The 53,038-nt window shown below is 62.3% G+C and carries 62 protein-coding genes, 3 tRNA genes and 1 riboswitch (1 of these 66 cut by a window edge); of the genes, 23 read left to right on the top strand and 42 right to left on the bottom strand.

Annotated features, from left to right (window positions below):
- A protein-coding gene (gene proC / locus OSJ75_RS12595; protein ID WP_267228319.1) for a pyrroline-5-carboxylate reductase crosses the window boundary here: on the top strand, positions 1 to 210 show its final stretch. The gene continues 612 nt to the left of window position 1, outside the view; 210 of the gene's 822 nt are visible here — the last part of the coding sequence; the start codon falls outside the window, past its left edge; it ends in the stop codon at positions 208 to 210.
- Between the two features lie 36 nt (positions 211 to 246).
- On the opposite strand, the gene OSJ75_RS12590 is transcribed toward proC, so the two are convergent.
- From OSJ75_RS12590 to OSJ75_RS12560, 7 genes are all read right to left on the bottom strand, one after another.
- On the bottom strand, positions 247 to 630 hold the full coding sequence (locus tag OSJ75_RS12590) for a hypothetical protein (protein WP_267228318.1): 384 nt from the start codon (positions 628 to 630) through the stop codon (positions 247 to 249).
- A gap of 164 nt (positions 631 to 794) precedes the next feature.
- Positions 795 to 1,820, bottom strand: a complete 1,026-nt coding sequence (locus OSJ75_RS12585) for an LLM class flavin-dependent oxidoreductase (RefSeq protein WP_267228317.1) — start codon at positions 1,818 to 1,820, stop codon at positions 795 to 797.
- Positions 1,821 to 1,971: 151 nt separating this feature from the next.
- Positions 1,972 to 2,175: a hypothetical protein gene (locus tag OSJ75_RS12580; protein ID WP_250015301.1), complete on the bottom strand. Its 204-nt coding sequence runs from the start codon at positions 2,173 to 2,175 to the stop codon at positions 1,972 to 1,974.
- Between the two features lie 285 nt (positions 2,176 to 2,460).
- Positions 2,461 to 2,811 (bottom strand): hypothetical protein, encoded by a 351-nt coding sequence (locus OSJ75_RS12575; protein ID WP_267228316.1) that lies wholly within the window; start codon positions 2,809 to 2,811, stop codon positions 2,461 to 2,463.
- Between the two features lie 463 nt (positions 2,812 to 3,274).
- Positions 3,275 to 3,493, bottom strand: a complete 219-nt coding sequence (locus OSJ75_RS12570; protein ID WP_267228315.1) for a hypothetical protein — start codon at positions 3,491 to 3,493, stop codon at positions 3,275 to 3,277.
- Positions 3,494 to 3,629: 136 nt separating this feature from the next.
- Positions 3,630 to 4,901, bottom strand: a complete 1,272-nt coding sequence (locus OSJ75_RS12565; RefSeq protein WP_267228314.1) for a glycerate kinase type-2 family protein — start codon at positions 4,899 to 4,901, stop codon at positions 3,630 to 3,632.
- Between the two features lie 106 nt (positions 4,902 to 5,007).
- Positions 5,008 to 6,384, bottom strand: coding sequence for an amidase (locus OSJ75_RS12560; protein WP_267228313.1), 1,377 nt, complete (start codon positions 6,382 to 6,384; stop codon positions 5,008 to 5,010).
- 140 nt (positions 6,385 to 6,524) lie between these two features.
- Here OSJ75_RS12560 and OSJ75_RS12555 point away from each other — a divergent pair, with 140 nt between their 5' ends.
- Complete coding sequence (locus OSJ75_RS12555; protein WP_250015308.1) at positions 6,525 to 6,668, top strand: DUF1127 domain-containing protein; 144 nt, start codon at positions 6,525 to 6,527, stop codon at positions 6,666 to 6,668.
- 162 nt (positions 6,669 to 6,830) lie between these two features.
- Here OSJ75_RS12555 and OSJ75_RS12550 read toward each other — a convergent pair whose 3' ends face one another.
- Positions 6,831 to 7,055, bottom strand: a complete 225-nt coding sequence (locus OSJ75_RS12550; protein WP_250015309.1) for a hypothetical protein — start codon at positions 7,053 to 7,055, stop codon at positions 6,831 to 6,833.
- Between the two features lie 133 nt (positions 7,056 to 7,188).
- Between OSJ75_RS12550 and OSJ75_RS12545 the strand changes: the two genes are divergently transcribed.
- Positions 7,189 to 7,617, top strand: a complete 429-nt coding sequence (locus OSJ75_RS12545) for an META domain-containing protein (protein ID WP_267228312.1) — start codon at positions 7,189 to 7,191, stop codon at positions 7,615 to 7,617.
- On the opposite strand, the gene OSJ75_RS12540 is transcribed toward OSJ75_RS12545, so the two are convergent.
- Positions 7,614 to 8,510 (bottom strand): LysR family transcriptional regulator, encoded by an 897-nt coding sequence (locus OSJ75_RS12540; RefSeq protein WP_267228311.1) that lies wholly within the window; start codon positions 8,508 to 8,510, stop codon positions 7,614 to 7,616. The two genes, OSJ75_RS12545 and OSJ75_RS12540, sit on opposite strands and share 4 nt — an antisense overlap.
- Positions 8,511 to 8,629: 119 nt before the next feature.
- On the opposite strand from OSJ75_RS12540, the gene OSJ75_RS12535 reads away from it, so the two are divergent.
- On the top strand, positions 8,630 to 9,364 hold the full coding sequence (locus tag OSJ75_RS12535) for an SDR family oxidoreductase (RefSeq protein ID WP_267228310.1): 735 nt from the start codon (positions 8,630 to 8,632) through the stop codon (positions 9,362 to 9,364).
- A gap of 81 nt (positions 9,365 to 9,445) precedes the next feature.
- On the opposite strand, the gene OSJ75_RS12530 is transcribed toward OSJ75_RS12535, so the two are convergent.
- The 3 genes from OSJ75_RS12530 to OSJ75_RS12520 form a co-directional block, all read right to left on the bottom strand.
- Complete coding sequence (locus OSJ75_RS12530; RefSeq protein WP_267228309.1) at positions 9,446 to 9,763, bottom strand: addiction module antidote protein; 318 nt, start codon at positions 9,761 to 9,763, stop codon at positions 9,446 to 9,448.
- An 11-nt stretch (positions 9,764 to 9,774) separates the two neighbouring features.
- Positions 9,775 to 10,065 (bottom strand): type II toxin-antitoxin system RelE/ParE family toxin, encoded by a 291-nt coding sequence (locus OSJ75_RS12525; RefSeq protein WP_267228308.1) that lies wholly within the window; start codon positions 10,063 to 10,065, stop codon positions 9,775 to 9,777.
- 197 nt (positions 10,066 to 10,262) lie between these two features.
- Positions 10,263 to 10,338 (bottom strand) — tRNA-Phe (locus tag OSJ75_RS12520).
- Between the two features lie 185 nt (positions 10,339 to 10,523).
- Here OSJ75_RS12520 and OSJ75_RS12515 point away from each other — a divergent pair.
- Positions 10,524 to 11,609, top strand: coding sequence for a Gfo/Idh/MocA family protein (locus OSJ75_RS12515; RefSeq protein ID WP_267228307.1), 1,086 nt, complete (start codon positions 10,524 to 10,526; stop codon positions 11,607 to 11,609).
- Here OSJ75_RS12515 and OSJ75_RS12510 read toward each other — a convergent pair.
- The 10 genes from OSJ75_RS12510 to OSJ75_RS12465 form a co-directional block, all read right to left on the bottom strand.
- Positions 11,596 to 12,759, bottom strand: a complete 1,164-nt coding sequence (locus OSJ75_RS12510; protein ID WP_267228306.1) for a Gfo/Idh/MocA family protein — start codon at positions 12,757 to 12,759, stop codon at positions 11,596 to 11,598. The two genes, OSJ75_RS12515 and OSJ75_RS12510, sit on opposite strands and share 14 nt — an antisense overlap.
- Positions 12,760 to 12,824: 65 nt before the next feature.
- Positions 12,825 to 13,034, bottom strand: coding sequence for a DNA gyrase inhibitor YacG (gene yacG, locus OSJ75_RS12505; protein WP_250015324.1), 210 nt, complete (start codon positions 13,032 to 13,034; stop codon positions 12,825 to 12,827).
- 10 nt (positions 13,035 to 13,044) lie between these two features.
- The gene (locus OSJ75_RS12500; protein WP_250015326.1) at positions 13,045 to 13,662 is read right to left on the bottom strand and encodes a Maf-like protein; all 618 of its coding nucleotides are present in this window, start codon (positions 13,660 to 13,662) and stop codon (positions 13,045 to 13,047) included.
- A gap of 30 nt (positions 13,663 to 13,692) precedes the next feature.
- The gene (gene infA / locus OSJ75_RS12495) at positions 13,693 to 13,911 is read right to left on the bottom strand and encodes a translation initiation factor IF-1 (RefSeq protein ID WP_008122731.1); all 219 of its coding nucleotides are present in this window, start codon (positions 13,909 to 13,911) and stop codon (positions 13,693 to 13,695) included.
- Between the two features lie 147 nt (positions 13,912 to 14,058).
- Entirely contained in the window at positions 14,059 to 14,565 is a 507-nt protein-coding gene (locus OSJ75_RS12490; protein WP_267228305.1) for a low molecular weight phosphatase family protein, read from the bottom strand.
- On the bottom strand, positions 14,541 to 15,017 hold the full coding sequence (locus OSJ75_RS12485) for a UPF0262 family protein (protein ID WP_267228304.1): 477 nt from the start codon (positions 15,015 to 15,017) through the stop codon (positions 14,541 to 14,543). Before OSJ75_RS12485 ends, OSJ75_RS12490 begins: the two co-directional genes overlap by 25 nt.
- Positions 15,014 to 16,318: a histidinol dehydrogenase gene (gene hisD / locus OSJ75_RS12480; protein WP_267228303.1), complete on the bottom strand. Its 1,305-nt coding sequence runs from the start codon at positions 16,316 to 16,318 to the stop codon at positions 15,014 to 15,016. Before hisD ends, OSJ75_RS12485 begins: the two co-directional genes overlap by 4 nt.
- A 65-nt stretch (positions 16,319 to 16,383) precedes the next feature.
- A complete protein-coding gene (locus tag OSJ75_RS12475; protein ID WP_267228302.1) occupies positions 16,384 to 16,821 on the bottom strand; it encodes a DUF2948 family protein in 438 nt (145 codons plus the stop codon).
- A gap of 157 nt (positions 16,822 to 16,978) precedes the next feature.
- Positions 16,979 to 18,268, bottom strand: a complete 1,290-nt coding sequence (murA, locus tag OSJ75_RS12470; RefSeq protein ID WP_250015336.1) for a UDP-N-acetylglucosamine 1-carboxyvinyltransferase — start codon at positions 18,266 to 18,268, stop codon at positions 16,979 to 16,981.
- Positions 18,269 to 18,384: 116 nt separating this feature from the next.
- Positions 18,385 to 18,576 carry a hypothetical protein gene (locus tag OSJ75_RS12465; RefSeq protein WP_267228301.1) on the bottom strand — a complete coding sequence of 64 codons (192 nt, stop codon included), beginning with the start codon at positions 18,574 to 18,576 and terminating at the stop codon, positions 18,385 to 18,387.
- Positions 18,577 to 18,714: 138 nt separating this feature from the next.
- Between OSJ75_RS12465 and OSJ75_RS12460 the strand changes: the two genes are divergently transcribed.
- Positions 18,715 to 18,789: transfer RNA gene (locus OSJ75_RS12460), tRNA-Thr, on the top strand.
- Positions 18,790 to 18,819: 30 nt separating this feature from the next.
- Here OSJ75_RS12460 and OSJ75_RS12455 read toward each other — a convergent pair.
- On the bottom strand, positions 18,820 to 19,821 hold the full coding sequence (locus tag OSJ75_RS12455) for an NADP-dependent oxidoreductase (protein WP_267228300.1): 1,002 nt from the start codon (positions 19,819 to 19,821) through the stop codon (positions 18,820 to 18,822).
- 37 nt (positions 19,822 to 19,858) lie between these two features.
- A complete protein-coding gene (locus tag OSJ75_RS12450) occupies positions 19,859 to 20,674 on the bottom strand; it encodes an oxidoreductase (RefSeq protein ID WP_267228299.1) in 816 nt (271 codons plus the stop codon).
- 89 nt (positions 20,675 to 20,763) lie between these two features.
- Here OSJ75_RS12450 and OSJ75_RS12445 point away from each other — a divergent pair, with 89 nt between their 5' ends.
- Genes OSJ75_RS12445 through OSJ75_RS12435 form a run of 3 tightly spaced genes read left to right on the top strand, consistent with a single transcriptional unit; the run spans position 20,764 to position 21,692 of the window.
- Entirely contained in the window at positions 20,764 to 21,195 is a 432-nt protein-coding gene (locus OSJ75_RS12445) for a winged helix-turn-helix transcriptional regulator (RefSeq protein WP_267228298.1), read from the top strand.
- Entirely contained in the window at positions 21,192 to 21,494 is a 303-nt protein-coding gene (locus OSJ75_RS12440) for a DUF1902 domain-containing protein (RefSeq protein ID WP_267228297.1), read from the top strand. Before OSJ75_RS12445 ends, OSJ75_RS12440 begins: the two co-directional genes overlap by 4 nt.
- Positions 21,495 to 21,692 carry a type II toxin-antitoxin system HicA family toxin gene (locus tag OSJ75_RS12435; protein ID WP_267228296.1) on the top strand — a complete coding sequence of 66 codons (198 nt, stop codon included), beginning with the start codon at positions 21,495 to 21,497 and terminating at the stop codon, positions 21,690 to 21,692.
- A gap of 32 nt (positions 21,693 to 21,724) precedes the next feature.
- On the opposite strand, the gene OSJ75_RS12430 is transcribed toward OSJ75_RS12435, so the two are convergent.
- Complete coding sequence (locus OSJ75_RS12430; RefSeq protein WP_267228294.1) at positions 21,725 to 22,627, bottom strand: LysR family transcriptional regulator; 903 nt, start codon at positions 22,625 to 22,627, stop codon at positions 21,725 to 21,727.
- A gap of 111 nt (positions 22,628 to 22,738) precedes the next feature.
- Here OSJ75_RS12430 and OSJ75_RS12425 point away from each other — a divergent pair, with 111 nt between their 5' ends.
- Positions 22,739 to 23,356, top strand: coding sequence for an FMN-dependent NADH-azoreductase (locus tag OSJ75_RS12425; RefSeq protein WP_267228293.1), 618 nt, complete (start codon positions 22,739 to 22,741; stop codon positions 23,354 to 23,356).
- A gap of 67 nt (positions 23,357 to 23,423) precedes the next feature.
- Here the strand turns inward: OSJ75_RS12425 and OSJ75_RS12420 are convergent, their stop codons facing one another.
- Positions 23,424 to 23,612 (bottom strand): hypothetical protein, encoded by a 189-nt coding sequence (locus tag OSJ75_RS12420; RefSeq protein WP_250015347.1) that lies wholly within the window; start codon positions 23,610 to 23,612, stop codon positions 23,424 to 23,426.
- A gap of 213 nt (positions 23,613 to 23,825) precedes the next feature.
- On the opposite strand from OSJ75_RS12420, the gene OSJ75_RS12415 reads away from it, so the two are divergent.
- Positions 23,826 to 24,269, top strand: a complete 444-nt coding sequence (locus OSJ75_RS12415) for an MgtC/SapB family protein (protein WP_250015348.1) — start codon at positions 23,826 to 23,828, stop codon at positions 24,267 to 24,269.
- A gap of 10 nt (positions 24,270 to 24,279) precedes the next feature.
- On the opposite strand, the gene galE is transcribed toward OSJ75_RS12415, so the two are convergent.
- A complete protein-coding gene (gene galE / locus OSJ75_RS12410) occupies positions 24,280 to 25,269 on the bottom strand; it encodes a UDP-glucose 4-epimerase GalE (protein ID WP_250015349.1) in 990 nt (329 codons plus the stop codon).
- A gap of 254 nt (positions 25,270 to 25,523) precedes the next feature.
- On the opposite strand from galE, the gene hemA reads away from it, so the two are divergent.
- Entirely contained in the window at positions 25,524 to 26,801 is a 1,278-nt protein-coding gene (gene hemA, locus OSJ75_RS12405; RefSeq protein WP_250015350.1) for a 5-aminolevulinate synthase, read from the top strand.
- A gap of 39 nt (positions 26,802 to 26,840) precedes the next feature.
- Here the strand turns inward: hemA and OSJ75_RS12400 are convergent, their stop codons facing one another.
- Positions 26,841 to 28,007 carry a pyridoxal phosphate-dependent aminotransferase gene (locus OSJ75_RS12400; protein WP_267228292.1) on the bottom strand — a complete coding sequence of 389 codons (1,167 nt, stop codon included), beginning with the start codon at positions 28,005 to 28,007 and terminating at the stop codon, positions 26,841 to 26,843.
- Positions 28,008 to 28,147: 140 nt separating this feature from the next.
- Positions 28,148 to 28,573 (bottom strand): large conductance mechanosensitive channel protein MscL, encoded by a 426-nt coding sequence (gene mscL, locus OSJ75_RS12395; protein WP_250015355.1) that lies wholly within the window; start codon positions 28,571 to 28,573, stop codon positions 28,148 to 28,150.
- A gap of 196 nt (positions 28,574 to 28,769) precedes the next feature.
- Between mscL and OSJ75_RS12390 the strand changes: the two genes are divergently transcribed.
- Positions 28,770 to 32,234: a sodium:solute symporter family transporter gene (locus OSJ75_RS12390; protein WP_267228290.1), complete on the top strand. Its 3,465-nt coding sequence runs from the start codon at positions 28,770 to 28,772 to the stop codon at positions 32,232 to 32,234.
- 2 nt (positions 32,235 to 32,236) lie between these two features.
- Here the strand turns inward: OSJ75_RS12390 and OSJ75_RS12385 are convergent, their stop codons facing one another.
- Positions 32,237 to 32,899: a response regulator transcription factor gene (locus tag OSJ75_RS12385; RefSeq protein WP_250015360.1), complete on the bottom strand. Its 663-nt coding sequence runs from the start codon at positions 32,897 to 32,899 to the stop codon at positions 32,237 to 32,239.
- A 223-nt stretch (positions 32,900 to 33,122) separates the two neighbouring features.
- Between OSJ75_RS12385 and pip the strand changes: the two genes are divergently transcribed.
- The gene (pip, locus tag OSJ75_RS12380) at positions 33,123 to 34,073 is read left to right on the top strand and encodes a prolyl aminopeptidase (RefSeq protein WP_267228289.1); all 951 of its coding nucleotides are present in this window, start codon (positions 33,123 to 33,125) and stop codon (positions 34,071 to 34,073) included.
- Positions 34,074 to 34,091: 18 nt separating this feature from the next.
- Here pip and OSJ75_RS12375 read toward each other — a convergent pair whose 3' ends face one another.
- Positions 34,092 to 34,535, bottom strand: coding sequence for a VOC family protein (locus OSJ75_RS12375; protein WP_250015364.1), 444 nt, complete (start codon positions 34,533 to 34,535; stop codon positions 34,092 to 34,094).
- Between the two features lie 90 nt (positions 34,536 to 34,625).
- Positions 34,626 to 35,060 carry a hypothetical protein gene (locus OSJ75_RS12370; protein WP_250015366.1) on the bottom strand — a complete coding sequence of 145 codons (435 nt, stop codon included), beginning with the start codon at positions 35,058 to 35,060 and terminating at the stop codon, positions 34,626 to 34,628.
- Between the two features lie 131 nt (positions 35,061 to 35,191).
- Here OSJ75_RS12370 and OSJ75_RS12365 point away from each other — a divergent pair, with 131 nt between their 5' ends.
- Together OSJ75_RS12365 and OSJ75_RS12360 are read left to right on the top strand one after the other, a co-directional pair.
- On the top strand, positions 35,192 to 35,536 hold the full coding sequence (locus OSJ75_RS12365) for a DUF952 domain-containing protein (RefSeq protein ID WP_267228287.1): 345 nt from the start codon (positions 35,192 to 35,194) through the stop codon (positions 35,534 to 35,536).
- Positions 35,536 to 36,624, top strand: a complete 1,089-nt coding sequence (locus tag OSJ75_RS12360; protein WP_267228286.1) for a quinone-dependent dihydroorotate dehydrogenase — start codon at positions 35,536 to 35,538, stop codon at positions 36,622 to 36,624. Before OSJ75_RS12365 ends, OSJ75_RS12360 begins: the two co-directional genes overlap by 1 nt.
- Here the strand turns inward: OSJ75_RS12360 and OSJ75_RS12355 are convergent.
- From OSJ75_RS12355 to OSJ75_RS12345, 3 genes are all read right to left on the bottom strand, one after another.
- A complete protein-coding gene (locus OSJ75_RS12355) occupies positions 36,621 to 37,973 on the bottom strand; it encodes an MATE family efflux transporter (RefSeq protein ID WP_250015373.1) in 1,353 nt (450 codons plus the stop codon). The two genes, OSJ75_RS12360 and OSJ75_RS12355, sit on opposite strands and share 4 nt — an antisense overlap.
- Before the next feature lie 79 nt (positions 37,974 to 38,052).
- The gene (locus OSJ75_RS12350; protein WP_250015375.1) at positions 38,053 to 38,550 is read right to left on the bottom strand and encodes a CAP domain-containing protein; all 498 of its coding nucleotides are present in this window, start codon (positions 38,548 to 38,550) and stop codon (positions 38,053 to 38,055) included.
- A 53-nt stretch (positions 38,551 to 38,603) separates the two neighbouring features.
- Positions 38,604 to 38,870, bottom strand: coding sequence for a DUF6460 domain-containing protein (locus OSJ75_RS12345; protein ID WP_250015377.1), 267 nt, complete (start codon positions 38,868 to 38,870; stop codon positions 38,604 to 38,606).
- 193 nt (positions 38,871 to 39,063) lie between these two features.
- Here OSJ75_RS12345 and OSJ75_RS12340 point away from each other — a divergent pair, with 193 nt between their 5' ends.
- The 3 genes from OSJ75_RS12340 (at position 39,064) to OSJ75_RS12330 (ending at position 42,211) form a co-directional block, all read left to right on the top strand.
- Complete coding sequence (locus OSJ75_RS12340) at positions 39,064 to 39,594, top strand: FecR domain-containing protein (RefSeq protein ID WP_371929592.1); 531 nt, start codon at positions 39,064 to 39,066, stop codon at positions 39,592 to 39,594.
- A gap of 3 nt (positions 39,595 to 39,597) precedes the next feature.
- Positions 39,598 to 41,451 (top strand): CHASE2 domain-containing protein, encoded by a 1,854-nt coding sequence (locus tag OSJ75_RS12335; protein ID WP_267228285.1) that lies wholly within the window; start codon positions 39,598 to 39,600, stop codon positions 41,449 to 41,451.
- 343 nt (positions 41,452 to 41,794) lie between these two features.
- Positions 41,795 to 42,211: a type II toxin-antitoxin system HicB family antitoxin gene (locus tag OSJ75_RS12330; protein WP_267228284.1), complete on the top strand. Its 417-nt coding sequence runs from the start codon at positions 41,795 to 41,797 to the stop codon at positions 42,209 to 42,211.
- 31 nt (positions 42,212 to 42,242) lie between these two features.
- On the opposite strand, the gene OSJ75_RS12325 is transcribed toward OSJ75_RS12330, so the two are convergent.
- From OSJ75_RS12325 to OSJ75_RS12315, 3 genes are all read right to left on the bottom strand, one after another.
- On the bottom strand, positions 42,243 to 42,539 hold the full coding sequence (locus OSJ75_RS12325; RefSeq protein ID WP_250015382.1) for a hypothetical protein: 297 nt from the start codon (positions 42,537 to 42,539) through the stop codon (positions 42,243 to 42,245).
- An 8-nt stretch (positions 42,540 to 42,547) separates the two neighbouring features.
- Complete coding sequence (gene apaG / locus OSJ75_RS12320; protein WP_250015385.1) at positions 42,548 to 42,940, bottom strand: Co2+/Mg2+ efflux protein ApaG; 393 nt, start codon at positions 42,938 to 42,940, stop codon at positions 42,548 to 42,550.
- Between the two features lie 87 nt (positions 42,941 to 43,027).
- A complete protein-coding gene (locus tag OSJ75_RS12315; protein ID WP_267228283.1) occupies positions 43,028 to 44,215 on the bottom strand; it encodes an O-succinylhomoserine sulfhydrylase in 1,188 nt (395 codons plus the stop codon).
- A 61-nt stretch (positions 44,216 to 44,276) separates the two neighbouring features.
- A riboswitch (SAM riboswitch) is annotated at positions 44,277 to 44,356 on the bottom strand.
- 81 nt (positions 44,357 to 44,437) lie between these two features.
- Here OSJ75_RS12315 and OSJ75_RS12310 point away from each other — a divergent pair.
- Both OSJ75_RS12310 and OSJ75_RS12305 read left to right on the top strand, forming a co-directional pair.
- A complete protein-coding gene (locus OSJ75_RS12310; protein ID WP_267228282.1) occupies positions 44,438 to 45,526 on the top strand; it encodes a 2'-deoxycytidine 5'-triphosphate deaminase in 1,089 nt (362 codons plus the stop codon).
- A 62-nt stretch (positions 45,527 to 45,588) separates the two neighbouring features.
- Positions 45,589 to 45,662, top strand: a tRNA-Gly gene (locus tag OSJ75_RS12305).
- Positions 45,663 to 45,721: 59 nt separating this feature from the next.
- Here the strand turns inward: OSJ75_RS12305 and OSJ75_RS12300 are convergent.
- From OSJ75_RS12300 to OSJ75_RS12290, 3 genes are read right to left on the bottom strand one after another with little or no spacing between them, the layout of a single operon-like run.
- Positions 45,722 to 46,726, bottom strand: a complete 1,005-nt coding sequence (locus OSJ75_RS12300) for an Hsp33 family molecular chaperone (RefSeq protein WP_267228281.1) — start codon at positions 46,724 to 46,726, stop codon at positions 45,722 to 45,724.
- The gene (gene argF, locus OSJ75_RS12295) at positions 46,719 to 47,654 is read right to left on the bottom strand and encodes an ornithine carbamoyltransferase (RefSeq protein ID WP_250015393.1); all 936 of its coding nucleotides are present in this window, start codon (positions 47,652 to 47,654) and stop codon (positions 46,719 to 46,721) included. Before argF ends, OSJ75_RS12300 begins: the two co-directional genes overlap by 8 nt.
- Positions 47,655 to 47,664: 10 nt before the next feature.
- Complete coding sequence (locus tag OSJ75_RS12290) at positions 47,665 to 48,870, bottom strand: aspartate aminotransferase family protein (RefSeq protein ID WP_267228280.1); 1,206 nt, start codon at positions 48,868 to 48,870, stop codon at positions 47,665 to 47,667.
- A 459-nt stretch (positions 48,871 to 49,329) separates the two neighbouring features.
- Between OSJ75_RS12290 and OSJ75_RS12285 the strand changes: the two genes are divergently transcribed.
- Positions 49,330 to 49,845 carry a GcrA family cell cycle regulator gene (locus OSJ75_RS12285; protein ID WP_250015397.1) on the top strand — a complete coding sequence of 172 codons (516 nt, stop codon included), beginning with the start codon at positions 49,330 to 49,332 and terminating at the stop codon, positions 49,843 to 49,845.
- A gap of 96 nt (positions 49,846 to 49,941) precedes the next feature.
- Here the strand turns inward: OSJ75_RS12285 and OSJ75_RS12280 are convergent, their stop codons facing one another.
- Positions 49,942 to 51,201 (bottom strand): ATP-binding protein, encoded by a 1,260-nt coding sequence (locus OSJ75_RS12280; RefSeq protein ID WP_250015398.1) that lies wholly within the window; start codon positions 51,199 to 51,201, stop codon positions 49,942 to 49,944.
- A gap of 64 nt (positions 51,202 to 51,265) precedes the next feature.
- Between OSJ75_RS12280 and ppk2 the strand changes: the two genes are divergently transcribed.
- On the top strand, positions 51,266 to 52,192 hold the full coding sequence (gene ppk2, locus OSJ75_RS12275; protein WP_267228279.1) for a polyphosphate kinase 2: 927 nt from the start codon (positions 51,266 to 51,268) through the stop codon (positions 52,190 to 52,192).
- The last annotated feature ends 846 nt before the right edge of the window (positions 52,193 to 53,038 follow it).

Raw genomic sequence — 53,038 nt, 5'->3', positions numbered from 1 at the left:
GCCATGCAGACCGTTTATGGCGCAGCCTCGCTCGCCGCCTCCAGCGCGGATTCGCCGACGCTGCTTCGCGAACAGGTAACGAGCCCGCGCGGCACGACCGCTGCGGCTCTCGATATCCTGATGGGCCACGACAAGCTGAAGCAGCTCATGGCCGAGGCCGTTTCCGCCGCCCATCAGCGCGCCATTGAACTCGGTTCCGGCGCGGCGTAGACCGCCGCGACCACCGGGTCAGCTATCGGATAGTGATCAGCCCGGCTTTTTGGTCACGAGCGTGAGCAGCCCCTTCGAATCGAGGCTGGCGATGACGACCGCCTCGGAGGTCAGCCCCTTTTCCTTCAGCGCTGCGGTCACCTCAGGCGATTGATCGATGGAGGAACGCAGCTTCTTCACATCGCTGTCGCTGCGCTGGGCAACGGCATCATTGACCTGGGTTTTCGTAGCTTCCGGCAGCTCGTTGATATCGACGATGTTGATCGTCGTGATCTGCGGAGCTGCGCTCTGACCCGGCGTTTCCGCCTTTGGTGCCGTCTCGGTGGCGCTGGGTGCAGGTTGGGTCGCCGTCTGTGCATAGGCCACGGATGTGGCCAGTGGGAAGACCGCACAGAGCGCGGCCACTATCATCTTTCGCATCGTTATTCCTTTCACGTGATTGGCGAACGATCATGCAGAATCAGGACATCAACGTCCGATTCATTGATGACTCGCGCAGTTCACGCGGGGAATTGGCCCTCAACCTGCCGACGATCAGGTTATTTCGGGGCAATGTCGTGGCGAAAATGTGTCCAGGCCGAAGACTACCCCGCCCTGGCGGCCTCCGCCGCCGCCGGTTCCGCCAACTGGATCATCTCGCGCGCCAGCAATTCGTAGGAGCGGACGCGGGCGGCGTGATCGAAGATCATTCCCGTCACCATGACCTCGTCTGCGCCGGTACGGGCGATGAATTCCTCGACGCCGGCCTTCGCCGTTTGCGGCGAGCCAGCCACGGAACAGGAGAGCGAGTGGCGCAATATTGCCCGCGCCTGGAGATCGAGCGTCTCTTCATAACCCGCGACGGGCGGCGGCAGCGGGCCCGGCCGACCGGTGCGCAGGTTGACGAAGGCCTGCTGCTGCGACGTCTGCAGCAATTTGGCCTCTTCGTCCGTATCGGCGACGAACACATTCAGACCGAGCATGACATAGGGTTTTTCGAGATAGGCGGAGGGCTGGAACCGCGCGCGATAGATCTCGATCGCCGGTTCAAGATCCGACGGCGCGAAATGCGAGGCGAAGGCATAGGGCAGGCCGAGCGCGGCGGCGAGCTGGGCGCCGAACAGGCTCGAGCCAAGAATCCACACCGGAACATCGAGGCCGGCTCCCGGGACCGCGATCACCCGCTGACCTTCCTCCGGCTCGCGGAAATAACCGAGCAGTTCGACCACGTCCTGGGGAAAACCGTTGATGTCCTGATCCAGGTTGCGCCGCAATGCCTGCGCGGTCAGCTGATCCGTGCCCGGCGCCCGGCCAACGCCAAGATCGATGCGGCCGGGATGCAGTGCGGCGAGCGTACCGAAGGCTTCGGCCACCATCAACGGCGAATGGTTCGGCAGCATGATGCCGCCGGCGCCGAGGCGTATCTTCGAGGTTCCGGCCGCGACATGCGCTATGACGACGGCTGTCGCCGCGCTGGCGATGCCGCGCATATTGTGGTGTTCGGCCAACCACAGGCGATTATAGCCGACACGCTCCGCGCTGCGTGCGAGATCGAGGGAGTTTCGGAGTGATTGGGCCGCGTTGCCGCCAACTACAATCGGTGAAAGGTCAAGAACGGATAATGGGGTCATTGCCAGAATATAGGCTGCCTCTTCCCCGGCGCAATAAGTGGCGGCCCGCCTGATGCTTCATAAATTTTGAACTCTGGTTCAATTCGCCATTCGAGGACGCCGCCGAGCGGCTTCGGCTACAGGCGATCCATCGGCCGACCCGTCGGCCGCGTCAGAGGCGCTTGTCCCCACTGGCCGCGGCACCAAGATTCAATCCATGCAACGGATGCAATTCAGCCTGGAGCTGTTCATCCGACTCGCGGATTGCCGTTTCGATGAAGTAGGCGATCATATCCAGCCCCTCCTGATCGGCGAGCGCGCACAACCTCGAAAGTTCTTCTTTCAGGACCTTCAATGTCTCCAAACGCTTGCTCATGCAATGCTCCCGCCCCGGACGTCCCTGCGAAGACTATCTGCACAGAGGCCCTGGATACTACCCGCGTTCAACAAAATATGGCGTTCTTGCTTATTGCCGTTTCTGCAAAAATCGACGCCGCTCACTTTTGCCACAATATATTTTTTTCGGATATCACAATAAATCGCTCTCGTCTCCATGTCGCTTGTATTATCAAGCAAAAATCTTCGTGAACTGCCTACGCAAGTTTGAAATATAATAAAACTTTAATAAATATGTAGCCAGCGATGCTGTCGCTTTTACCTGTCAAAGCTTTGAAAGTCTTACCTCTGCCTTGCCGCACAGCTTACTGTTGCCGTTCTTCACCGCTTTGTCGATGATGCCGGAGGCGAGATCCGAAACGACTTCGACCGCGATGTCTTCGGGCAGACCGGTCTCTTCCATGCCGGCGCGCATGGCGGCCTCGCTGGCCGCGGAATCCGATCCGCAGACATAGGCCCGCGCTTCGAGGAGCGCTGCGCGCTGGAACTTCTTGTTGTAGATTTCGCTCGTACCGCTGTCGGCCTCATCCATGCTGAAAGCATGAGCGGCCATTCCGCTGCCGAGAAGCGCGGTGCCTAGAATTGTCGCGAATGCGATTGATCTGCCGTAGCGCATCGTACCGACCTTTCCTCGCATGGCCGGAAAAATTCAGGAAATCGCCGCCATGCGAACCCTTTATTAACGGATGTGGTGGCGCAGATGTTCCATTCGGCGATTATCAAGACAATGTGAGGGTGCAACCACAGGTCATGTTGCGATGCACACGGCGCAATGCTGCTATGCAATATTGTCTATGTCATTTCATCTGCGTTGCGCTATCTTTGGATCAGGAATTTTCGACGGTATCTCCTCCTCCCGATCCGTCGAAACGGATGGTCTCTTCTCCTCCCAGAAGACCCTCCATAACCAACGAAACCCACCGCACCTCCTCCCGCGGTGGGTTTTGTTGTTTCAGGACCCGGCGCCTGTCCCAGGACATTTCATTCTCAAAGCCTTCATTGCCATTGCCGTCACACCCGGAAATGAAAATGCCGCCTCCCGGAGGAAGCGGCATCTGATCGGCCTACGAAGAACGCGCCTATTGCGGACGGGCAGTCTGGATGCGCCGCTGTTCGACGCTCTCTTCGAATGAAAGCTTCTTCTCCGGCGTTGCCTTTTGCATCAGTTCCTTTGGCGGCGGCACGAAGGACGTATCCGTGACGGGAGATTTGCCGGCAGTACCCGGTGTTTTCATTGCGGTCGTGCAACCGGCAATGGCTATGAGTGACAGAACGGCAAGGATGGGAGCTGCGCGCATTCGGCTTTCCTTTGTGGTGGGCCCAGAATCAGACGGGCATGCGGGGGTGCTTCCGTTGTACATCCAATCATGGCGATAGAAGGGTGGCAATCATGGCGACTGAAGGGTGGCAAACATGGCGACAGACGCGTGGCCCCTAGCGCACGAGGATTGCACGGAGATCATTGACGTTGGTGCCGGTCGGGCCGGGCACGAAAAGATCGCCCAGCGCCGAAAATGCAGTCCACGCATCATTGCCATTGAGAAAAGCTGCGGCATCGAGCCCCTTTTCATGCAGCCGTTCGACCGTGGTGCCATCGGCAAAAGCCCCGGCATTGTCTTCCGATCCGTCGATCCCATCCGTATCGGCCGCGAATGCGCTGATGCCCTCCGTCCCCTCTATGTCGATGGCGAGGGAGAGCAGGAATTCGGTGTTGCGTCCGCCCTTGCCCTTGTGGCGCACGGTGACCGTGGTTTCGCCGCCCGAAAGAATGACGACCGGCTTTGCGAAGGGCTGATTGCGCAAGGCGACATGTTTGGCCAGAGCCGAATGGACATGCGCGACCTCTCTCGCCTCACCCTCGATCGCGTCGGAAAGGATGAATGCTTCGACACCTGCCTTGCGCGCGGCATCGGCCGCCGCCTGCAGCGACACCCCTGCCGAGGCGATGACCTCGACCGCATGACCCTTGAAGACGGCATCGTTCGGCTGCGGGGCTGCTGCTGCTTCCGAGCGTAGATGCTCCATCGCCGCCGCCGGCAGGTCGAGCCTGTAGCGCTCGACGAAGCGCAGCGCATCCTCGCGGCTGGTGGCATCGGCTATGGTCGGACCCGAGGCGACAAAGGCCGGATTGTCACCCGGAATGTCGGAAACGATGAGCGAATGAACGCGGGCCGGATGTGCCGCAGCGGCGAGCCGGCCGCCCTTGATGGTCGAAAGGTGCTTGCGGATGGCATTCATGGCCGATATCGGCGCGCCCGACGCCAGAAGCGCCTTGTTGACCGCAATCTCGTCTTCGATCGTCATCCCCTCCGGCGGCGAAGGCAGCAAGGCCGATCCGCCGCCCGATATGAGCGCGACCACCAGATCGTCGGCGCTGAGGCCGCTAACGGCGTCGAGCAGCCGCTTCGACGCCACGAGCCCTGCGGCATCGGGAACGGGATGCGAGGCCTCGATGATCTCGATCTCATCACAGGGCGCGCCAAAGCCATAGCGCGTGACGACGACGCCCTCGATCGGCGCATCCCCATGGCGCTTTCTCCATGCCCGTTCGAAGGCCTGCGCCATCTGCGCGGAGCCCTTGCCGGCACCGACGACGATCGTCCTGCCTCTCGGCTTCTCCGGCAGATGCGCCTCGATCGTGGCCGCCGGGTCCGCTGCGTCGACCGCCGCGCGAAACAGCGCCTCAAAAAATTTCCTGTCATCCATAGGCTCAGGCTTCCATGCAGAGCAGGAACGAATAATGGCGGTTCAAGGGATACTCCTCTGGCAGAATTGCGGCCCATCCTGACCACACGGCGAAAAAATGCGAGTGCTATTTCTGCTTTTCCGCATGAAATTGGCCAATTGAGCCCCGCTGGGACAGCAGTATCTCCACGGCGGCGGCAGCGGCCAGCAGCCGCCCGTCCGCGCCATGCCGTGCCATCAGCATGAGCCCGACAGGCAGTTCCGTATCGGGGATCGGCAGGCTTATGGCCGTCAGGTCGAACTGGTTGGCGATTTGCGTATTGCGCAGGAGCAGGCCCTCGACCTCCCTGTAGACCGCATCATCGGCAACGGATTGATGTGTCGGCGCCACGATCGGCACCGTCGGCAGGGCAAGAAAGTCGAATTCCGCCAGCCGCGCATCCATTTCGCCCGCCAGCACCCGGCGTTTCTGCATCAGCGCGACATAGTCCCGTTCCGTCACGCCAAGGCGGCGCAGCAGCGGCCGCTGCACCCGCTGATCGACATCGAGTCCTGTCTTCTCGAGCCAGCCGGCATGAACGCGGCTCGCCTCGATACCGGCGATGGAGCCGATCGCCGTCGCCTCCGCCATGGCCTCGATGAGGTCGTCCAGCGAGTGTTCCACCAGCACCGCGCCCGCATGCTCGCAAAGCGCGATCGCCCGGGCAAACCCGCCGGCGACAGTCTCGTCGAGCGCCTGCAGCGGAATGCCGACCGGTATGCCGATCTTCACCCCGGCCAGTTGGCGCGGCGGCAGCGGATGATACGGCTCGCCGGCCATGATCGCGTCCGCCAGCGCACAGTCCGCCACGTTGCGTGCCAGCGGACCTATCGAATCAAGGCTCGGAGATAGCGGAAATGCGCCCGATAGCGGCACGCGCCTTGCCGTGGGCTTGAAGCCCGTGACACCGTTCAGCGCCGCGGGTATGCGCACCGAGCCGCCCGTGTCGGAGCCGATGGATATATCGCTCGTCCCTTCCGCCACCGACACCGCCGCACCGATCGACGATCCTCCGGCAACCCGCGCTGGATCCACGGCATTGCCGGCCGGCGCGGAGTGCGGGTTGAGCCCGACCGCCGTGAAGGCGAACTCCGTCATCAATGTCTTGCCGATGATTATCGCGCCGGCGGCGCGCAGACGTTGCACGACCAGCGCATCGGCAGCAGCGGGCTCCGCCTCGCGCCGCATCAGCGATCCGGCCAATGTCGGCTCGCCTTCCACATCGAAGAGGTCCTTGATCGAGACGATGCGGCCATCCAGCGGACCGAGCGGCCGGCCATCGACCCGGCGCTGGTCGGCGGCGTCCGCCTCCTGTCTCGCCCGCCCGGTATAGATGCGCGTGAATATCCGCTCATCGCCATTGCGGCCGGCAAGGACGCCGAGAACTTCGTCGACACGATCGCGCGCGGTTGGCTTCAAGGATTGCAAGGCTTTGGTCTCTCGAATGGCGGGGCGAATATTCATATCGACTGTCGCGGCCACGGTCAAAACGGCAGGTGCGCCATGCACTGGACTCAACGCTGCATTGCAACAATTGCAGTTTTCAGCCGCGCCGAATTGACGGAGACTTATCAGCGGGAGGGCCAACGATAAAGGGGTAGAACATGAGCCTTCGCAACCGCATCAGGAAATACCGTCAATACCGGCAGAACCTCTACGAGTTGAGCGTCTGCACGGACCGCAACCTTGCCGATCTTGGCATCGCACGCTCCGACATCCGACGCATCGCCTGGATGGCCTGCAATTGATCAGGTAGTGCTTGCGGGACCAGCCTCTGGTCTTTCCAGGGGCTGCGCCTCAGCGTCAGGCGAAAAACAGCACGTTTCTGCAAGCCGTTCGCAGCAACGAACGTGCATGGCAGAAAACCGTCCGGTCACATCAGGTTACATCCGGCCGCAAGGGCGAAACGTTCAGCAGGGCGGCTCGTCGCCAAGCTCCCTCGCCTTCCTCCGCAGCAATCCGTCTATTTCTTCCTGCACCTGCGATAGTCCCCAGCCATTGGCCAGGGCCTTCCGGTAGACGGAAAGCAATTGCACGGACGACACCTTGTCCAGATAGCGTTCGCGCAGAATATCACGGCAATTGACCGTCAATTGAACCTGATCGGCTCCACTTTCAGGAGATGTATTACTCACATCACGCACTCCCTGAGCGCGGCTCCACCCCGGTAATTGTCGCTTTCGGTCGTCAGCCGCAGCTTTATATTTGCAGAAAACCGGCGAATAGGCGAGTCTCGGCCTATCCGGGGCGATCAGGGGAACACGCATCATGTTATCGGGATCATGGAAATTCATTGCGGTCGTCATTGCCCTCATGGCGCTTTCCGGCCGGCCGGTATTGGCCGAGCCATCCCAAGCGCCGCGGGAATTGCAGGGACGATGGCTTGCCGAAGACATCGGCGGCGCCGGCGTGATCGACCGGCTCCAGACGATCCTCGAAATCCGCGAAGACGGGGCCATAGGCGGTTCGGGCGGTTGCAACCGCATGCGTGGAACAGCCAAAATCGAAGGCCGGAAGATCAATTTCGGGCCGATCGCAAGCACGAGGATGGCCTGCGTGCCCGCCGCGATGGTTCAGGAACGCAAATTCTTCGCGGCAATGGAAAAGGTTCGCTCGTGGCGGATCGACGAGAAGCGGCAAAAACTGGTGTTGCTGGACCGGCGCGGCAAGCGTCTGGTTGTCTTTACCAGGGCTTAGGCCAAGTCGACCGTACGGAAGACCTCCACCATCCAGTCCATGAATACGCGCAGCCGCGGCGAGAGCTGCTTGCTGCGCGGATAGAGCAGCGAGACCTGGCTGGGCGACGGCGGATAGTCCGGCAGGAGCGGTACGAGCTCGCCCGAATTGAAGTATTTTTCCAGCCGATAGCGCGGGGCCTGGATGATGCCGAGGCCGGCAAGGGCGGCGGCGAAATAGGTTTCCGCGCCCGTGACAGTCATCGCCACCGGCAGCGTGACAGTGCGCAGCGTGCCCTCGACGGAGAATTCCAGCGGCATGATCGCCCCGGTCGCCGATGAACGAAAGCCGATCATGGCGTGCCCCGCCAGGTCTTCGATCCGCTGCGGCGCGCCGCGGCTTTGGCAATAGGCCGGAGAGGCACATGTGGCCTCGCGCAGGACGGTGAGACGGCGGGCGACCATCTCGCTATCCTGGAGTTCACCGACGCGCAGCACGCAATCCACCCCTTCCCGCACGAGATCGACAAACCGGTCGCCCTCGCTCATGTGAAGCTCGATATCCGGATACAGGGCGAAAAATTCGCCGAGCCGGGGCATGACGAAGGTCCTCGCAAGCATTCCCTGGACGTCTACCCGCAGCAGCCCCTTTGGCTTGCCTTTCGAAAAAGCCGCCTCCGCATCCTCAAGATCGGCGATCAGCCGCTGGCAGCGGCCATAATATGCCTCGCCATCGAGTGTCGGCCGCACATGGCGCGTCGTTCGCTGCAGCAGGCGCGCTCCGAGCCGCGCCTCCAGCGCCTTGATCGCATCCGTCACTGTCGCGCGGGGCAGGCCAAGATCCTGCGCCGCCAGCGTGAAGCTGCGCCTTTCGACGATCCTGACGAATACCCGCATCGCATCATATCGATCCATTGTTCGAAAATCCGTATTATCCTGCCGAATTCTAGCCGATTATTCCTACAGCCGGGAGTGCTAAGTTTCGAGGATCGAAGCGAGACGACCGATCAAACTGCGACGAAAGGAACAATCTCATGAGCGATCGAAGGGTAGCCATCGTAACAGGTGCATCGCGCGGCATAGGTGCGGGCATAGCGGAGCGGCTGGCGAAGGATGGCTTCACCGTCATCGTCAATTATGCCGGTCGCCACCAGGACGCCGAGGCCGTGGTTGCCGGGATCGAGGCTGGTGGCGGCCAGGCGATAGCGGCACAGGCCGATGTGAGCGATCCGCAAGCCGTTGCGCGCATGTTCGACGCTGCAGAGGCGGCATTTGGCGGGATCGACGTGCTCGTCAACAATGCGGGCATCATGGCGCTCAAGCCCATCGCCGACAGCGACGACGCCATGTTCGACAGGATGATGGCGATCAACCTGAAAGGCAGCTTCAACTGCATGCGGGAGGCGGCGAGACGCGTACGCGACGGCGGTCGCATCATCAATCTTTCCACCAGCGTGGTCGGCATCCGGCTGGAGACCTACGGCATATATGCGGCGACGAAGGCGGCCGTAGAGACGATGGGCGCCATTCTTTCGAAGGAAATGCGTGGCCGCTCGATCACCGTCAACACCGTGGCGCCGGGCCCGACGGCAACCGACCTTTTCCTCGACGGGAAAACGCCCGAACTCGTCGAGCGACTGGCCAAGATGAACCCGCTGGAGCGGCTGGGCACGCCCGCCGACATCGCCTCCGTCGTCGCTTTCCTTGCCGGACCGGACGGCGGCTGGATCAACGGCCAGGTCGTCCGCGCCAATGGCGGCATGGTGTAAGTACATATCGGCGTGGGACTTTGCTCCAAGCGATGGCCCGTAAACTGGTGCCAATGAAGAAGTGCCTGGTTACGGGACCGATCAGGCGCTTCGGCGTGCTTCCGCCAGCGTTTCATGCGATGGCTCTGCCTTGAGCCGCATACCAAGCGCATGGAGAACCTTCAGCACCGTGGCGAATTCAGGATTGCCGCCATCGCTGAGCGCGCGGTAAAGGCTCTCTCGGGAAACTCCCGCGTCGCGAGCTATTCTGGTCATGCCTCTCGCGCGGGCAACATCTCCAATGGCAGCAGCAATGAGAGCGGGATCACCGTCTTCGAAAGCCGCGTTCACGTAGCCAAATATTGCTTCCTCATTGTCGAGATGCGCCGTGACGTCCCATTTTGTGGTTTCTGTCGTCATGAAAGTGATTCCTACAAATCGGCAGCCAGCGCTTTTGCGGACTTTATGTCTTCCACCTGCGTGGACTTGTCCCCGCCGCACAGCAGAATGACAATCGTGTTGCCTCTGTTTACATAATATACCCGATATCCCGGGCCACAATTCACTCGAAGTTCCCTTATTCCGTTACCAACGGCCTTGGCGTCTCCAGGATTCCCGAGCTCGAGTCGACGCAGGCGAGTGAGTATCCTCGACCGCGCATTCAGATCTTTGAGCTTTGCGAACCATATGGAAAACGCCTCCGTCTGCCTGACTTCCAGCATATGCAATACGTATCCTATGGGCTACAGTCCTGCAAGAGGTCGATAGGGTTTCCGCGCCGCCGGCCGCAGTGTATGCAATTGGCTGGCGTCACAGAATGGTGCGAGCCTGATAAACAGTCAGCTGTAGCGCTATGCAATACGACATTAGGCTGAGACGGCACCGCCGCAGACCATGATTGTGAGCTGAAAAGATGAAGTGGTGCCCAGACGCGGATTCGAACCACGGACACGCGGATTTTCAATCCGCTGCTCTACCAACTGAGCTATCTGGGCACTCCCGGCCCGCATTCGCGGCCTGTCGATCGACGTGTTGGTTTCCGTCGGAAGCGCGTGGGTTATAACACTAAAAATCGTCCTGTCCAGCATCAACTCACGAATTTTTCGCCGTTTTTCTGCCTCTTGCAAAGGGCAAGGATAGATGCGTTTGTTGATGCAGCTAAGGACGGGATTCGCAATCTATGGATGAAATGGGGGAGAGGGTGGCCACGCCGAAGCCATTTGGCTGGGGAATCATCGGCAGTGGCAGGGTGGCGGGGCAATTCGCATCGGATCTTGCCAGCGTCGAGGGCGCGGAACTTGTGGCAAATTATTCCCGCACGCAGGCGAATGCGACGCGCTTCGCCAAGAATTTCCTCAGCCTGCGGCCCTATGCCGATCTCGATGCTTTCCTGGCCGACCCGGCCATCGATGCCGTCTATATCGCGACGCCGAACTCGCTTCACGTGGCGCAGTCGCTGAAGGCGGTGCGCTCCGGCAAGCCGGTGCTTGTGGAAAAGCCCCTCGCCCCATCCCATGCCGAGGCAGCCGTTATCCAGCGTGAAGCGGCGCGTGCCAATGTCTTCGCCATGGAGGCGATGTGGACGCGTTTCCTGCCGGCGGTGATCGCAGCCAAGGCGAAGCTCGATGCGGGCGCCATAGGGACCGTGCGAAGACTGACGGCGGAACTCGCCTACAGGCACGAATTCGACCCGCAGGACCGCCTGTTCAGCCGCTCATTGGGCGGCGGCGCGACCCTCGACCTTGGCGTCTATTGCGTCTCGCTGGCCATGTATTTTCTCGGGCAGCCGCAGAAGGTCTCGGGCCTGTGGCATGCGGCGCCCAATGGCGTGGACATGAGTTCCGAAATCACGCTGCATTATGATCATGCGACAGCGGAGCTTTCCTGCGGCTTCGACAGGGATGGCGCCAATCATCTCGTGATCGAGGGGAGCGAAGGCGCGCTGAGGCTCGACAATCCGTTCCTCAAGGCGCAGCGCCTGACCCTCTATCAAGGGCTCGCATGCCGGGCTCCCTTCGGCCCATTGTCGGGTCCGCCCGGCCTCTTCGGCAAAATGCTGGATCGCCTTCCGATACCCGGCCGCAGCACGGAGGAATATCCGTTCGAGGGCAATGGCCTGCAATTCGAGGCGGAAGCCGCCATGCGCGCCATCCAGCGCGGCGAGACCGCAACGGCGGCGATGCCCATCGGCGACAGCGTCAATGTCCTGCGGGCGCTGAACCTCGTCCTGTCGCAGCCGGCATCGCAGAAGATCATCCGGCTTTAGCGGGCTCGAAGCTGCTCTGCAGCCTGTAGGGCTGCGGCAGCGATGCCGCATTGTTCAAGGCAAGCGCCAGTTCGGTGATATGCAAGGCGACATCGCCCGATGCGAAACAGCGCGTGCCAGCTTCGATCGCATCGGCCATGGCGGCAATTCCGCCGGCAAAATCGATGCGCGACGGATAATTCGGCAGGCGCAGGCGCCTGGCATCGCGCCCATAGCGTATCTTTCGGCCGGGAAGCGGCTTCGAATGGATGAACCTGCCAAGTTTCGCCTCCAGCCGTTCGGCAAGCTTCGTGGCAAGGCTGCGACCGCCATGGGCGCTTTCCAGATAGACCGGCGAGCTATGATCCCAGAGGTCGCCGACGGTCAGCGTGCCGGCATCTCCAAGTATGGTCATCGACCTGTCGCGCGGCGCGGCGAGCCCGTTTGTGAGCCTTGCCACGACGCCCGACCGGAATCGCAGCGCACCCACCGAAAAATCCGGGCCGGGCTCGATCGATCCGGTGCCAGGCCCCTTGTCCGGGAATGTCAGCGCGGAGAAGGCCGTTACGCTGTCGACGGGGCCGAACAGAGCGACGAGCCACGACAGCGCATAGCCGGCATGCTCCAGCGTGCAGCCGATCTCGAATTCATGCAGGCCCGGCCAGCGCGCCCCGGATACGGAACGCCATTCCTGCCATGGCGCGCGGAAAACCGGCCCATCCTCCATCTGGGCATAGACCAGCCGCGCCTGTCCGACGGCTCCCTGCCCGATCTTGTCAGCGACGAGCCGGTGGGCCGCGCTCAACGCATTGGCCGGCGCCGTTGCCAGGGTGAGACCGGCCGCTTCGGCAAGCGCCACAAGCTCCGCGGCTTCCTCGTAGCGCATCGCCAGCGGCTTTTCGCAATAGACGTGCTTGCCCGCCGCCAGCGCCTGCCGCGACAGGGCGTAATGGCTCTCCGGCGTCGTGAGATTGACGATGATCGCCACATCGCCATCGGCAAGCATCGACTGGAAATCGGGATAGGCGCGCGTGCCGTAATGGGCGCAGAATTGCGCGAGCCGCGCCTGATCGCGGTCATGGACCCCGCAGAGTTCGAGCTGCGGGTGATTGGCAAGCGTGGTCATATAGTAGTCGGCCACGAAGCCGGTGCCGATTATCGCGATCTTCATGCTGCGAACATTAGCGCCTCGAAGTGAAAAGAGGGTGAAGGCCAGCACCGGAACCCGGGGCTGCTTCAGCCCTCATCATCCTCATTACTGTCGTCGGCGCTCTCCACCGCGGGCAGGACATAGGCCCCGCTCAGCCAACGGTTGAGATCGATGTCGCGGCACCGGGCCGAGCAGAATGGATAATGCTCGCGCTGCGACGGCCGCTTGCACTCCGGGCACGGGCGTGGCGGGCGCAAGGGGGTCACTTTGGCTGAGGTTTTGTTTTCTTCGGTCAATGTCTCGTCCTCAATGGGCGGAAGACTGCCAATTGGAATAGACAGGGTAGCCTTCGCCGTGAAGCAGGCTCGCGGTTTCATGGAGCGGCAGGCCGACCACGTTGGAATAGGAGCCTACCAGCTTGACGACGAAGCCGCCGGCGAGGCCCTGGATGGCGTAGCCTCCCGCCTTGCCGCGCCACTCGCCGGACGCGAGATAGCTCTCCATCTCCTCGCGCGACAGCCGTTTGAAGCGCACGCGGGTTTCGACGAGGTCCTGGCGTAGCTTGCCGGAAGGCGTAACGAGGCAGAGCCCGGTATAGACGCGGTGCGAGCGCCCCGACAGCAGCCTCAGGCAGGCCGTGGCATCGTCGAGTATCTCCGCTTTGGGCAGGACGCGCCTGCCGACGGCCACCACGGTATCGGCGGCAATGATGAATGTGCCGGTGGTATCGCGCATCTCGCCGGCCACCTTCTCTGCCTTCAGGCGCGACAGGCGCCGTGCGAGCGAGCGCGGATGCTCGGCGCGCAGCGGGGTCTCGTCCACGTCGGCCGGTGCGAGACGATCAGGTTCTATGCCGATCTGGCCCAGGAGCGCCAGGCGGCGCGGCGAGCCCGATGCCAAAACAAGTTTCTGCTGATCGCTCATCCAGGATGTCCTGAGGCCGGGTGCGGAGGATTATTTGAAACGGTAGGTGATGCGACCCTTGGTCAGGTCGTAGGGGGTCATTTCGACGAGGACCTTGTCGCCGGCCAGGACGCGAATGCGATTCTTGCGCATGCGGCCTGCGGTATGCGCAATGATTTCATGATCGTTTTCAAGCTTCACGCGGAACATCGCGTTGGGCAGCAGCTCCGTTACCAGACCGGGAAACTCCAGTACTTCTTCTTTCGCCATGCGTTATTTTATCTCCAGATAAGTGAATTGCGGTCTTCGGACCGGAATTTTGCGCGGAACCTATAGTATTGCGCGTCATTTGTGAACAACCGAGTTGGATCAATCGCACAGGCCGCCCAAAGGCTGCGGATAGTCGCAGGGGCCGGCTCAGCCGCGCGGCGCGAAGCGCTCCTCGATGTGATGCAGCAAATGATCGCGAACGTCGCGATATGCCTGCAATATCTGATCGCGGCGGCCCCTCACCAGCGTCGGATCGGGCGTCGGCCAATACTCGACCTGCACGGATGACGTCCGCGTCAGTTCCAGTGCCATATGGTGTGCCTTGGGCGACAATGTAACGATCAGGTCGAAATAATCGTCCTCGAGCTCCTTGAAGGTGCGCGGCAGGGCCGATGTCCGTTGCAGGCCGATCTCCTCGAGCACGGCATCGACGAACGGATCAGCCTCGCCCTTCTCCACACCGGCGGAGGCGATATAGGTGCGGGAGGGCAATATCCTGCGCGCCAGTGCCTCGGCGATGGGCGAGCGAATCGAATTCATGCCGCATATGAACAGTACGGCGCCCGGCACCGCCGGTTTGGCGTCTTCGGCGTGGTCGTCCGGTGCCTGCTCCGGCTGCGGCACTGCCCCTAGCCCCGCCAATGCAGCACACATACAAGGGTGAAGAGGCGGCGGGCGGTGTCGAAATCGACCTCGATCTTGCCGCCGAGCCTGTCCATCAGGGCCTGCGAGCCTTCATTGTGCAGGCCGCGGCGACCCATGTCGATGGCCTCGATCTTGCTCGGGCTCGACGACCGGATGGCTTCGTAATAGCTCTCGCAGATAAGGAAATAGTCCTTGATGACCTTTCTGAGCGGCGTAAGCGAAAGTATATGCGTGACGACATCCTCGCCGCCATCGCGCGAGATGGCGAAGATGAGGCGGGATTCGGCGAGCGAGATCTTCAGGTGGTAGGGGCCGGCTCCCTCGTCGCCCACCGGACGGAACGAATTTTCCTCGATCAGGTCGAATATGGCGACAGCGCGTTCATGCTCGACATCGGGCGTCGAACGGCCAATCGTATCGTCCAGTTCCACGTCCACCAATCTTGCATCGCTTGCCGTCATTCTCGCCCTTGCGAATTCAGCCTGATTGCCACCGACCTGCCATGCGCATCGAGACCCTCCGCGCGGGCCAGCTCGATGGCGGCGGGGCCGAGAGCCCGCAGCTGCTCCACTCCCAGCTTCAGGATGGACGTTCGCTTGACATAGTCAAGCACGGAAAGACCGGAGGAGAATCGTGCGGAGCGCGCCGTCGGCAGCACATGGTTGGAGCCGCCGACATAATCGCCGATGACTTCGGGCGTATAGCGGCCAAGGAATATTGCCCCGGCATTGCGTATGCCGGCGAGCAGCCGCTCGGGATCAGCGGTGGCGATTTCCAGATGTTCGGCGGCGATGCGGTTGGCGAGCGGCACCGCGGCGGCGAGATCGTCGACGAGGATGACCGCGCCGAAATCGCGCCAGCTTGCCGATGCGGTTTCGACGCGCGGCAAGGTTCGCAACTGGCGCTCGACGGCTGCCATGACGGCCTCGGCGAAGGCGGCGTCGTCCGTGATCAATATCGATTGCGCCGCCGTGTCGTGTTCGGCCTGCGCCATGAGATCGGCGGCGATCCAGTCCGGATCATTGTCCGCATCGGCAATGACGAGGACTTCGGACGGGCCGGCGATCATGTCGATGCCAACCGTACCGAACACCCGGCGCTTGGCTGCGGCGACATAGGCATTTCCCGGGCCGACGATCTTCGCCACCGGCGCTATGGTGCCGGTGCCATAGGCAAGCGCTGCGATGGCCTGGGCGCCGCCGACGCGGTAGATCTCCGAAACGCCGGCGAGCCGCGCCGCGACGAGCACCAGCGGGTTCAGCACTCCACCCGGCGACGGCACCACCATGACGATGCGCTCGACGCCGGCCACCCTGGCGGGAACGGCATTCATCAATACCGAACTCGGATAGCTCGCGGTTCCGCCCGGAACATAGAGGCCGACGGATTCGATCGCCGTCCAGCGCGAGCCGAGCTCGACGCCGAGCGCATCGGTATAATGATCGTCCTTCGGCAATTGGCGCGCATGATGGGAATGGATGCGGTCACGCGCCAGCGTCAGCGCCTCGACCGTCGCAGCCGGCGCGGCGGCAATGGCATCGTCGATCTGCGCGCTGGTAATGGCGATACCATGTTCGGCAAGGTCTATCCGGTCGAACTTCAGCGAATAGTCGATGAGAGCGGCATCGCCCTCGTTGCGCACCCGCCTGATGATCTCCGCCACGGCGAGATCGACATCTTCCGACACCTCGCGCTTCGTTGCGAGGAAAGCAGCAAACCGCGCCTCGAAATCGGCTTCCGACTGTCTAAGCACAACTACCACACCGCTACTCCTGCCGCCTGCCGCTGTCCATTCGCCCGGATCATCGCCCGATGCCGGTCCATCGCCTAAAGTTCGTGATCGGGTTTCGCCTGGGTTTCCCATGCGGGGCCAAGATCGGTAAGCTGGACCTCGATCGCCTCCACCTCGAAGCGGAGCGCCTTGTTGGCCGCAAAGACGATCTCGATCGTCCCGGACGGCGCATCGGTGGCAGTGAAGCGGATGGCGAGGATCGACAGGACGTCATCCTTGAACTGGCGGTCTATCCCGGTGGCGCGCAGATTGGTGGCGCGGCTGAAATAGACGGCGGTGCGGCGGCGCTCGAAACTGCGATGCCGCTTGCCATCGGCCGCAAGCTCCCAGACGAAACGGTTTACCCCGAGCACGAGCTTTGCTTCCGTCGCCAGAAAGTCGATATCACCGACCTTGAGGACGGCATCCTGCAGATGCGCCGAAACGATCTGGAGATCTTCCTCATCCAGCGCAATCAGTTTGAGCATGCTCATATGTTCTTGCCTCATTCGCAGGTAATGGCTCTGTTCGGTACCTACCTGTTAGAGTAAACCGTGCGGAATTGGAATTATCCATCGGCAATATTCAAAGCTGCCGCGGGTTGTTTTCCACACGGCAGCCGCAGGGCATGCAGGGCCTTGCCGGATGCGGTCAGTCGCTGATGCGTTCGACCACGGCGCCGCAACGCGTCAGCTTTTCCTCGAGGCGCTCGAAGCCCCGGTCGAGGTGGTAGACGCGGTTGACGGTGGTCTCGCCTTCGGCGGCGAGGCCGGCGATGACGAGCGACACCGAGGCGCGCAGATCGGTCGCCATGACCGGCGCGCCACGCAGGCGCTCGACGCCTTCGATCGTCGCTGTCTGGCCGGAGAGCGAAATCTTCGCGCCGAGCCGCGCCAGTTCCTGCACGTGCATGAAGCGGTTCTCGAAAATCGTCTCGGTGATCTGCGACGTGCCCTTGGCTTTCGTCATGAGGCCCATGAACTGCGCCTGCAGGTCGGTGGGGAAGCCTGGAAATGGCTGCGTCGTCACATCGACCGGCATGATCCCATGGCCGTTGCGCACGATGCGGAGGCCGGAATTGGTTTCCGATATTTCCGCGCCCGCCTGGCCGAGCGTCGTCAGTGCCGACTTGAGGAGATTGGCGTCGGCCCCTTCAAGGATGACGTCGCCGCCGGTCATCGCCACCGCCATGGCATAGGTGCCGGTCTCGATACGGTCCGGAATGACGCGAACGCGCGCGCCGGAAAGGCTCGTCACGCCCTCGATGGTGATGGTGTCGGTGCCGGCGCCGGTGATCTTCGCGCCCATGGCATTGAGGCAATCGGCGAGATTGACGACTTCCGGCTCCTGCGCGGCGTTTTCGATGATCGTCTCGCCCTTGGCCAGCGTCGCGGCCATCAGCATGACATGGGTGGCGCCGACGGAGACTTTCGGGAAGGTGAAGCGCGTTCCGACAAGGCCGCCCTTGGCGCTGGCCTTCACATAGCCGTTCTCGATCTCGATCTCCGCGCCGAGCGCGGCAAGGCCCTCGATGAAGAGATCGACCGGCCGCGTCCCGATGGCGCAGCCGCCCGGCAGCGACACCGTCGCCGTGCCCATGCGGGCGAGGAGCGGCCCGATGACCCAGAAGCTGGCGCGCATCTTCGAAACGAGCTCGTAGGGCGCCATCGTGTCGACGATGTTGCGGGCGGTGAAATGAATGGTGCGGGAATAGGCGCCGTCCTGGCGTTCGCGCCGGCCATTGACCGAATAATCCACGCCGTGATTGCCGAGGATACGGATCAGCTGTTCCACATCGGCGAGGTGCGGCACGTTTTCGAGCGTCAGCGTGTCGTCCGTCAGCAGCGATGCGATCATCAACGGCAATGCCGCGTTCTTGGCGCCCGAAATCGGAATGACGCCATTGAGCTTGTTACCGCCAACAATCTTGATGCGATCCATAATTTGTCACTTTCGCGGGAAGACCCGTCCTGTCGTTAAGCCCCTTGAGAAGGCGGTTGATGTAAACCATCGCGCAAAATGGTTCAAGAAAGGCTTTATGACCGGAGTAAGGCCGATCATGATTCACCGGTGGATGAACGTTCTTCAGTCCCAGTCGCCGCCTTCAGACCCTCGTCGCGCTCATCCGGCGCCCCGGCGCGACGTGAACGCGTCTGCTGCTTGCGCCGCGCCAGATTGGCGCGCAACTGCTCGGAACGGCGCTTTTCACGGTTTTCCTGCTCGGTATTTGGCTTCTTTGACGACGACATTTCCTCAGACTCATGCAAATCGGACGACCCACATGCCGGCTCATATTCCAGCCGGCCAGATAAATTACAAAGAGAATACGATTGCTTGCTTGCGATTTCATCAATGATATGGCAGAAGTCCGCCGCGTTCGCAAATCGGCTGCGGTAGCTCAGTGGTAGAGCACTCCATTGGTAATGGAGAGGTCGAGAGTTCAATCCTCTCTCGCAGCACCATCCCATCTCGTTGATATTTCCACCCGTCCGTCATTTCATCGCAATGACGACCTTGCCTTTCGCGCGGCCCGTTTCGACATGGGCCAGTGCTTCATTGGTCTGTGCGAAGGGGAAGACGCGATCGATCACCGGGCGGATGGCGCCGGCCTCGATCAGCGCGCCGATCCTTGCAAGCTGGTCGCCATTCGCCGTCATGAACAGAAATGAATAATCGACGCCGCGGCGCCGAGCCTTGCTTCTGATGCCGAAGCTCATCAGGCGCATGATCTGGCGCAACGGCCAGCCGGAGCCGTTCTGCCGGGCGAAATCCGGATCGGGCGGGCCCGAGATCGAAATCAGCTTCCCGCCGGGCTTCAGCACCTCAAGGGATTTCTCCAGCGTGTCCTTGCCGAGGCTGTTGAGAACGACGTCATAGCCCTCGAGCACCTCCTCGAATTTCTCATTCCTGTAGTCGATGACGACGTCCGCGCCGAGACTTCGGACGAGCTCGATATTGCCGGTGCTCGTGGTCGTCGCCACATGGGCGCCAAGGTGCCTTGCAAGCTGGATGGCGATGGTGCCGACACCGCCCGAGCCGGCATGGATCAGTATCTTCTGCCCCTTCTCCAGACGGGCGCGCTCGACCAGCACCTGCCATGCGGTGAGCGCAACGAGAGGGATGGACGCCGCCTCTTCCATGGTGAGGTTTGCAGGCTTCGGCGCCACATCCGCCGCGTCGATGGCGATATATTGCGCGAATGTCCCGATTCGATCCTGCGCCGGACGCGCATAGACCGCGTCGCCGGCCTTGAACCGCCGCACGTTGCGGCCCACCCGGACGACAGTTCCGGCGACATCATTGCCGAGGATCAGCGGAAGCCGATAGGGCAGGATGAACTTGAATTCTCCGTCCCTGATCTTGGCATCGAGAACATTCACGCTGGCGGCATGGATCTCCACCATCACATCATTGTCGCGCAGCTCCGGTTCGGGGACCTCGGCGAGGCGCAGCGCACCGCCCTTGGCGTAGCGGTCGATGAGAAATGCTTTCATGATAGCCAACTTTCGCGCGAGGCCGGAAATAACTGGTTCAGTCGGTGAGCTTGCTGAATTTACGCAAATTCTTGTCGACGAAGGATTCGGGCAGGAAGCGGCGCATGAAACGAACCTGCCGCGCTACCTTTCCGGCAGTGTAGCGCCTTTTGGGCGATGCCGCATTGGCTGCCCGTACCACCGTGGCGGCCACGATCTCCGGCGCCTCGCCTTCCTCGATAACATCGCGCATCCGCTGCTCGGCGGCGGCACGGACGGCATCATAGACGGCAAGCGGCCGATCGGGCCGGGTAAGGTTCTCCTCGAAGGAGGTGCGGATGCCGCCCGGCTCGACGAGCACGACACGGATGCCTTGCGTGCGGACCTCATGGTCGAGCGATTCCGAATAGCCCTCCAGCGCGTGCTTGGTCGATGAATAAAGCGCATTATACGGCGCGGGAATGAGCCCGAGTATGGAACTTACGTTGACGATACGGCCGCTGCGCAGGCGCCGCATCACCGGCAGCACCGCATTGGTGACGCGCAGGACGCCGAAGACGTTCACATCGAATACGGCCCGTGCCTGGGCGGCCGAGGATTCTTCCGCGCCGCCGAGCAGCCCGATCCCGGCATTGTTGACGAGGAGGTCGATCTGCCCGGTGCGGCTCAAAACCTCGTCGACCAGCGCCTGGACAGACGCATCATCCGTCACGTCACAGACCAGCATCGTGACTCCATCCGGACCATTGGCCGCCGGCTTCCGGCTGGTGCCGAAGACGCGGTAACCATCGCGCCGCAGCGCCTGTGCGGTGACCAGCCCGATGCCTGAGGAAGCGCCCGTCACGATGGCGACACGGTTGTCTTTGTTGCTCATTTTCCTGAACCTTCATTTTGTCGTGGAATATCGATGAGCAATCAGTTACTATTATTTTAGTAGTAAGTCACTATCAAAAAGATACTAACATGAAAAAACTTTCCGACCTGCCCTGTCCCATCGCACGCAGCCTCGCCCTCATAGGGGATGCCTGGAGCATGCTCATCATGCGCGACGCCCATGCGGGCCTGACCCGCTTCGATGAATTCCGCCGCAGCCTCGGCATCGCCCCGACCATGTTGACCGCGCGGCTCGCAGCCCTCACGGGCGAGGGAATATTGGAGAAGCGGCGCTATTCCACCCGTCCGCCAAGGGATGAATATGTGCTGACCGAAGCCGGCCGCGATTTCCTGCCCGTGCTGTTCGCCATCGGCGCATGGGGCCGCAAGCACCGCGGCGACGGCAAGATCACGCGGTTCTACGACGCCGAGACGGGAACGGAGATCGATCCGCTGACCATCGATCGCGGTACGGGCGCGCCGATCGGGACGCGACCCATCCGCATCGCCGACGCGGAATGAAGCGCGAGGAAGACGGCACCCTTATTGTGTTTCCAGGCGCAACGCCCTATTTTCGAGCGATGAAGCACTATCACGTCACGATCGAACGGGATGACGAGGCCGGTGTCTGGGTGGCGACGAGCGACGACATCCCGGGCCTCGTTTCCGAAGCCGCCACGATCGACGAGCTCGTGCAGCGGGTCATGGCTGTCGCTCCGGAATTGATTGAAGACAATCTGCCTGCAGGCACGGGCGCCGACGAACTGCTGGACATCTGCGTGTCCTCATCCTTCACCCTGGCTCGTACAGCAGCACATTAGATGCCGAAAGGCTTCTATCGTGAACTCATCGCCATCCTGAAAGCGCGTGGCTGCCACTTTGTGCGGAACGGCAAGGGAGACCACGAAATCTGGCACAGCCCCGTCTCGGATAAGAACTTCACGGTAGACCGGAGCTGCCTGTCTCGGCACACGGCAAATGCCGTATTGGGGCAGGCAGGCATCGAGAAACAATTCTAAAGCCTGGCACTGCATTTGAACCGCAATCATCCCTATTCGAACGTATCGAGTTCACTGCGGAAGGCATCGACCAGCCAGCCGGAGGCTGGGCCGAGCGGGCGATCGACCAGATGCAGCGCAAAGATCGAATAGGCGGTTTCCGGATAGGGCTCCAGATCGAGCGGCACGAGACGGCCGGCAGCCATGTCGTCGCGCACCATCCATTTCGGCAGGCCGCCCCAGCCGAGCCCGGCCAGCATCAACTCCCGCTTCGTCGCGACATCGGTAAGCCGCCAGATACGATAGGCATAGACGCCGAAGTCCATACCCTTGGTCTGTTCGCTCAGATCCGTCACCACCAGTTGCACATGTTCGCGCATGACCGATAGCGGCACCCGCCCGGGATAGAGCGCCAGCGGATGATCCGGCGCCGCGACAGGAAGCATGCTCGTCTGGCCAAGGCGCACCGTCACCAGTTCGTCAAAGGGCGTGACCGGCGGGCCGCCGACAGCGAAATCCACCTGGCGCTTGAGAGCAAGGTCCCAGATGGTGCCGAGCGCACCGACATGAAGGCGCAGGCCGACCGTCGGAAACCGCGTCTCGAATGTCCGCAACACGCTGGCGAGCACGGGCGTCGGGATATTGACGTCGACGGCGACGGCGATATTGGCTTCGATGCCCTCCTTCAGGCCCTGCACGCGCGAGCGGAGGTTCTGCAAGGCAAGCGCCATGCGCCGCGCATCTTCCAGCAGCGCCCGGCCAGCCTCGGTCAGCCGCGGCTCGCGCGTTCCCGACCGCTCGAAAAGCTTGAGCTCGAGCTGCGCTTCCAGATTGGCGATGGCATAGCTGATCACCGATTGGGAGCGATTGAGCCGGCGTGCCGCGGCAGAGAAACTGCCGGCATCCGCAATCGCGGCGAAGACGTTCAACTGGTCGAGGGTGGGGTTTGGCTGCATGGCGCGACTCATCTATTTATTCGATGGATTACATAGATATTTTCCCAGTTTTTTAGATCGATGTCGAGGCCCAGATTAGCGTCATCAGTTTCAACGCCAAAGGATGACATCATGTCCTCGATACTTCTCGTAACTTCCAGCCCGCGCGGCGACGCATCGCATTCGACGCGCATCGCCCGGGATTTCGCCCGGCGCCTGCAGGCCGGCCTGCCTAACAGCGAGCTCGTCACGCGCGACCTTGCCAGCGATCCCCTGCCCCATATCGACGCCGACTTCGCCAGCGGCATCTATACCCCGGCAGAAGCGCGCACCCCGGCGCAGCAGGCAGTCGTCGCCCGCTCCGACGCATTGGTGGACGAGCTCTTCGCCGCCGATACGATCGTCATCTCCACCGGCTTCATCAATTTCGGCATCTCGTCGAACCTGAAGACCTGGATCGACCATATCGCCCGCGCGGGGCGCACGTTCAGCTATGGTGCCGATGGCGCCAAGGGGCTGGTGACCGGCAAGAAGGTCTATGTGGTGCTGGCCTCCGGCGGCGTCTATTCGGACGGTCCAGCGGTGGCCTTCGACCAGGCGACGCCCTATCTTCGAACGGTACTGGGTTTCCTCGGCATGACCGATATCGAATTCGTCCGCATCGAAGGCGTGGCGATGGGCCCGGAAGCGGAGGCCAGGGCTATCGCCGAGGCAGTGGCACGAACCAATGATTTCGCCCTTGCGGCCTGACCGTAAAAAACAAAAGCGGGCCGCTGGCCCGCTTTTTGTTGAATACTGCAAGTAACTCGAACTCGAACTAACCCATACGCCGTTTCTGCTCTGCTTCGTCCAAACGTTTCAATTGATCGAGAATGCTTTCCGGTACTGTTTCTTCCACCTTGTATATTCCTGCCGCGCGTATCGCCGAGCGATAACAGGATTGCGAGATTTGTCGTCGCACAATTTGGGATAGCTGTTTTTCGTAGGTCCGGTTATTACCGTCCATCGATTAGACTCCAACTTTATTTTGTCGTTTAACCCATTCTCTACGAAGAAGGTTGGTATCTTTCCTACGTTATTGGCCCTTAACGCAATGTGTCGCTGCGCCGCAGGCCTTAGTATTACACAACATCCCGGCAAAGCGCCTCCCACCGCAACGGGAACGTCCTGCAGTTAACAAACGTTTACCGACTGATTTTGTTCAACGGGGGATTTTGCATTGGTGGAGACGTTCGAATACCTCAATTCGCTACCGGTCGTGCCGCATATCATCGCCCTCTTCATCGCCTATGCGCTGGCGGTGCCGATCGGCGTCGAGCGCGAGGCGGAAGAGCGCAGCGCCGGCGTGCGCACATTTCCGCTGGTGGCGCTGGCCAGCTGCGGCGTCATCCAGGGAACGGAGCATTTGACGACCGACAATCCCGAGGCGATGGCGCGCATCGTCGAAGGCCTGATCACCGGTGTCGGCTTCATCGGCGGCGGGGCGATCCTGCAATTGAAGGATTCGGTGCGCGGCACCGCCACGGCCGCCAGCATATGGGCGACCGGGGCCATCGGCATCTCGGCCGGGCTTGCAAGCTATGATGTCGCCATCATCATCTCGCTGTTCACATTCCTGACGCTGCGGCTGATGCTGCCCTTCAAGAAGGAGCCGAAACGGTAGCCCGGGCGCGCTATCGCTGGTTGCGGAACTGCAGCGATGCTTCCCATTTCAATGCGGATTCGACGATCTTGTCGAGATCGTCGAGCTGCGGCACCCAGCCAAGCTCATTGCGCGCCTTGTTGCTGTCGGCAACCACGGATGCCGCATCGCCCGGCCGCGGGCTGGTGGGGCGTGCGTCGATCGGCGCGCCGTGGACGCGCTCCACGCTGGCGATGACTTCCTTGACCGAATAGCCGCGGCCATAGCCGCAATTGGCGACCATGCTGCTGCCGCCGGAGCGTAGCCGTTCGAGCGCCAGCCGATGGGCGGCGACGAGGTCCGTCACATGGATATAGTCCCGCACGCAGGTGCCGTCCGGCGTCGGGTAATTATTGCCGAACACCTCCATGTAGCGGCGCTTGCCGAGCGCCGTCTCGCAGGCGATCTTGATCAGATGCGTCGCGCCGCGCGTCGATTGACCGGTGCGTCCATTGGGATCGGCGCCGGCGACGTTGAAGTAGCGCAGCGCAGTATAATGGAAGTTGTGGGCGGCGGCAGTGTCGCGCAGCATCCATTCCGTCATCAGCTTCGACAGGCCGTAGGGCGATTCCGGCCGCGTCGGATGGTCTTCATTGACCGGCAGAAGCCCGCCATCGCCATAGACCGCGGCGGTGGAGGAAAAGATGAAGTTCTTGACGTCGGACTTCACCGCGGCGTCGATGAGCGTGCGGGATTTCGCGGTGTTGTTCTCGTAATAGGCGAGCGGATCGCGGACGGAATCGGGCACGACCACCGATCCGGCGAAATGGATGATCGCATCGACATAGTTGCGCTCGATGGTCTGGCGCATCAGGCTCTGGTCGCCAATATCGCCGATGACGAGCTTGGCCTCCGGCGGCACCGCCCATTTAAACCCGGTCGAGAGCGTATCGACGACGACGACCGATTCCCCCGCCTCCAGCAGATCCCAAACCATGTGGCTGCCAATATAGCCAGCACCCCCCGTCACCAGCACCGTCATCGCAATTGCCTTCTGCTGCGTCCCATTCGCCCTATATTGCAGCATCCGATCGTAGAGCCAATGGTGTCCGGTTCAATAAAGTGGGATTGCGGATTGATCCGCGACAATTGCAGATATTGATTGTAGATATCACATTCATCAACCTGAGGGGACGGTAGCGGCGGGGTCCCTCGAAGCGTGGCAAATTGCCCACCCCGCGGTCGTGGATTTTGGCGGCCAAAAACGCTAGTAAATGAAGTGTACAGGAGCATTTCATGGACTATCGGCGGTTTTTCGAAGACGCGATCGACCAGTTGCACGCTGAAAAGCGCTATAGGGTCTTCGCCAATCTGGAACGGATTGTGGGCAGATTTCCCCGCGCGCTCTGGCGCACGGCCGATGCCACGCGCGAGATCACGGTCTGGTGCTCCAATGACTATCTCGGCATGGGACAGCACCCGAAAGTGATTGCCGCGATGCATGACGCCTCGAGCCGCATGGGTTCGGGCGCCGGCGGCACGCGCAATATTTCGGGCACCAACCATCCGTTGGTCGAGCTCGAGCTTGAGCTCGCCGATCTGCACGGCAAGGAAGCCGGCCTGGTCTTCACCTCCGGCTTCGTCTCCAACGAGGCGTCCATTTCGACGATCGCCCGGCTGCTGCCGAACTGCCTCATCCTTTCGGACGAACTCAACCACGCCTCGATGATCGAAGGCGTCAAGCGTTCGGGCGCGGAGAAGCGCATCTTCCGCCACAATGATCTCGCCCATCTCGAGGAACTGCTGAAAGCTGCCGGTCGCGAGCGCGCCAAGCTCATCGTCTTCGAATCGGTCTATTCGATGGATGGCGACATCGCCCCGATCGAGGCCATTGCCGATCTGGCCGAGAAATACAATGCCATGACCTATATCGACGAGGTCCATGCGGTGGGCATGTATGGCGAACGCGGCGGCGGGATAACCGACCGCGAGGGGCTTTCGCATCGCATCGACATCATCGAAGGCACGTTGGCCAAGGCGTTCGGCACTCTCGGCGGCTATATTGCCGGCCCGAAGAGCGTGATCGACGCCGTTCGCTCCTATGCGCCGGGCTTCATCTTCACGACCGCGCTGCCGCCGGTTATCGCCGCTGCCGCGACCGAGTCGATCCGGCATCTGAAGACCTCGCAGGAGGAGCGCCGGCTGCACCAGCAACAGGCGCAGCTGACAAAGCAGGTCCTCGCCCAGGCCAATCTCCCGGTCATGCCTTCTGAAACGCATATCGTGCCGCTGCATGTCGGCGATCCCGAATTGTGCAAGAAGGCCAGCGACCGCCTGCTTGAGCAGCACGGCATCTATATCCAGCCGATCAATTATCCGACCGTTCCCCGCGGGACGGAGCGGCTGCGGATCACGCCGACACCGTTCCACAGCAACGAGCTCATCGTCGAATTGAAGGATGCGCTGGTGGAAGTCTGGACCGCGCTCGGCATCCCGTTCTCGACGGGAGAAACTTCGCCGGTCGAAGCCGACGACCGGGTGGTAACGCTCGCCGTATCAAAAGCCGGCGGCTGACGTCACCGGAGGCGGCCATTACCAGAGGCTGGCGGGCCCTCAGCGGGCCTTGATCCACTCCGCCAGCCGGTCTGCCGCGGTTTCGATCTGGTCGAGCCTGCGGGCAAAACACAATCTCAGAAACGCCTCGCCGCCTTCGCCGAACGCAGTTCCCGGCGCAAGCCCGACCTTGGCCTGATCGACGATATCGAAGGCGGCGCGATAGGAATCGGTGATGCCGTCAATGCCGAAGAACAGGTAGAAGGCGCCAGCCGGCGGCGACAGCCTGACGCGGCCCGTATCGATCAGCCTGGCGCACAGGATATCGCGGGCCTGGCGCGCCCGCTCGACCTGCATGCGCACGAATTCATCGCCCTCATCAAGCGCCGCGACAGCGCCGCGCTGCATGAATTGCGCCACGCCCGACGTCGAATATTGAATGAGGTTCTCGATCGTCGTGCCGAGCGAGGGGTGCACGACCAGCCAGCCGACCCGCCAGCCTGTCATCGCCCAGTTCTTGGAGAAGCTGTTGACGAAGATGATGCGGTCTTCCGCGTCCATCACATCGAGAAACGAGGGCGCGCGGCGTCCGCCATAATAGAACTGCGAATAGATTTCGTCGGCGATGATCCAGAGTCCATTGGCGCGCGCCATGGCCAGGATCTCCTTCAGCGTCTCGATATCGGCGGTCCAGCCGGACGGATTCGTCGGCGTGTTGATGAAGAGCGCCTTCGTCCTCGGCGTGATCTTGTCCTTGATCTTCTGCGGATCGAGCGACCAGCCATTGCCGGTGAAATCCTGGGTGACGGCGACCGGCCGGGCACCGCCTATGGCAGCGGCGGCGGCGAAATTCGGCCAGGCCGGAGAAAGGTAGATGACCTCATCGCCCGTGCCGGCCGTAGCCTGGATCGCCAGCTGGATCGACTGCATGCCCGAGCCGGTAACGTAGAAATGCTCCGCCGGCAGGCGCAATGCGAAATGCCGGTGGTAATAATCCGACAATGCCTGGCGCAGCTCCGGAATGCCGGCCTGCCAGGTGTAGAAGGTCTCGCCATTCGCAAGCCCGCGATTGGCGGCGTCGCGGATGAAGTCCGGCGTCGGCAGGTCGCCCTCGCCCGCCCATAGCGGGATGACGTTCTCCTGCCGCCGGCCGTGGTTCATGACGGCAACGATGCCGCTTTCGGGCGCTGCTGCCGCCTCGTGTCGCAAATGCTGGATCAGACTCATGCTCGGGTCCCCTTTTCAGGGGACCACTAAAGCAAGCAGGCCAGTTAATCACGCGGATATTTGTGATGTTTCCATCAGCCCGAATGATAGTCTGCTGACAGAGCCTGACAAGGCGCCCCCCCTTGCCAGCTACTTGTCCGCTACTTGGCCGCGCGGTTCGCCAGCAGATCGCGGATATCGGTGAGAAGCGCTTCTTCCTTGGTCGGTGCCGGCGCTGCTTCCGGTTCCGGTGCCTTCTCCTGCCGCTTGAAGCGGTTCATCGCCTTGACGACCATGAACAGCACCCAGGCGACGATCAGGAAGTTGATCAACAGGGTGATGAAATTACCATAGGCGATGGTGGCGCCCGCCTCGCGCGCAGCAGCCAGATTGCTGGCAGGCGCGCCGGCCAACTGGATATAGAGATTAGAAAAATCGATGCCGTTCGTCAGCAGCCCGACGACCGGCATGATGATGTCGGTGACGATGGACTCGACAAGCTTGCCGAACGCACCGCCGATGATGACGCCGATGGCAAGATCCACCATATTGCCCTTCAGGGCGAATTCCTTGAATTCCTGTAACATGCTATACCGCTCTCCAACGTTGTATGTTAATCCAAATCTATTATACCCTGAGGCCGGGACTACCAGACGCCGGCAAGAGTAGCAGAAGTTTTACGATAGTTAAGTGCTTGATTTGGTTTTCTACTGTTCATTTCCGCAGTAGTTCATCGCAACAAAACAATTACTAGTCTGATACATATTGGACAGAAAGTGACCCATGGGGTCGGCTGCATTCATCATCATCCAGCTTTACCTGCTGTTCCAGGCGCTGGTTGCGCTGCAGGCGGACAGACGCCCGGTTTCGACACGGCGCTCGCGGCAGCTTCTTTACCTGCTGGTGGTTATCGGCAGCGGGACATCCTGGATATTCTACGGCTCGCCCAGCTATGCGGCCGTGCATGGCATCGAATATATCGGCCTCTACATCGGCATCATCCTTGCCTATACGATCGGCTTTCCGGTGCTGGCGCATGTCGGGCGCGTCGTGCGGCAGCAGGGCATCGCCTCGATCTCGGATTTCATCGGTTCGCGCTATGGCAAGAGCTTCCTCGTCGCCGCCGTCGTCACGGCCATCGTCACCATCGGCCTCGTTCCCTATATCGCGCTGCAGGTGCGCGCGCTGCATTATCTTGCCGGCGCCTTCAAGGACCAGCCCTTTTTCCCGACGCTCGAACATGATCGTGCCCACGGCATCCTGGAGATCGGCGCGCTGATCCTTTGGGTCGTGTATTACTGCGCCCGCTCGCAAAGCTATGGCGAGCGCCATGAGGGGCTCCTCTTCGTCCTCGCCATGGATACCCTCATCAAGTTCGGCGCCTTCGTTCTCGTCGGCATCAGCATCCTGCTGGTGATCGACTGGCCGGATGCGTCGTTCGCCGATCGCCTGTGGCAGACGGATATCGTGGCAGGTTTCGGCCAGGATTTCTCCTTCGCCAATCTTGCCGGCCTCGCCCTGATCGGCGCGGCGGTGATCGTCCTTCTGCCCAGTCAGTTCTATGTGAATTTCGTCGACCAGCGCGGCGGACAGAACCTGCGATCGGCGCGCTGGTTCGTTCCGCTCTCGCTGTTCGTGATGGGCCTGTTCGTGCTGCCCATCGTCATCGCCGGCCAGGCATTTTCGCACAACCCCGAGCTCACCGACTTCTATTTCTTCACCGCGCCTCTCGCCGCGGGGGCAAATGTCGTTTCGATCATCGCCTTCATCGGCGGCGTGGCGGCGGCGACGAGCATGATCTTCCTGCCTTCGATGCTCCTCGCCGTATCCATCTCCAACGATATCGTGCTGCCCCTGCTCTGGCGCCGGGCGGCCGCCGATCGGAAGGGTGGAGACTTCGTCGGCACCATTCGCAATACGCGCATGGCGGTCATTGTCGTGGTCCTGCTGATCATGCTCATCTACGAGCATTATCTCAGCGACCATATATACTTCGCCTCGCTCGCCCTGATCTCGGCGGTGGCATTGATCCAGCTCCTGCCCGCCTTCGTCGGCGGCATCTTCTGGAACCGGGCGACGGCGCGCGGCGCGCTGTGGGGCATGTGCGGCGGCTTTGCCGTCTGGATCTATACGATGGTGCTGCCCTCTCTCCTCGATCCCGCCTCCGAACTGCTGATTGCGGGTCCTCTCAATCTGTCGGCGCTCAGGCCCGAAGCGCTGTTCGGCTCCGAGGTGAGCGCCTATGCCAATGGGTTGTTCTGGAGCCTCCTGGTCAATTCGACCCTGTTCGTCGCCGGGTCCCTGTCGCGCTCGCCGGCGCCGCTGGAACGCATCCAGGCGGCGCATTTCGTCATCGACGGTTCTGCCGTGGCCGATCCCGCCGACATGCTGCAACCGAATATCCTCTTCGGCCAGCTCAAGACCACGTTGGCGCGCTATATTGGCGAGCAGCACGCCGATTCCGCCTTTGCCACCTTTTGCCGGCAAGAGGAGATCACGCTGGCCGACGATCAGCCCGCCGACTTCAAGACCGTGCAATTCGCCGAGCACCTGCTTTCCGAGGTCGTCGGCCCGCCCTCGGCCCGCACCATTCTGGCCCTCGCAATGGGTCCGACGACCTCGTCGCAGCGCAAGGCGCAGATCCTGCTCGACCATGCCACCGGTGCGCTGGCGCAGAACCGGCAGCTGCTGCAGACCGCGCTCGACCGCATGGACCAGGGCATCGCCGTCTTCGACAGCGGCCACCGGCTGAGTTGCTGGAACCTGCAATTCCAGTTGATCCTCGAGCTGCCGCGGGAATTGCAGCGCATGGGCACGCCGCTCGGCCACATATTGCGGGCAATGTTCCAGCGTGGCGATCTCGTCGATCTTGGCGCCGAATACCAGACCAATGACGGCACCGCGCCGATCATTCCGTGGCGGATCAAGATGCGCAATGCCGAGCAGACGATCGAGGTGCGTTCGAACCCCATGCCCGGCGGCGGCCTGGTGACGACCTTCACCGATATCAGCCAGGCGGTGAATGCCGATGAATTGCTGCGCCGGACCAATGAATCGCTGGAGCAGCGCGTGCGCGAACGGACCGGCGAACTCACGCTGGCCAACCAGCAGCTGGTCAGGACGCAGAAGCGCGCCGAAGACGCCAATCTGGAAAAGACGCGGTTCCTGGCCGGCGCGAGCCATGACCTGCTGCAGCCGCTCAATGCGGCGCGGCTCTACTCGTCCGCGCTGACCGAACGCCTCGACAGCATCAATGAAAAGGAACTGGTGCGCAATCTCGACTCGTCGCTGGAAGCCGTCGAAACCATCATCAGCGCCCTGCTCGACATTTCCCGGCTGGATACCGGCGCGCTGAAGCCGGTGATCTCGGTGTTTCGCATGGATGCCCTGCTGCGGCAGGTGGAAAGCGATTTCATGCCCATCGCGCGCGAGAAGGGGCTGGAGCTGCGCATCCTGCCGACCTCGGCCGTGGTGGCGACGGATCGCAACCTGCTGCGCCGGCTGGTGCAGAACCTCGTTTCCAACGCCATCAAATATACCCGCTCGGGCAAGGTGCTGGTGGGCGTGAGGAGGCGGGGCCAGACCCTCCATCTCAATGTCCATGATACCGGTATCGGCATTCCGAGGACGCGCCTCGACGACATATTCCGCGAGTTCACCCGCCTGACCGGCGGCATGCGCGAATCCGACGGGCTGGGGCTCGGCCTCTCGATCGTCGAGCGTATCGCCCACCTGCTCGACATGGGCATCAGCGTCGATTCAACGCCCGGCCGTGGTTCCCGGTTCGCCGTGAGCATGGCGGCATCGCAAGCGCAGCCGGTATCGGTCAGCATTTCGGCGCCCGCGCCGCAAAAGCCGGGCGCGCTGGCCGGCCTGCGGGTGATGTGCATCGACGACAATGAAGCTTCGCTGGCGGGAATGCAGCAGCTGCTGCAGACCTGGGGCTGTACCGTCACGGCGTTTCGTTCGGCGGAAGCGGTTCGCCGCTACTGCCAGGACAAGGGCGCCATGCCCGAGGCGGTGCTGGCAGACTACAATCTCGACAATGAGAACGGGCTGGACCTGATCGGCTTCATCCGGGGCCATTTCGGCGGCGAGCTGCCGGCCTCGCTGGTAACGGCAGACCGTTCGGCGGAGGTCCTCGAAAGGGCGGCGCGGGACCATGTGACGATCCTCAACAAGCCGGTCAAGCCGGCGATGCTCCGGGCCCTGATAACGCGCTTGAAGGATAGCGTCGCGGCGGAGTGAGATCAGCTCTCGATCGCCTCGGCGATCTCGCGGTCGCCGCGAAACCGTGCAAGGCGGATGACGGCCTGGGTGCGGCTGTCGACGCCGAGCTTGTAGAGCACGGCCGAGACATGGGCCTTCACCGTGGCTTCCGAAACCTGCAACTCATGAGCGATCTGCTTGTTCAGCATGCCGTCCGCCATCATGCCGAGCACGCGGCTCTGCTGCGGCGTCAGCTTGCGGATGCAACGGATGAGATCGGCAAGCTCCGGCTCGAGTTCGCTCGGCTCGCTGTCGCCGAGCGGCGACCATATTCCGCCGTCGAGAATGACCTGCACGGCTGATCTTATCGTGTCGGGGCTGGAGGATTTGGAGATGAAACCTGCAGCGCCGAGCTCCAGCGCCGATTGTATGGTCACGGCATCGTCGCTCGCCGAAACGATGGCGATCGGCACCAGCGGCTGGATGGCGCGCAGGGCGATGAGGCCGGTAAGGCCGCCGGCATCGCTCAGCGAAAGGTCGAGAAGGACAAGGTCGAGATCGGTCGAGACATGAAGCAGTCGCTTTGCGCTTTCGAGATCGCCGATTTCCATGATTTCCAGCTGTTCGCCGAAGTTTGCCAGCGCCAGTTTGAGCGCGCCTCTAAACAATGGGTGGTCGTCTACGATAACGAACCGGTAATGCATCTGCTAATCCTCAATTGGTATCAAATAAAACATCTAAACCTAAAGGCGTAATGCCAACGACTAAATCCATTTTTTCTGATATATCAATAAGTATTTGGCACTTTGTAAAGTTCTTCGGCTGTATTGAGGGAACGTCGTTAAGCCTAGTCCGTTAAAGTGCCTTGGCAAAACCTTATTCCCGAGCGATTATTCAATTGTGGGGACGAGTTAGAAAGAGAATTGCATGATTACACACACTCTTTATCCGGAGGCACAGCCCTATCAGGAGCAGATGCTTGAAGTTTCGGGGTTGCACACGATACATATTGAGGAATGCGGCAATCCCGACGGCAAGCCGGTAATCATGATTCACGGCGGACCGGGTGGCGGCATCAACCCCACCATGCGTCGCCTGCATGATCCCGAACAGTACAGGATAATCCTCTTCGACCAGCGCGGCTGCGGCAAATCCACCCCGCATGCGGAGCTCGAGGAGAACACGACCTGGGACCTCGTCGCGGACATGGAGCGCATCCGCACCCATCTCGGCATCGACAAATGGCAGGTGTTCGGCGGGTCCTGGGGCTCGACGCTGGGGCTCGCCTATTCGCAGACCCATCCCGACCATGTCAGCGAACTCATCCTGCGCGGCATCTTCCTCGTCCGGCGCTTCGAGATCGACTGGTTCTATTCCAATGGCGCAAGCATCATCTATCCCGACCGTTTCGAGGCCTACCAGGCCCATATCCCGGAAGAGGAACGGGACGACATGGTCGCCGCCTATTACAAGCGCCTGACCGATCCAGACCCGGCCGTGCGCCTCGCCGCCGCCAAGAACTGGGCGCGCTGGGAAGGCTCCGCGCTGTCGCTGCTGCCGGACCCCGCGCGCGCCGAAGCCTTCGCGTCGGATAATTTCGCCATCGCCTTTGCGCGCATCGAATGCCACTACTTCCAGAATGGCGGCTTCCTCGAAACCGACGATCATCTGCTGCGCCATGCGCATCTGATCCGGCACATCCCCTGCACCATCGTGCATGGCCGCTATGACATGTGCACGCCGCTGCTCAATGCCTGGCACCTCAAGAAAGTATGGCCGGAAGCCGATTTGCGCATCGTCGAGGATGCCGGTCATGCCGTCACCGAACCCGGCATCGTGCACGAGCTGATCGCGGCGACCAAGCGCTACGCCGCCTAGGCCGACAAGGCCCGCCGATCACGCTGCAAGATGCTTGCGGCGTGATTTGACCACCCAGAGATGGCCGAAGGGATCGACGAGAACGCCCGCCCTGTCGCCATTGTCGAGGGTCTCGACCGCGTTGCGGACGCGCGCGCCCTCCGCGACGGCATGGTGCATGATGCGATCCGCATCATCGACATGGATGTCGAGCATGACCGGCGTCGCGCCGATGGCATGGGCCGAGCGCGGCCCGCCGAGCGACGCATCCGCATCGCGCTTGGGATTGGCGCCCACGATCATGATGACGGATTCGCCGAGCCGGATCTCCGCCGCTATCAGCACGCCCTGGTGCAGATAGGGCCTGCCGACAAGCTGCGCCCCGAATACCGCCCCATAGAAGTCCAGCGCGTTCTGCTGGTCCCCATGACGCACAAAAAGCCTTATCGACACCTCGCCAATCAGTGTTGGTACGGCAAACATCTCATCGCTCCCAGAGAAAGTGGAGCGACCACTATCCGTCATCATTGAGAACAAATCAAGAACAAACAGTCTCGATCGCCACGCTCGTCCTCAGGTTTTTTGCGGCGTCGCGGGCGATTGCGGCTCGGTCTTGTCCTCGTCCAGCTCCTTGGCGAGCCCCATGAAACGGCGCATGAAACGCTCCATATAGCTGAGGCCCTTTTCGAAATCCTCCTCGGTCGGAAGCGCGTCCCGCACGGCGGGCGGCAGCTTGCCGATGCCGGCGACGGTTTCCTCCAGCTTCGCCACCCGCGCCTTCAGGTCGGCGATGTCGTCCTCGTAGAGCGTGCGTTCGTCGGCGGCGACCTTGCAGACGAGCTGGTTCAGCTTTTCGTGGCAGATCGACATTTCGCCGGTACGGTTGTTCATCCGGACATAGCCTTCGGCGGTCTTTTCGAGCGTATAATTCGCCGTTTCCTCGGCCGCGGCCGGGCCGGCGAGTAGCATGGCGGCAAGCATGACCGGTACTGCGTTTGATCTTGGCATTTCAGGCCTCCAGCGTTCGATACGGGTCATCATCGCCGTACAATACGCCAAAAATCCGAAACCTTCATGAATTCTGTGACCGGCGCGTCTGCGCTCTTTGCGAAAGCCGTATTTAGCGCTAGTAAGCGCGCATGTCGCAACTCATCTACAAGATCGCACCGCGAGCGCTCTGGCACGCTGCCGAAGCCAAGGGCGTTTTCGACGGCGCGCCCGTCGACCTGGCCGATGGCTATATCCATTTCTCCACCGCCGGGCAGTTGCACGAGACCGCCGCCAAGCATTTTTCCGGGCAGGACGATCTCCTGCTCATCGCCGTCGATGCCGCCGCTCTCGGCGACAGCCTGCGCTTCGAGCCGTCGCGCGGCGGCGCGCTGTTTCCCCATCTCTATGCGGCGCTGCCCGTCAATGCCGCGGCCTGGGTCAGGCCCCTGCCACTCGGCGGCGACGGCAGGCACATCTTTCCGGATCTCAGCTAATGGCCAGTCTGTTCCAATCCATCGGGCAAAGGACCCTGTTCTCCCTCGAGCCGGAGCGGGCGCATGGCCTGTCGATCATGGCCTTGCGTTCCGGCATCGTGCCCGCCTGTGCGACACCGGGCGATCCCGCGCTTCGGATCAATGTCGCCGGGCTCGATTTTCCCAATCCGCTCGGCATGGCGGCCGGCTACGACAAGAATGCGGAAGTGCCGGACGCCCTGTTGAAGCTCGGTTTCGGCTTCGCCGAAGTCGGCACCCTGACGCCGCTGCGGCAATCCGGGAACCCCAAGCCGAGAATATTCCGGCTGGTACAGGATCGCGCCGTCATCAACCGTCTCGGCTTCAATAATGAGGGCCACGAAGCCGCGTTCCGCCGGTTGTCGGAGCGTAGCGGCAAGCGCGGCATCATCGGCGTCAATATCGGCGCCAACAAGGATTCGCCCGACCGCATCGCCGATTATGTCGCCGGCATAAGGCGCTTCGCCGGCGTCGCCAGCTATTTCGCCGTGAACATCTCCTCTCCCAATACGCCGGGCCTGCGCGACCTGCAGACGCGCGACAGCCTGAAGGAACTGCTCGGCCGCGTGCTCGCCGAGCGCGACCGGCAGCAGGGGTCGAAGCGGCCGGTATTCCTGAAGATAGCGCCCGACCTGCCCGAAGCGAGCCTGGACGATATCGCCGCCGAACTCGCGCTTCACCCGCTCGACGGCCTCGTCGTTTCCAATACCACCCTCTCCCGCAGCGGCCTGATCAACCAGCTGGAACAGCGCGAGACAGGCGGTCTTTCGGGCGCGCCGCTGTTCGAACGTTCGACCATCGTCCTGGCGAAGATGCGCCAGCGCGTCGGCGCCGACCTGCCGATCATCGGCGTCGGCGGCATTGACAGCGCCGAGACGGCCCTTGCCAAGATCCGCGCCGGCGCCGATCTGGTTCAGCTCTATACGGGGATGATCTACAAGGGTCCCGGCATAGCGGCCGAGATCGTCAAGGGCCTTTCCGAGCAGATGAAGCGGGAGGCCGTCGCCAACATATCCGGCCTGCGCGATCTCGACACGGCCGATTGGGCGGCCCGGCCGCTGCTGGCCTAGGCCGCGAACTGCGCCCGGGCGCGGGACGGCAGGATCGCCAGCAGCGATATGCCCCGCAGTCCGAGGAACAGGTGCAGGGCGAGCCAGAGCCCGTGATTGCCAAAATAGACCGGCAACACCAGATAGGCCGCGAAATAGCCGGCCAGCGACAGCAGCATCATGTTGCGCATGTCGCGCGACCAGGTGGCGCCGATGAAGACACCATCCATGTGGAAGGCCAGCAGCCCCATGACCGGCGCCAGCGCCGCCCAGGGCATATAGGTCGATGCCATTTCCTGCACCTCGGGCGATTTGATCAGGAACCTTATGATGCCGTCGCCGAAGGCGAGGAAGAACAGCGCCATCGCGCTGGCGAGCATCAGGCCCCACAGGAAGGAAAGCCGCACGCCGCGGTCGAATGCCGGGCGGTAATGGGCGCCGACCGCGCGGCCGGATATCTGCTCGGCGGCGGTGGTGACACCGTCGATGAGATAGCCCGAGACGAGGAGAAAATTCATGAGTACGGCATTCGCCGCCAGCGTCACCGCGCCTGCCGTGGTGCCGGCGCGGGTGAAATAGGCATAGGCGATGAGCAGGAAGAACGAGCGCAGCATGATATCCCGGTTCACCGCGAACATCCGGCGCAGCTCATGCGGATCGAGGATCATCGCCAATGTCGGGTTCGGCTCGGCGCGGAACTGCCGATAGACGAGCACCAGTCCGACGACCAGCGCGATGCCTTCGCCGAGCACGGTACCCCAGGCGATGCCGGCGACGCCCCAGCCGGCCAGCAGCCCCAGCCCGATGGTCATGGCGATATTGATGCCATTGAGCAGGAATTGCAGATAGAGCCCCTGCATGGCCCGGCCCTGGCCGAGCAGCAGGCCGAGCACGGCATAATTGGCAAGCGCCATCGGCGACGACAGAAGGCGGATCGTGACATAGGTCGACATCGCCGCCGATACTGCCGGGTCCGGCTGCATGAAGCGGTTCGTCGCCATCAGCACGAGCGGCGTCGCCAGGATGAAGACGATGCCGGCGATCAGGGCGATGCCGATGGAGCGCCAGAACACCGCCTGCTGCCCCACCTTGTCATGCATGCCCATGGCCTGGGCCACCAGGCCGGTAGTGCCGGCGCGCAGGAAATTCATCGTCGAGAACAGGAAGTCGAAGACCAGCGCACCGATGGCGAGGCCGCCGAGCAGATGCGGATCACCCAGCTGGCCGACCACCGCCGTATCGACGAGGCCGAGCAGCGGCGTCGTCAACGATGCGAGCATGACCGGAATGGTGATCGCCAGCATCAGCCGGTTCGTCACCTCGAAGGGCCGGACAATCTTCTGCTGCTGTGTCGGCGGAGTGTCGTTCATGAAGGGCACCGGAGGTTGCGGCGGGTTGTGCCGTTACCCCTCTCTATGCCATTGCCGGCGTCCGCTTGCCAGTGGCAAATCAGCGCCCGAGCACGAGTGCCCAGTAACGTTCGCTGCTGCCATTCGCGGCTTCAGCATAGGCGAGGCCATAATGCCTGAACCGCGGGTCGAGCATGTTGCGCCGATGCGGCGGCGAAGCCATCCACATGGCGAACAGGCGGTCGATACCCATCCTGCCCATCGCGATGTTCTCGGCCGCCGCGCCATCGATGCCATTGCCGCCGACGCGCGTGGCGAAATCCCTGCCCCAACCGGTGGTATGGGTCATCCGGCCCCGGCTCGCCATGTAAATGGCCTGCTGCAGGGCGGCCTGCTCGAGCCTGCTGTCGGGCGACATGGATTCGAGCCCGTTGCCGGAGCGCACCGCCGCCATCGCGCCGCTGGCGGAACCGGACACGCCGGCGCTGGCGCCCGGCCCCCTGCCTGCCGACTGGCAGGCCGCGAGCGGCAGCAGCAAAGCGAGCAGCGCCCAGTGAAGATGCCTGCGCGGGCGCAGGACCGAATGAATGGCTGGCATGGATGACCTCGTGATAAGTTCACCCGTGCCTAGAGATGAATTGTGCCAAAAATTCAGCGGCGATAGTTCAACAATCTCAAGATGATGAAGCAGGGCACCACGACGGCGGCGCCGAGCAGCAGGTAAGACGCGAAGCTCTCGATCGCGCCGAAGCCGAGATTCCAGATGCGGCGTATGAAGCGCTCGACGCCATAGACGATGTCCATCGGCGACCAGTCGAACGCGTTCATGACGACGCCGACGACCAGCGATACGACGATCAGCTTGAGCAACACCCGGCCGGGCGTATCCCCTAGAAAGCTGTTGGACCTGTCCGTCATCGATTTCTCCAAGCTGCGTGCTGCGACCATGGCTGATGTAAAGCATATTGCCATGAATTCAAGCTGTCCTGCCCGATTGGCGCGGCAGACCCTGCACTCGGCCGTGCTGGCGATCCATAGGATTCATTAGGCGCCGGCGCTTTGTTTGCACGGTGGATGGCCGTATAATGGCGCAAGATCGGGGGCGCGTTCCATGACTACCATTGCCAATGTCTCATGCTGGGCTGCCGCCCTTGGCGTTGCGGCCATGCTCGCTTCGCCCGCCCGCGCCCAGTCGTCGCCGGGTTCGGGTTGCACGCTCCATCCGGTCGGCGGCACGGCGCGGCATGTCCTGCAATGCCGCGGCGGCCTGAAGATCACCGCCGAGGCCAATGCGCGCTACAGCCTGATCGACAGCAACCGCGATGGCAGCGTCGACAAGGTGCGCCTGCAGGACAAGGCGATTCTCATCGATGCACCCGCCTCCCCTCAAGGCTTCGAGGTGATCACGCCCCAGGCCATCGCCGCCGTGCGCGGCACGCGCTGGGCCGTGGATGCGAGCGCGGCAGGCACAGCCGTCTTCGTCGCAAGGGGCGCCGTGGATGTGAGGCGCCGCGCCGCTGGCGAGCCGGTCGTGCTCGGCCCGGGCCAGGGCGTCGACGTCGATGCGGGGTCTGCCGCCCTGGTGGTGAAGCGGTGGCCGGCAAAGCGGGTCGCCGCCCTCATGGCCCGGCTCGGCCAATAGGACATGAAGTACCGCAGCGCCCTGATGCTGGCGGCGCTGACGCTTACCCTCGTTTGGGGCGCCGGGCTTGGCGCCGCCCACATGCGCAGCAATCTCTGGTTCCTGGAGCGCGTCGAGGCGACGCTGACGGACCTGCGCATTCTCCTGCGCGGCAGCCGGCCCGCCCCCGATGCGCTGACCATCGTCGCCATTGACGACCAGACGGTGCAGCGGACCGGCAGCTATCCGCTGGCGCGCGCCAGGATCGCCGAGCTGATCGACGCCATCGGCCGGGCGCGGCCGAATATCATCGCCGTGGACATGCTGTTCCTCGAGGCCGGGGCGGCGGAAGGCGATGCCGCGCTCGCCGCCGCCCTTGCGCGCTCGCCTTCGATCATAGCGGGCGCCGCCGTGTTCCAGCGGAGCAGCCAGCGCGCCGGCGCCGGCGGAACCCTCCTCGACCGCATCCCCGACGCCGAGAGCTTCCTGCTGCCCCTGCCGCGCTTCAGCGAGGCGGCACAGGTCGGCATCGTCAATGTCGGCACGGACCAATCCGGCACGCCGCGCGAAATCCCGATGATATTCCGCAGCGGCAGCGACATACGCGCCGCCTTCCCCCTGCAGGCCGCGGCGCTCTCCCTCGGCGTCGAGCCGGTCTTCGGGGCGGACGGCATCGAGCTCGGCGGCAGGCATGTCGCGACCGATAGCGGCCAGGCGCTGCCGCTGGCATTCCATGGCCCGCGCGGCACGATAAGGACGATCAGCGCCGCTGCCATTCTCGACGGCAGCTTCGATCCCGCCGATATTTCCGGCAAGATCGTGGTCCTCGGCACCACCGTGACCGGCGGCGGCGACGTCTTCCCGACCCCGTTCGACCAGGTCCTTCCCGGCGTCGAAGTCATCGCCACCGCCATCGGCCATCTGGTTGCCGATGGCGGCATCACCCGCAACCGGTTCACGCATGGCATCGACGCCGCGACCACCATCCTCCTGCCAATGCTGCTGGTCGCCATATTGGCGTTCTGGCCAAACGCGCCGGGCCTCGCGGCGATGGGCGCCGTGCTCGTCTGCTGGCTGGCGCTCAATGCCCTGCTGTTCTCCAACGGCCTGTGGCTGAGCATATCGCTGCCGCTGACCGCCATCGGCCCGCCAGTGCTGATATTCGGCGCGCTGCAGCTGCTCCTGAACCGGCGGCGGGCGCAGCATTTCGCCAGCCAGAGCCGCATGTTGCAGGCCATCCAGGCGCCCGGCCTCGGCAAATGGCTGGCGCGCCATCCGGATTTTCTGGCTTTGCCGGTGCGCCAGGATGCGGCGGTGATCTTCATCGACCTGTCGGGCTTCACCGGCCTCAGCGAAATCCTCGGCCCCAATTCGACGCGCGACCTGCTCAACGGCTTCTACCAGATGGTGGACGAGGAAGTGGCGGCTAGCGGCGGCAGCATCATCAGCTTCATGGGCGATGGCGCCATGATCCTGTTCGGCCTGCCGGCGCCGAAGCCGGACGATGCGCAGCGCGCCCTCGGCTGTGCCGTCAGTCTCTGCGGCCGCACCCGGCAATGGCTGGCGACGCTGCCCTCCTCGACCAGCGAGCGCATCGGCTACAAGGTCGGCGCGCATTTCGGCACGGTCGTCGCCTCGCGTCTTGGCGGCGGCGAGCGCCAGCAGATCACCGCGACTGGAGACACGGTCAACATCGCCAGCAGGCTCATGGAGATCGCCAAGGCCAACCGCGCCGAACTGGCGCTCAGCAGCGAAATCCTGCATGTGGCGGGTCCGGACAATGCCGCCTCGGCGCGAGGCACGCTGACCGGCCCGCTCGAAGCCGAAATCAGGGGCAGGTCCGGGGCCGTGACGATCTGGCTATGGCGCGGCGGATGAGGGGGCGCACGTTTTCGTTCGAATGGCGTTGACGCCCGCACGTTTTCGTGCGACGCCTGTGGGACGATCAGTCAGGTAGAGGGCGGATGAACAGAGAGCAGTTTATTCCGCGCCATTCGGAGGCTGGCAAGAAAGACAGGAGCGTCGTTCGACGTCGATAAAACGAAGGGCAAGGGTTCACACTATACGGTGTCCTATGACGGGAAATGGACCACGGTCCAAAGCGAGCTGACACCACTGAGGATCAACAGGATTCTTGCCCAGCTTGATATTGATCCCGCCGACATTTAGGCGGGTCGATCCATCAGGCCATCGCAGGACGAAGACGATCAAGGAGACGGCAATGTTTTACCCGCTTGGCTTTACAGATGAGGACGGAGACATAGTCGTGCGCAGCCGTGACTTCCCGGAGCTTCTCACAGCTGGGGAGAGCGCTGAAGAGGCACGTGACAACGCTGAAGATGCGCTGGACGTCGTCGTTCTCACCTATCTCGAAAAAGGCATCGACCTCCCGGAGCCCTCGGAGGAACAGGCTGGGGAAGAGTGTGTATATGTCTCCGCCACGGTTGCTGCGAAGGCATTGGTGATTCAGGCGTTCAAGGAGTCCGGTATCTCCAAGGTCGAACTCGCCAGGCGTATGGGAATTGCAGAGACCGAGGCCAGAAGGATTCTGGATCCTCATTATGGCACCAAGCTCGACAGGATCGACGATGCTGCCAAGGCCCTTGGCCGTCGCATCGTGCTGGACCTCGCTTCCTGACTGTAAGAGCGGGAGCTGAAGCTGAAAAGAACTAGGCGCGCATCGGCGCCGTGATTTCGTGGACGGCGCCGATGACGATCAGGATGACGATATAGGCGGCGACGATCAGCCAGAGCGGCCAGGGCCGCGTCGATTTCTTCGCCAGGAGGCCGACGATCAGGCCGGGGACGAGCGCGAGGGCGACGAGCTGGCTTGCCGCCTCGGACGGCGTCTTGAAGCTCGGCAGCGTGACGCCGAAATAGAGCGCCGCGAGGGCGATCGCCAGCGCGATGGCTGAACAGACGAGCCCTTTGAGATAGGGGGATTGCGTGCGCTCGGTGCCGGTCATGGGGAAGCCTAGTTGATGGTGCGGGACTGGTCGGGAATATCCAGCGAAAAGGCCGGAATGTCGATATCGAAGCGGTCGCCGCCGACGCTTTGCATCGTATATCTGCCGACCATCATGCCCGAAGCGGTCTTCAGCGGGCAGCCGGACGAATATTGGAAGGAATCGCCCGGGTTCAGCACCGGCTGCTCGCCCACGACCCCCGGTCCGCGCACTTCCTCGACATTGCCATGCGCGTCGGTGATCTGCCAGTAGCGCGACCGCAATTGCACGGTCGCGTCGGATTCGTTGGAGATCGTTATCCGGTAGCCCCAGACATAATGGTTCGCCGCCGGGTCGGACTGATCCTCCAGGTAAAAGGGTTCGACAGTGACTTCGATCTCGCGTGTGATGGCTTTATACATACCTGTCCCAGTGTATGTTCCTGATATCGCCAGCCACGCCGGCGGCGTCAACCGCTGCGATCTAAATCCTTTGTGATCGCCCTGCGTTCACGCCTTCAGCGCCATGTCGAGATCCTCGATCAGGTCGTCGGCATCCTCCAGGCCGACGGACAGCCGCAACAGCCCATCGGAAATGCCGAGCTCCGCCCGCGCCTCGTCCGACAGGTTCTTGTGGGTCGTGGTCGTCGGATGGGTGATGAGGCTCTTCGCATCGCCGAGATTGTTGGAGATCTGCACGATCTCGAGCGCGTTTTCAAAGCGGAACGCACCCTTCTTGCCGCCCTTGACCTCGAAGGCGACAAGGGTCGAGCCGCCGCTCATCTGCCGGGCGATGATATCCGCCTGCGGATGGTCGGCGCGGCCGGGATAGACTACCTTGGAAATGCCCGGGTGATCGGCGAGGAAATCGGCGAGCCGCCGCGCCGTCTGGGTCTGCTGGCGCACGCGCACGGCGAGCGTTTCCAGCCCCTTCAGCATCACCCAGGAATTGAACGGGCTCAGCCCCGGGCCGGTATGGCGGAAATATTCGTGCAGGTTGGCGTCGATCCATTCCTTGTCGGAAAGAATCATGCCGCCGAGGCAGCGCCCCTGCCCGTCAATGTGCTTGGTGGTCGAGTAGACGACGATATGCGCGCCGAGCTCCAGCGGCTTCTGGAACAGCGGCGTGGCGAAGACATTGTCGACGATCAGCTTCGCGCCGACAGAATTCGCGACCTTGGCGACGGCAGTGATGTCGATCACTTCCAGCGTCGGATTGGTCGGGCTCTCGAGGAACAGCACCTTGGTGTTGGGGCGGATCGCATTCTCCCAGTTCTCGATCCTGGAACCATCGATCAGGGTGAACTCGACGCCATAGCGCGGCAGCAAGGTCTCGATGATGTAGCGACAGGAGCCGAACATCGCCCGCGCCGCCAGCACGTGGTCGCCGGCCTTGACCTGGCACAGGATCGCCGCCGCGACGGCCGCCATGCCGGAGGCGGTGGCGCGCGCATCCTCGGCGCCTTCCAGCGCACACATGCGCTTTTCGAACATGTCGGTCGTGGGGTTGGCATAGCGCGAATAGATGAAGCCCGGATCCTCGCCCTTGAAACGGGCCTCGGCGGACTCGGCGTCGGGATAGACGAAACCCTGTGTCAGGAACAGCGATTCCGATGTCTCGCCAAAGCCTGAGCGAAGCGTGCCGGCATGGACGAGCTGGGTGGCGGGGCGGAAATTGCGGCTTTTCTTCTCGGTCATCGTTTTCTCAATCTGCCTCGTGGAGGCAATAAAAAACCGGCCTTGCGGGAATCGCAAAAAGGCCGGACGTGACCGGGCCTCTTTTAGCAAATTGTTTTACGTGGCTGCAAGCCGGCCGGCCAAATCACCACGGGATAAGATTGCTTTAATCCTCTTGGGCGCTTGCGTCAATCGGGTGAAACGCTAAAGCTTTCACCGGATTTGACAGGATTTGACGACCATATGACACGACAAGCGGGCATTCTTGCCGATAGCGGCATCAGGGCATTGCACCAGGCGGGGGCGCTGACGACGGAGCGCGAATTCGACAGCGACCAGATCCAGCCGGCGAGCCTCGACCTGCGTCTCGGCGCCAAGGCCTACCGCGTCCGCGCCAGCTTCATGCCCGGCCCGGCAACGCCGGTCATCGACAAGCTCGAACGGCTGAAGCTGCACGAGATCGACCTGACCGCCGGCGCCGTGCTCGAAACCGGCTGCGTCTATATCGTGCCGCTGCTCGAAAGCCTGGAGCTTCCGGCGGACGTGTCGGCCTCGGCCAATCCGAAGAGCTCGACCGGCAGGCTCGACATTTTCACCCGCGTCATCGTCGATGGCGCGCAGGAGTTCGACAAGGTGCCAGCCGGCTATCGTGGCCCGCTCTATCTCGAAGTCAGCCCGCGAACCTTCCCGATCGTCGCGCGCACCGGCTCGCGCCTGTCGCAGATCCGGTTCAGGACCGGCCGTGCGCAGCTCGACGAGGCCGAGCTTGCGGCGCTGCACGGCACGGAGACGCTGGTCGCCTCGGACACGCCCGACATCACCGGCGGCGGCATTGCGCTGTCGATCGACCTGACCGGCGATGCCAGCGGCCTTGTCGGCTATCGCGGCAAGCACCATACGGCGGTCGTCGATGTCGACAGGCGCGGCGCGCATGATCTCTATGATTTCTGGGAGCCGATCCACGATCGCGGCGCGCGCGAACTCGTTCTCGATCCCGACGAGTTCTATATTCTCGTCTCGCGCGAGGCGGTGCATGTGCCGCCGCTCTTTGCCGCCGAGATGACGCCGTTCGATCCGCTGGTGGGCGAATTCCGCGTCCATTATGCCGGGTTCTTCGATCCGGGCTTCGGCCATACGGCCGCCGGCGGCACCGGCAGCCGGGCGGTGCTCGAAGTGCGCAGCCATGAAGTGCCCTTCATCCTCGAACACGGGCAGATCGTCGGCCGGCTGATCTATGAACACATGCTCGAACGGCCGAAGGCGCTTTATGGCACCGATCTCGGCTCAAATTACCAGGCGCAGGGCCTCAAACTGTCGAAGCATTTCCGCTGAAGCTTGTACTGGACAATTCTTGGCTTGCATTTTCGCGCGCCAACCAGCACTGATAGGCGCATGCGGATGTAGTTCAATGGTAGAACGGCAGCTTCCCAAGCTGCATACGAGGGTTCGATTCCCTTCATCCGCTCCAGCCATTTCCAGCCGGCCGCAATTCATCCCTCATGGGATGGCATGGCGGCGTGCCACGCCCTAGTTCCTGGGGCGGAACTCGGCCGGATCGAACTCGTACAGCGTCGAGCAGAATTCACAGGTCACGCTGATCTTGCCGTCCTCGATACTGTCGTCGATCTCCTCGGCGGTGAAGCCCGACAGCACCCCGGCGATCTTCTCGCGCGAGCAGGAACATTCGTCGCTGACCGGCACCGCGTCGAAGACACGCACGCCGCGCTCGTGGAACAGGCGATAGAGCAGCCGCTCGGCGCCGACCTGCGGGTCGGTCAGTTCCGAGCTCTCGATGGTCGATACCAGCGCCTTGATCTCGGCCCAGTCATCATCCTCGCGGAATTCCGACATGTCGTCCAAGGCGGATTCCGGCACGTCCCCCGCCGAAAGGTCCGGCTGGCGCATGCGCAGCTCCGACTCCGGCAGGAACTGCACGATCAGCCCCCCGGCCCGCCATTGCTCCACCGGCCTTCCATCCTCGCCGCGCTCGATGAGCTTGGCCACGGACAGGCGCAGATCGGTCGGGATCTGCTCCGACTGGCGGAAATAGGTCTTGGCGATCTCTTCGAGATTGGAACCGTCGAGCGCGACGATGCCCTGGTAGCGCTGCGTATATTCGCCCTGGTCCACCGTCAGCGCCAGGGTGCCGCTGCCGAGGAGTTCGGCCGGCGCCGTCGCCTTCTGCTCGATGGCATCGGCGAGCCGCTCCTCGTCGAAACGCGCATAGGCGCGCACCGCATTGGGCGTGCTGAAATCGACGACGAGCATGTCGACAGGCCCGTTCGACTGCGACTGGAAGATGAACTTGCCCTCGAATTTCAGCGAGGTGCCAAGCAGCACGGTCAGCACGATGGCCTCTGCCAGGAGCTTGGCCACCGGCTCAGGATAGGCATGCCGGCTCAGAATATCGTCGAGCGTCGGACCGAGCTGCACGGCGCGGCCGCGCGCATCGAGCGCTTCCACCTGGAAGGGCACGACGGCATCGTCGCCAGCGAACATATATTCGTCCGGACGGCCTGTCACATCAGACATTGCGACCTCCCTCGAGACACCAGGCCAGGATGGCCTTCTGCGCATGCAGCCGGTTTTCCGCCTCATCGAAGACCACGGAATGCGGCCCGTCAATAACCGAATCCGTCACTTCCTCGCCGCGGTGCGCCGGCAGGCAGTGCATGAACAGCGCATCGGGATTGGCATGCTGCATCAGCGTGTCATTGACCTGATAGGGCACGAACACATTATGCCCGCGGGCGCGTCCTTCCTGGCCCATCGAGACCCAGGTATCGGTGACGATGCAATCCGCACCGCTGACCGCCGCGACGGGATCCGTCGTCAGCATCAGCCGCGCGCCGCTCTGCCGCGCCCATTCGAGATAGCGCGCATCGGGCTCGCTGCCCTCGGGCGTCGCTATGTTGAGATTGAAATCGAAGCGGGCCGCCGCCTCGACAAGCGAATGCAGCACATTGTTGCCGTCGCCCGTCCAGGCGAAGGTCTTGCCCTTCACCGGGCCGCGATGCTCCTCGAAGGTCATGATGTCGGCCATGATCTGGCAGGGATGCGTATCGTCGGTCAGCGCATTGATGACCGGCACCGTCGCATTCTCCGCCATCTCGGTCAGGCGCTCATGCGTCGTCGTGCGCATCATGATGATATCGACATAGCGCGACAATACTTTAGCGGTGTCGGCAATCGTCTCGCTGCGGCCGAGCTGCATCTCGGAACCGGTGAGCATGATGGTCTCGCCGCCGAGCTGGCGCATGCCGACATCGAAGGACACGCGCGTCCGGGTGGACGGCTTGTCGAAGATCATCGCCAGGACCTTGCCGGCGAAGGGCTTTTCCATGGCGCCGGCCTTCAGCCTCGTCTTGCGCGCGCGCGCATCGTCGAGAATGGTCCGCAGATCGGTTGCCGAAAGGGCCGAAATATCCGTGAAGTGACGGACGTCAACTTTGATCGTCATGATGCTGCCCTCAAGCGATCTTCTGCCGGGCGACCGGAGCAAGGCGCTCCGCCGCCGCTTCGATTTTCGCCAGGGCGTCGCGGATTTCCTCCTCGGTTACCACGAGCGGCGGGATGAGCCGGACGACATTGTCGCCGGCGCCGACCGTCAGCAGATGCTCGTCGCGCAGCGCCTGCACCATGGTCGTGTTCGGCACCACGCATTTGAGCCCGCGCAGCAGGCCGCGCCCGCGCACTTCGGCGATGACCTCCGGATAGCGATCGGCGATCGAGGCAAGGCCCTGCTTCAACAGGATTTCCATCTGCCGCACATGCTGCAGGAAGCCATCGGCCAGCGCGATATCGAGCACGGCATTGCCGACGGCCATCGCCAGCGGATTGCCGCCATAGGTGGTGCCGTGGGTGCCTGCCGTCATGCCCTTGGCGGCCTCGGCCGTCGCCAGGCAGACGCCGAGCGGGAAGCCGCCGCCGATGCCCTTGGCCACCGCCATGATATCCGGCGTGATGCCGGACCATTCATGGGCGAAGAGACGACCGGTACGGCCCATGCCAGATTGCACCTCGTCGAGGACGAGCAGGATGCCGTGCTCGTCGCACAGTTTGCGCAGCGCGCGCATGGTTTCGTCCGGCACCAGCCGCACGCCGCCCTCGCCCTGGATCGGCTCGATCAGGATGGCGGCGGTCTCCGGGCCGATGGCAGCCTTCAGCGCCGCGTCGTCGCCGAAGGGAACCTGGTCGAAGCCTTCCACCTTGGGGCCGAAGCCTTCGAGATATTTGGCCTGGCCGCCGGCGGCGATGGTCGCGAGCGTGCGTCCGTGAAACGCGCCCTCGAAGGTGACGATGCGGAAGCGTTCCGGATGGCCGTTGACATAATGATAGCGGCGCGCCGTCTTGATGGCGCATTCCAGCGCCTCGGCGCCCGAATTGGTGAAGAAGGCCTTGTCGGCGAAGGTATGGTCGACAAGCCGCTGCCCGAGCCGCTTCTGCCCGGGGATTTCATATATGTTGGACAGGTGCCACAATTTCTCGGCCTGCGACTTCAGCGCTTCGACGAGATGCGGATGGGAATAGCCGAGGAGATTGACAGCGATGCCGGCAGCGAAATCGAGATAGCGCTGACCGTCTTCCGTGGTCAGCCAGACACCCTCTCCTCGCTCAAAGCGCAGGCCCGCACGAGCATAAGTGTCGTAAAGCGGCTGCGCATTTGCGTCCGTCATTTTGTTCGGGCCTCCAAAACCCAGTTGCCAAGCTTGCTGTTCCCGTCATGGAAATCGGCAAAAATGAAATCAAAAAGCCGCCCACAATGCCATTTGGGGCGGCCGCACGGGTGTAATATCATCATTCAAGGTCGAATTGTCAAATGAACGTTTCGCCGATTTCGGGGCTTTGGCGGCACCGCTCCGCGGGCTTTGCCGGCAAGCGAGAAAAGAGTCTTTTCTGCAACAGTTTAACCTTCAAGTTGGGGAAAACCGAAAAAAGCAACGGAACCGACCGTGCCCGACTCTTGTCACGGAGTCATCGCATATTGTAGTTTGGAAATCGAAATAGCTAGATTTCGTACGGCGTCCTCGTCACCTGGATAGATATGGTATTTGTTCAATCTGGAGCAATCCCGATGCGAGGAAGGATTCAGTCCGCCAGCCGTGCAAAACAGAGCCCCATATGGAGCTAGGGACATGAACTGGACAGACGAGCGCGTGGAGCAGCTGAAGAAACTTTGGGCCGACGGCCTGAGCGCGAGCCAGATCGCTGCGCAGCTGGGCGGCGTCAGCCGGAATGCCGTGATCGGCAAGGTCCACCGGTTGAAGCTTTCGGGGCGCGGCAAGACCACTTCCAGCCAGGCACGCAGCAAGAAGGTCAACAATTCCGGCGCCGGCCAGCGCAGCTCCGGCGCCAGCCACATGTCCGCCCGTGTGGTGAGCCGCAGCGTCGGCGCGACGGCGCTGCAGACCGAATTCAGCACCGAGGTCGTGACCCACACGGTCACCCGGCCGGCCGAGAATGTCGTCGTTCCGATTTCGCGGCGGCTCGAACTCGTGCAGCTGAGCGAGCGGACCTGCAAATGGCCCGTGGGCGACCCGCTGATGCCCGGCTTCAGCTTCTGCGGCAATGATGTCGGCGAGAGCGGACCCTATTGCAGCTACCATTCGCGCCTGGCCTACCAGCCGGCGTCGGACCGCCGCCGCAAATAGGGTTCCGGCCTGAACCGGACATGATCCTGCATTGTTCTGAGGCGCCACACGGCGCCTCCTTTGTTTTGGGGCTGTGGGCCGGCGGGACTGCTTCCCTCAGGCGTCGCTGGCGCCGAACAGCACCGTGAACGAGGCGCCCTCGCCAAGGCGCGAGCGGATGACCAGCCGGGCGCGGTGGCGGGTAAGGATATGCTTGACGATGGCGAGGCCGAGCCCGGTGCCCTTCTGCGCCTTGCTGGTTTCGGCGTTGACCCGGTAGAACCGCTCGGTCAGCCGCGGTATGTGCTCGTCGGCGATGCCGGGGCCGAAATCCTGGATTACGGCCTTGGTCACATCGCCGCTGCGCTTCAGTTCGACGACGACGCGTTTGCCGGACTGGCCGTATTTGCAGGCATTCTCGACGAGGTTCTGGAACACCTGCGTCAGCTCGTCCCGATCGCCGAGCACATTGATCGGGCCGGCCGCGACATCGCGCTCGATGGTGACGCCGAGATCCTCCGCCAGCGGGCGCATCGTATCGGCGACATGGTTGAGGACGGCGCTCAGATCGACCTGGTCCTTGACCGCGATATGCGCCTTCATCTCGATGCGCGACAGCGACAGGAGATCGTCGATCAGCCGCGCCATGCGTTCGGCCTGCTTGTGCATGATCTCGAGGAAATTCTCGCGCGCCTTCTCGTCATTGCGGGCCGGGCCGCGCAGCGTCTCGATGAAGCCGGTCAGCGATGCCAGCGGCGTGCGCAGCTCATGACTGGCATTGGCGATGAAATCCGAGCGCATCCGTTCCAGCCGGTGCGCCTCGGTCTGGTCGCGGAACGACAGGAGGAATTGCGGCTCGCCCGCGCCCACCCGGTCGAGCAGCAGCACCGTCGCCCGGTACCAGCGCTCCAGCGGCACCCGCTCGAAATAATCGGTCGAGCGCGCGGTGCCGTCCTCCATCACCGCATGGACCAGCGCCTGGATCTCCGGCGCGCGGAAATGCATCAGCAGCGTGCCGCCGCGGGCGATCGCCCGGAACGCGCCGCTTGCCGCCGGATTGGCATAGAGAATGGTGCCCTCGCGATCGAAGATGATGAGAGGATCGGGCAATTGCGCCGCAAGCTGCTGGCCGGACAGGCGGAAGATCACCGGATCGGCCGGCTGTTCCGACAGGGCATCGGTGCGGGGCAGCGCCGCCGAAAGCCCGACGACGGCGACGAGCACCAGCATCAATATGCCGAAGCTCAGCCACCAGGACGCGCCGAAGCTCAGCACCAGCGCCGTGACGAAGGCCGCCGCCGCCAGCACGAAACGCGAGCGGATGATGCGTTCGATTATCCTGCCTCTCAGACCGTCCCGGTTTTCGGCTATGCTCATGAATAGATAAACTCCATGCGTCTTAATGGTGGACGCTGTTCCGATGTCCCAATAACATGGCTTTATGTCAATTGAGGAAGGCGCCTTGGGGAAAAGTCCGAAACCGAAAACACCATCTTCGCAGAAAACTATAAAGCCGGTGAAACTCGTGGTCGATGGCAGGAAGCGCAGCTTCGACATCGAGAACCCGAAGCTGCCCGACTGGATCGACGCCACGGCGCTGTCTTCCGGCAATTATCCCTATGACGGCAAGATGCCGAAGGACGAGTACAAGGCCACGCTGGAAGCGCTGCAGATCGAGCTCGTCAAGCTGCAATACTGGCTGCAGGAAACGGGCGGGCGCGTCATGACCGTTTTCGAGGGCCGGGATGCGGCCGGCAAGGGCGGCACCATCTTCAACCTGCGGCAATATATGAACCCGCGCACCGCGAGGAACGTCGCCCTGACCAAGCCGACGGAAGTCGAAGCCACGCAGTGGTATTTCCAGCGCTATGTGGCGCATTTCCCCAGCGCCGGCGAGTTCGTCACCTTCGACCGATCCTGGTACAATCGCGCCGGCGTCGAGCCGGTGATGGGTTTCTGCACGCCGCAACAGCGCGACGCCTTCCTCGACGAAGTGCCGGGCTTCGAGCGCATGATCGTCGCCGACGGCATCCACTTCTTCAAGATATGGCTCAATATCGGCCAGACGATGCAATTGAAACGCTTTCACGACCGGCGCCACAGCCCGCTGAAGAACTGGAAGTTTTCGCCGATGGACATTGCCGGCATCGGCAAGTGGGACGATTATACCAAGGCGCGCGACCTGATGATCCAGCGCACCCATACGCAGCACGCGCCATGGACCGTGGTGCGGGCGAACGACAAGCGCCGGGCGCGCATCGCCGTGATCCGCAGAATATTGCTCAGCCTGCCCTATGCGGGCCGGGACACCGATATCATCGGCAAGGAAGACCCGCTGGTCATCGGCTCAGGCGCGGAGTTTTTCTGACATATGGGGTGGTGATCGGGTCGGGCCGCATGGTGGTGGCAGGGCGAGAGTTCGGGGATTTCAAACCCTGTCTCTCTCCGTTTTGCTCTCACCATTTTCCTCATGCTGAGCCAACCTCCCTCATGCTGAGCCCCCTCATGGTGAGCCCCCACCTCCCTCATGCTGAGCTCGTCGAAGCACGCACTATTTCGATTTGATGCAAGTAAAGAAAGGGACTGCACAAGCGTTGTTGCGCCCTTCGACAGGCTCAGGATGAGGGAGAGTAGAGATTTGCAGGGTTCTAGTTCTGCGAGGTTTCAAACCCAGGCTCCCAATCTTACCGCCACCAACCCACTTCCCTCATGCTGAGCCCCTCATGGTGAGTTCGTCGAACCACGAAGCACGCACTATTTTGATGCGGTGCTATAAAAAAGCGATTGCACAAACGTTGCTGCGCCCTTCGACAGGCTCAGGATGAGGGAATTGGGTGTTTGGCAGGGGGATAATTCTGCGAGGTTTCAGACCTGGGCTCCCTGCTTTTTCTGCAATCAAATCAACGTCCCTCATCCTGAGCCTGTCGAAGGACGCACTTTATTCATGCAACACACGCCCCTCCTGGTGGGATAAATGGAAACTTATCCCACCTGTTTGAAACCGGGTTATTGTGATTCGGTCCTTTCCAGTGGGGGAGCAGCTTCCGGTGCTGTTTCGAAAGCTGGGAAAGGGTGGCGTTGCCGGATAGTCGGAAGTGACAACCCCGATTGGCTGGCAAACTGCAGAAGGAAACGGAGGTGGCGCTTCGTTTTCCGGGTTGTTGCGTCTGACAAACGCAATGATAGCAGGCAAAGACGTCGCGGGCGGTCTTCG

Origin of the sequence: Phyllobacterium sp. 0TCS1.6A (genome assembly GCF_026420825.1) — a bacterium.
GTDB lineage: Bacteria > Pseudomonadota > Alphaproteobacteria > Rhizobiales > Rhizobiaceae > Phyllobacterium.
This window is presented reverse-complemented; position numbering and strand designations above follow the sequence as displayed.

Excerpts from the sequence above, each read along its gene's own strand:
- OSJ75_RS12590 (WP_267228318.1), bottom strand. The coding sequence starts at position 630 with ATGCGAAAGATGATAGTGGCCGCGCTCTGTGCGGTCTTCCCACTGGCC.
- OSJ75_RS12585 (WP_267228317.1), bottom strand. The coding sequence starts at position 1,820 with ATGACCCCATTATCCGTTCTTGACCTTTCACCGATTGTAGTTGGCGGC.
- OSJ75_RS12580 (WP_250015301.1), bottom strand. The coding sequence starts at position 2,175 with ATGAGCAAGCGTTTGGAGACATTGAAGGTCCTGAAAGAAGAACTTTCG.
- OSJ75_RS12575 (WP_267228316.1), bottom strand. The coding sequence starts at position 2,811 with ATGCGCTACGGCAGATCAATCGCATTCGCGACAATTCTAGGCACCGCG.
- OSJ75_RS12570 (WP_267228315.1), bottom strand. The coding sequence starts at position 3,493 with ATGCGCGCAGCTCCCATCCTTGCCGTTCTGTCACTCATAGCCATTGCC.
- OSJ75_RS12565 (WP_267228314.1), bottom strand. The coding sequence starts at position 4,901 with ATGGATGACAGGAAATTTTTTGAGGCGCTGTTTCGCGCGGCGGTCGAC.
- OSJ75_RS12560 (WP_267228313.1), bottom strand. The coding sequence starts at position 6,384 with ATGAATATTCGCCCCGCCATTCGAGAGACCAAAGCCTTGCAATCCTTG.
- OSJ75_RS12555 (WP_250015308.1), top strand. The coding sequence starts at position 6,525 with ATGAGCCTTCGCAACCGCATCAGGAAATACCGTCAATACCGGCAGAAC.
- OSJ75_RS12545 (WP_267228312.1), top strand. The coding sequence starts at position 7,189 with ATGTTATCGGGATCATGGAAATTCATTGCGGTCGTCATTGCCCTCATG.
- OSJ75_RS12540 (WP_267228311.1), bottom strand. The coding sequence starts at position 8,510 with ATGGATCGATATGATGCGATGCGGGTATTCGTCAGGATCGTCGAAAGG.
- OSJ75_RS12535 (WP_267228310.1), top strand. The coding sequence starts at position 8,630 with ATGAGCGATCGAAGGGTAGCCATCGTAACAGGTGCATCGCGCGGCATA.
- OSJ75_RS12530 (WP_267228309.1), bottom strand. The coding sequence starts at position 9,763 with ATGACGACAGAAACCACAAAATGGGACGTCACGGCGCATCTCGACAAT.
- OSJ75_RS12525 (WP_267228308.1), bottom strand. The coding sequence starts at position 10,065 with ATGCTGGAAGTCAGGCAGACGGAGGCGTTTTCCATATGGTTCGCAAAG.
- OSJ75_RS12515 (WP_267228307.1), top strand. The coding sequence starts at position 10,524 with ATGGATGAAATGGGGGAGAGGGTGGCCACGCCGAAGCCATTTGGCTGG.
- OSJ75_RS12510 (WP_267228306.1), bottom strand. The coding sequence starts at position 12,759 with ATGAAGATCGCGATAATCGGCACCGGCTTCGTGGCCGACTACTATATG.
- OSJ75_RS12500 (WP_250015326.1), bottom strand. The coding sequence starts at position 13,662 with ATGAGCGATCAGCAGAAACTTGTTTTGGCATCGGGCTCGCCGCGCCGC.
- infA (WP_008122731.1), bottom strand. The coding sequence starts at position 13,911 with ATGGCGAAAGAAGAAGTACTGGAGTTTCCCGGTCTGGTAACGGAGCTG.
- OSJ75_RS12490 (WP_267228305.1), bottom strand. The coding sequence starts at position 14,565 with ATGTGTGCTGCATTGGCGGGGCTAGGGGCAGTGCCGCAGCCGGAGCAG.
- OSJ75_RS12485 (WP_267228304.1), bottom strand. The coding sequence starts at position 15,017 with ATGACGGCAAGCGATGCAAGATTGGTGGACGTGGAACTGGACGATACG.
- OSJ75_RS12475 (WP_267228302.1), bottom strand. The coding sequence starts at position 16,821 with ATGAGCATGCTCAAACTGATTGCGCTGGATGAGGAAGATCTCCAGATC.
- murA (WP_250015336.1), bottom strand. The coding sequence starts at position 18,268 with ATGGATCGCATCAAGATTGTTGGCGGTAACAAGCTCAATGGCGTCATT.
- OSJ75_RS12465 (WP_267228301.1), bottom strand. The coding sequence starts at position 18,576 with ATGTCGTCGTCAAAGAAGCCAAATACCGAGCAGGAAAACCGTGAAAAG.
- OSJ75_RS12455 (WP_267228300.1), bottom strand. The coding sequence starts at position 19,821 with ATGAAAGCATTTCTCATCGACCGCTACGCCAAGGGCGGTGCGCTGCGC.
- OSJ75_RS12450 (WP_267228299.1), bottom strand. The coding sequence starts at position 20,674 with ATGAGCAACAAAGACAACCGTGTCGCCATCGTGACGGGCGCTTCCTCA.
- OSJ75_RS12445 (WP_267228298.1), top strand. The coding sequence starts at position 20,764 with ATGAAAAAACTTTCCGACCTGCCCTGTCCCATCGCACGCAGCCTCGCC.
- OSJ75_RS12440 (WP_267228297.1), top strand. The coding sequence starts at position 21,192 with ATGAAGCGCGAGGAAGACGGCACCCTTATTGTGTTTCCAGGCGCAACG.
- OSJ75_RS12435 (WP_267228296.1), top strand. The coding sequence starts at position 21,495 with ATGCCGAAAGGCTTCTATCGTGAACTCATCGCCATCCTGAAAGCGCGT.
- OSJ75_RS12430 (WP_267228294.1), bottom strand. The coding sequence starts at position 22,627 with ATGCAGCCAAACCCCACCCTCGACCAGTTGAACGTCTTCGCCGCGATT.
- OSJ75_RS12425 (WP_267228293.1), top strand. The coding sequence starts at position 22,739 with ATGTCCTCGATACTTCTCGTAACTTCCAGCCCGCGCGGCGACGCATCG.
- OSJ75_RS12420 (WP_250015347.1), bottom strand. The coding sequence starts at position 23,612 with ATGGACGGTAATAACCGGACCTACGAAAAACAGCTATCCCAAATTGTG.
- galE (WP_250015349.1), bottom strand. The coding sequence starts at position 25,269 with ATGACGGTGCTGGTGACGGGGGGTGCTGGCTATATTGGCAGCCACATG.
- hemA (WP_250015350.1), top strand. The coding sequence starts at position 25,524 with ATGGACTATCGGCGGTTTTTCGAAGACGCGATCGACCAGTTGCACGCT.
- OSJ75_RS12400 (WP_267228292.1), bottom strand. The coding sequence starts at position 28,007 with ATGAGTCTGATCCAGCATTTGCGACACGAGGCGGCAGCAGCGCCCGAA.
- mscL (WP_250015355.1), bottom strand. The coding sequence starts at position 28,573 with ATGTTACAGGAATTCAAGGAATTCGCCCTGAAGGGCAATATGGTGGAT.
- OSJ75_RS12390 (WP_267228290.1), top strand. The coding sequence starts at position 28,770 with ATGGGGTCGGCTGCATTCATCATCATCCAGCTTTACCTGCTGTTCCAG.
- OSJ75_RS12385 (WP_250015360.1), bottom strand. The coding sequence starts at position 32,899 with ATGCATTACCGGTTCGTTATCGTAGACGACCACCCATTGTTTAGAGGC.
- pip (WP_267228289.1), top strand. The coding sequence starts at position 33,123 with ATGATTACACACACTCTTTATCCGGAGGCACAGCCCTATCAGGAGCAG.
- OSJ75_RS12375 (WP_250015364.1), bottom strand. The coding sequence starts at position 34,535 with ATGTTTGCCGTACCAACACTGATTGGCGAGGTGTCGATAAGGCTTTTT.
- OSJ75_RS12370 (WP_250015366.1), bottom strand. The coding sequence starts at position 35,060 with ATGCCAAGATCAAACGCAGTACCGGTCATGCTTGCCGCCATGCTACTC.
- OSJ75_RS12365 (WP_267228287.1), top strand. The coding sequence starts at position 35,192 with ATGTCGCAACTCATCTACAAGATCGCACCGCGAGCGCTCTGGCACGCT.
- OSJ75_RS12360 (WP_267228286.1), top strand. The coding sequence starts at position 35,536 with ATGGCCAGTCTGTTCCAATCCATCGGGCAAAGGACCCTGTTCTCCCTC.
- OSJ75_RS12355 (WP_250015373.1), bottom strand. The coding sequence starts at position 37,973 with ATGAACGACACTCCGCCGACACAGCAGCAGAAGATTGTCCGGCCCTTC.
- OSJ75_RS12350 (WP_250015375.1), bottom strand. The coding sequence starts at position 38,550 with ATGCCAGCCATTCATTCGGTCCTGCGCCCGCGCAGGCATCTTCACTGG.
- OSJ75_RS12345 (WP_250015377.1), bottom strand. The coding sequence starts at position 38,870 with ATGACGGACAGGTCCAACAGCTTTCTAGGGGATACGCCCGGCCGGGTG.
- OSJ75_RS12340 (WP_371929592.1), top strand. The coding sequence starts at position 39,064 with ATGACTACCATTGCCAATGTCTCATGCTGGGCTGCCGCCCTTGGCGTT.
- OSJ75_RS12335 (WP_267228285.1), top strand. The coding sequence starts at position 39,598 with ATGAAGTACCGCAGCGCCCTGATGCTGGCGGCGCTGACGCTTACCCTC.
- OSJ75_RS12330 (WP_267228284.1), top strand. The coding sequence starts at position 41,795 with ATGTTTTACCCGCTTGGCTTTACAGATGAGGACGGAGACATAGTCGTG.
- OSJ75_RS12325 (WP_250015382.1), bottom strand. The coding sequence starts at position 42,539 with ATGACCGGCACCGAGCGCACGCAATCCCCCTATCTCAAAGGGCTCGTC.
- apaG (WP_250015385.1), bottom strand. The coding sequence starts at position 42,940 with ATGTATAAAGCCATCACACGCGAGATCGAAGTCACTGTCGAACCCTTT.
- OSJ75_RS12315 (WP_267228283.1), bottom strand. The coding sequence starts at position 44,215 with ATGACCGAGAAGAAAAGCCGCAATTTCCGCCCCGCCACCCAGCTCGTC.
- OSJ75_RS12310 (WP_267228282.1), top strand. The coding sequence starts at position 44,438 with ATGACACGACAAGCGGGCATTCTTGCCGATAGCGGCATCAGGGCATTG.
- OSJ75_RS12300 (WP_267228281.1), bottom strand. The coding sequence starts at position 46,726 with ATGTCTGATGTGACAGGCCGTCCGGACGAATATATGTTCGCTGGCGAC.
- argF (WP_250015393.1), bottom strand. The coding sequence starts at position 47,654 with ATGACGATCAAAGTTGACGTCCGTCACTTCACGGATATTTCGGCCCTT.
- OSJ75_RS12290 (WP_267228280.1), bottom strand. The coding sequence starts at position 48,870 with ATGACGGACGCAAATGCGCAGCCGCTTTACGACACTTATGCTCGTGCG.
- OSJ75_RS12285 (WP_250015397.1), top strand. The coding sequence starts at position 49,330 with ATGAACTGGACAGACGAGCGCGTGGAGCAGCTGAAGAAACTTTGGGCC.
- OSJ75_RS12280 (WP_250015398.1), bottom strand. The coding sequence starts at position 51,201 with ATGAGCATAGCCGAAAACCGGGACGGTCTGAGAGGCAGGATAATCGAA.
- ppk2 (WP_267228279.1), top strand. The coding sequence starts at position 51,266 with ATGTCAATTGAGGAAGGCGCCTTGGGGAAAAGTCCGAAACCGAAAACA.